At 64.9% G+C, this 54252-nt stretch carries 56 protein-coding genes (2 of these 56 running past the window's edge); 38 read left to right on the top strand and 18 right to left on the bottom strand.

Annotation, left to right across the window (positions count from 1 at the left end; genetic code table 11):
• Both ABFK29_RS23975 and nagA read left to right on the top strand, forming a co-directional pair.
• On the top strand, positions 1–82 hold the final stretch of the coding sequence (locus ABFK29_RS23975; RefSeq protein ID WP_005861613.1) for an SIS domain-containing protein. The gene continues 944 nt to the left of window position 1, outside the view; only the last 82 of its 1026 coding nucleotides appear in the window; the start codon falls outside the window, past its left edge; its stop codon occupies positions 80–82.
• Positions 82–1188: an N-acetylglucosamine-6-phosphate deacetylase gene (gene nagA, locus ABFK29_RS23970; protein ID WP_005861611.1), complete on the top strand. Its 1107-nt coding sequence runs from the start codon at positions 82–84 to the stop codon at positions 1186–1188. The genes ABFK29_RS23975 and nagA overlap by 1 nt, the downstream gene beginning before the upstream one ends.
• A gap of 366 nt (positions 1189–1554) precedes the next feature.
• Here the strand turns inward: nagA and ABFK29_RS23965 are convergent, their stop codons facing one another.
• From ABFK29_RS23965 to ABFK29_RS23955, 3 genes are read right to left on the bottom strand one after another with little or no spacing between them, the layout of a single operon-like run.
• Entirely contained in the window at positions 1555–2325 is a 771-nt protein-coding gene (locus ABFK29_RS23965) for an ABC transporter ATP-binding protein (RefSeq protein WP_005861609.1), read from the bottom strand.
• Positions 2319–3380, bottom strand: a complete 1062-nt coding sequence (locus tag ABFK29_RS23960) for a FecCD family ABC transporter permease (RefSeq protein WP_005861607.1) — start codon at positions 3378–3380, stop codon at positions 2319–2321. The genes ABFK29_RS23965 and ABFK29_RS23960 overlap by 7 nt, the downstream gene beginning before the upstream one ends.
• Before the next feature lie 45 nt (positions 3381–3425).
• On the bottom strand, positions 3426–4559 hold the full coding sequence (locus ABFK29_RS23955; RefSeq protein ID WP_005861606.1) for an ABC transporter substrate-binding protein: 1134 nt from the start codon (positions 4557–4559) through the stop codon (positions 3426–3428).
• 123 nt (positions 4560–4682) lie between these two features.
• Here ABFK29_RS23955 and ABFK29_RS23950 point away from each other — a divergent pair, with 123 nt between their 5' ends.
• From ABFK29_RS23950 to ABFK29_RS23910, 9 genes are all read left to right on the top strand, one after another.
• Complete coding sequence (locus ABFK29_RS23950) at positions 4683–5438, top strand: class I SAM-dependent methyltransferase (protein ID WP_005861604.1); 756 nt, start codon at positions 4683–4685, stop codon at positions 5436–5438.
• Positions 5439–5810: 372 nt separating this feature from the next.
• On the top strand, positions 5811–6668 hold the full coding sequence (locus ABFK29_RS23945; protein WP_005861602.1) for an isocitrate lyase/PEP mutase family protein: 858 nt from the start codon (positions 5811–5813) through the stop codon (positions 6666–6668).
• Entirely contained in the window at positions 6665–7372 is a 708-nt protein-coding gene (locus ABFK29_RS23940; protein WP_005861600.1) for an SDR family NAD(P)-dependent oxidoreductase, read from the top strand. Before ABFK29_RS23945 ends, ABFK29_RS23940 begins: the two co-directional genes overlap by 4 nt.
• Positions 7369–7869 (top strand): TRAP transporter small permease, encoded by a 501-nt coding sequence (locus ABFK29_RS23935; RefSeq protein WP_005861598.1) that lies wholly within the window; start codon positions 7369–7371, stop codon positions 7867–7869. Before ABFK29_RS23940 ends, ABFK29_RS23935 begins: the two co-directional genes overlap by 4 nt.
• Positions 7866–9143 carry a TRAP transporter large permease gene (locus ABFK29_RS23930; protein WP_005861597.1) on the top strand — a complete coding sequence of 426 codons (1278 nt, stop codon included), beginning with the start codon at positions 7866–7868 and terminating at the stop codon, positions 9141–9143. Before ABFK29_RS23935 ends, ABFK29_RS23930 begins: the two co-directional genes overlap by 4 nt.
• 53 nt (positions 9144–9196) lie before the next feature.
• Complete coding sequence (locus ABFK29_RS23925; RefSeq protein WP_005861595.1) at positions 9197–10201, top strand: DctP family TRAP transporter solute-binding subunit; 1005 nt, start codon at positions 9197–9199, stop codon at positions 10199–10201.
• A 78-nt stretch (positions 10202–10279) separates the two neighbouring features.
• Positions 10280–11695, top strand: a complete 1416-nt coding sequence (locus ABFK29_RS23920; RefSeq protein ID WP_005861593.1) for an FAD-binding oxidoreductase — start codon at positions 10280–10282, stop codon at positions 11693–11695.
• The gene (locus ABFK29_RS23915; protein WP_005861591.1) at positions 11692–12510 is read left to right on the top strand and encodes an HpcH/HpaI aldolase family protein; all 819 of its coding nucleotides are present in this window, start codon (positions 11692–11694) and stop codon (positions 12508–12510) included. Before ABFK29_RS23920 ends, ABFK29_RS23915 begins: the two co-directional genes overlap by 4 nt.
• Positions 12511–12587: 77 nt before the next feature.
• On the top strand, positions 12588–13274 hold the full coding sequence (locus ABFK29_RS23910; RefSeq protein WP_040604895.1) for a GntR family transcriptional regulator: 687 nt from the start codon (positions 12588–12590) through the stop codon (positions 13272–13274).
• A gap of 153 nt (positions 13275–13427) precedes the next feature.
• On the opposite strand, the gene ABFK29_RS23905 is transcribed toward ABFK29_RS23910, so the two are convergent.
• Positions 13428–14645, bottom strand: a complete 1218-nt coding sequence (locus tag ABFK29_RS23905; protein WP_005861587.1) for an aminotransferase class V-fold PLP-dependent enzyme — start codon at positions 14643–14645, stop codon at positions 13428–13430.
• A gap of 68 nt (positions 14646–14713) precedes the next feature.
• On the opposite strand from ABFK29_RS23905, the gene ABFK29_RS23900 reads away from it, so the two are divergent.
• Positions 14714–15496, top strand: a complete 783-nt coding sequence (locus tag ABFK29_RS23900; protein ID WP_157136563.1) for an IclR family transcriptional regulator — start codon at positions 14714–14716, stop codon at positions 15494–15496.
• Here the strand turns inward: ABFK29_RS23900 and ABFK29_RS23895 are convergent.
• The 8 genes from ABFK29_RS23895 to ABFK29_RS23860 all read right to left on the bottom strand — a co-directional run bounded on the left by ABFK29_RS23895 (position 15487) and on the right by ABFK29_RS23860 (position 23444).
• Positions 15487–16008 carry a RidA family protein gene (locus ABFK29_RS23895; RefSeq protein ID WP_005861583.1) on the bottom strand — a complete coding sequence of 174 codons (522 nt, stop codon included), beginning with the start codon at positions 16006–16008 and terminating at the stop codon, positions 15487–15489. The two genes, ABFK29_RS23900 and ABFK29_RS23895, sit on opposite strands and share 10 nt — an antisense overlap.
• Positions 15998–16957, bottom strand: a complete 960-nt coding sequence (locus ABFK29_RS23890) for an ABC transporter ATP-binding protein (RefSeq protein ID WP_005861581.1) — start codon at positions 16955–16957, stop codon at positions 15998–16000. Before ABFK29_RS23890 ends, ABFK29_RS23895 begins: the two co-directional genes overlap by 11 nt.
• Positions 16954–17949: an ABC transporter ATP-binding protein gene (locus ABFK29_RS23885; RefSeq protein WP_005861579.1), complete on the bottom strand. Its 996-nt coding sequence runs from the start codon at positions 17947–17949 to the stop codon at positions 16954–16956. Before ABFK29_RS23885 ends, ABFK29_RS23890 begins: the two co-directional genes overlap by 4 nt.
• Positions 17946–19061 (bottom strand): amidohydrolase/deacetylase family metallohydrolase, encoded by a 1116-nt coding sequence (locus tag ABFK29_RS23880; RefSeq protein WP_005861577.1) that lies wholly within the window; start codon positions 19059–19061, stop codon positions 17946–17948. The genes ABFK29_RS23885 and ABFK29_RS23880 overlap by 4 nt, the downstream gene beginning before the upstream one ends.
• 3 nt (positions 19062–19064) lie before the next feature.
• Positions 19065–19925: an ABC transporter permease gene (locus tag ABFK29_RS23875; protein ID WP_005861575.1), complete on the bottom strand. Its 861-nt coding sequence runs from the start codon at positions 19923–19925 to the stop codon at positions 19065–19067.
• Positions 19925–20866, bottom strand: coding sequence for an ABC transporter permease (locus ABFK29_RS23870; RefSeq protein ID WP_005861573.1), 942 nt, complete (start codon positions 20864–20866; stop codon positions 19925–19927). The genes ABFK29_RS23875 and ABFK29_RS23870 overlap by 1 nt, the downstream gene beginning before the upstream one ends.
• A gap of 59 nt (positions 20867–20925) precedes the next feature.
• On the bottom strand, positions 20926–22425 hold the full coding sequence (locus ABFK29_RS23865) for an ABC transporter substrate-binding protein (protein ID WP_050772462.1): 1500 nt from the start codon (positions 22423–22425) through the stop codon (positions 20926–20928).
• Positions 22426–22736: 311 nt separating this feature from the next.
• On the bottom strand, positions 22737–23444 hold the full coding sequence (locus ABFK29_RS23860; protein ID WP_005861569.1) for an IclR family transcriptional regulator: 708 nt from the start codon (positions 23442–23444) through the stop codon (positions 22737–22739).
• A 184-nt stretch (positions 23445–23628) separates the two neighbouring features.
• On the opposite strand from ABFK29_RS23860, the gene ABFK29_RS23855 reads away from it, so the two are divergent.
• From ABFK29_RS23855 to ABFK29_RS23845, 3 genes are read left to right on the top strand one after another with little or no spacing between them, the layout of a single operon-like run.
• Positions 23629–25179, top strand: a complete 1551-nt coding sequence (locus ABFK29_RS23855) for a 4-hydroxyphenylacetate 3-hydroxylase N-terminal domain-containing protein (protein WP_005861567.1) — start codon at positions 23629–23631, stop codon at positions 25177–25179.
• A 59-nt stretch (positions 25180–25238) separates the two neighbouring features.
• A complete protein-coding gene (locus ABFK29_RS23850) occupies positions 25239–25853 on the top strand; it encodes an FAD synthetase family protein (protein WP_005861565.1) in 615 nt (204 codons plus the stop codon).
• Positions 25850–26335: a flavin reductase family protein gene (locus tag ABFK29_RS23845; protein WP_005861563.1), complete on the top strand. Its 486-nt coding sequence runs from the start codon at positions 25850–25852 to the stop codon at positions 26333–26335. Before ABFK29_RS23850 ends, ABFK29_RS23845 begins: the two co-directional genes overlap by 4 nt.
• A gap of 139 nt (positions 26336–26474) precedes the next feature.
• Here the strand turns inward: ABFK29_RS23845 and ABFK29_RS23840 are convergent, their stop codons facing one another.
• Both ABFK29_RS23840 and ABFK29_RS23835 read right to left on the bottom strand, forming a co-directional pair.
• Positions 26475–27332, bottom strand: coding sequence for an alpha/beta fold hydrolase (locus tag ABFK29_RS23840; protein WP_005861561.1), 858 nt, complete (start codon positions 27330–27332; stop codon positions 26475–26477).
• Positions 27329–27703 (bottom strand): hypothetical protein, encoded by a 375-nt coding sequence (locus ABFK29_RS23835; RefSeq protein WP_005861559.1) that lies wholly within the window; start codon positions 27701–27703, stop codon positions 27329–27331. The genes ABFK29_RS23840 and ABFK29_RS23835 overlap by 4 nt, the downstream gene beginning before the upstream one ends.
• A gap of 248 nt (positions 27704–27951) precedes the next feature.
• Between ABFK29_RS23835 and ABFK29_RS23830 the strand changes: the two genes are divergently transcribed.
• The 10 genes from ABFK29_RS23830 (at position 27952) to paaZ (ending at position 38327) form a co-directional block, all read left to right on the top strand.
• Complete coding sequence (locus tag ABFK29_RS23830) at positions 27952–28821, top strand: intradiol ring-cleavage dioxygenase (RefSeq protein ID WP_005861557.1); 870 nt, start codon at positions 27952–27954, stop codon at positions 28819–28821.
• Positions 28822–28915: 94 nt separating this feature from the next.
• Positions 28916–30088, top strand: coding sequence for a muconate/chloromuconate family cycloisomerase (locus ABFK29_RS23825; RefSeq protein WP_005861555.1), 1173 nt, complete (start codon positions 28916–28918; stop codon positions 30086–30088).
• Between the two features lie 417 nt (positions 30089–30505).
• Positions 30506–31339: a PaaX family transcriptional regulator gene (locus ABFK29_RS23820; RefSeq protein ID WP_232281596.1), complete on the top strand. Its 834-nt coding sequence runs from the start codon at positions 30506–30508 to the stop codon at positions 31337–31339.
• A gap of 337 nt (positions 31340–31676) precedes the next feature.
• The gene (paaA, locus tag ABFK29_RS23815; protein ID WP_005861549.1) at positions 31677–32663 is read left to right on the top strand and encodes a 1,2-phenylacetyl-CoA epoxidase subunit PaaA; all 987 of its coding nucleotides are present in this window, start codon (positions 31677–31679) and stop codon (positions 32661–32663) included.
• A gap of 24 nt (positions 32664–32687) precedes the next feature.
• The gene (paaB, locus tag ABFK29_RS23810; protein ID WP_005861547.1) at positions 32688–32975 is read left to right on the top strand and encodes a 1,2-phenylacetyl-CoA epoxidase subunit PaaB; all 288 of its coding nucleotides are present in this window, start codon (positions 32688–32690) and stop codon (positions 32973–32975) included.
• Positions 32975–33829 (top strand): 1,2-phenylacetyl-CoA epoxidase subunit PaaC, encoded by an 855-nt coding sequence (paaC, locus tag ABFK29_RS23805; protein WP_005861545.1) that lies wholly within the window; start codon positions 32975–32977, stop codon positions 33827–33829. Before paaB ends, paaC begins: the two co-directional genes overlap by 1 nt.
• Positions 33830–33834: 5 nt before the next feature.
• Positions 33835–34356, top strand: coding sequence for a 1,2-phenylacetyl-CoA epoxidase subunit PaaD (paaD, locus tag ABFK29_RS23800; RefSeq protein WP_005861543.1), 522 nt, complete (start codon positions 33835–33837; stop codon positions 34354–34356).
• 65 nt (positions 34357–34421) lie between these two features.
• Positions 34422–35498, top strand: a complete 1077-nt coding sequence (gene paaE, locus ABFK29_RS23795; protein WP_005861541.1) for a 1,2-phenylacetyl-CoA epoxidase subunit PaaE — start codon at positions 34422–34424, stop codon at positions 35496–35498.
• A complete protein-coding gene (locus ABFK29_RS23790; protein ID WP_005861539.1) occupies positions 35488–36240 on the top strand; it encodes a Phenylacetic acid catabolic protein in 753 nt (250 codons plus the stop codon). Before paaE ends, ABFK29_RS23790 begins: the two co-directional genes overlap by 11 nt.
• A 17-nt stretch (positions 36241–36257) precedes the next feature.
• Positions 36258–38327, top strand: a complete 2070-nt coding sequence (paaZ, locus tag ABFK29_RS23785; RefSeq protein WP_040604892.1) for a phenylacetic acid degradation bifunctional protein PaaZ — start codon at positions 36258–36260, stop codon at positions 38325–38327.
• 96 nt (positions 38328–38423) lie between these two features.
• On the opposite strand, the gene ABFK29_RS23780 is transcribed toward paaZ, so the two are convergent.
• A complete protein-coding gene (locus tag ABFK29_RS23780) occupies positions 38424–38876 on the bottom strand; it encodes a MarR family winged helix-turn-helix transcriptional regulator (RefSeq protein ID WP_005861535.1) in 453 nt (150 codons plus the stop codon).
• Positions 38877–38948: 72 nt separating this feature from the next.
• Positions 38949–39959 (bottom strand): AraC family transcriptional regulator, encoded by a 1011-nt coding sequence (locus tag ABFK29_RS23775; RefSeq protein WP_347100727.1) that lies wholly within the window; start codon positions 39957–39959, stop codon positions 38949–38951.
• 206 nt (positions 39960–40165) lie between these two features.
• Here ABFK29_RS23775 and ABFK29_RS23770 point away from each other — a divergent pair, with 206 nt between their 5' ends.
• From ABFK29_RS23770 to ABFK29_RS23740, 7 genes are all read left to right on the top strand, one after another.
• Positions 40166–41533, top strand: a complete 1368-nt coding sequence (locus ABFK29_RS23770) for an aminotransferase class III-fold pyridoxal phosphate-dependent enzyme (protein ID WP_005861531.1) — start codon at positions 40166–40168, stop codon at positions 41531–41533.
• Position 41534: 1 nt separating this feature from the next.
• On the top strand, positions 41535–42623 hold the full coding sequence (locus ABFK29_RS23765) for a maleylacetate reductase (RefSeq protein WP_005861529.1): 1089 nt from the start codon (positions 41535–41537) through the stop codon (positions 42621–42623).
• Complete coding sequence (locus ABFK29_RS23760) at positions 42620–43465, top strand: intradiol ring-cleavage dioxygenase (protein ID WP_005861527.1); 846 nt, start codon at positions 42620–42622, stop codon at positions 43463–43465. The genes ABFK29_RS23765 and ABFK29_RS23760 overlap by 4 nt, the downstream gene beginning before the upstream one ends.
• 94 nt (positions 43466–43559) lie before the next feature.
• Positions 43560–44498 (top strand): tripartite tricarboxylate transporter substrate binding protein, encoded by a 939-nt coding sequence (locus tag ABFK29_RS23755; RefSeq protein WP_040604891.1) that lies wholly within the window; start codon positions 43560–43562, stop codon positions 44496–44498.
• Between the two features lie 51 nt (positions 44499–44549).
• On the top strand, positions 44550–45089 hold the full coding sequence (locus ABFK29_RS23750; protein ID WP_005861521.1) for a tripartite tricarboxylate transporter TctB family protein: 540 nt from the start codon (positions 44550–44552) through the stop codon (positions 45087–45089).
• Positions 45090–45097: 8 nt separating this feature from the next.
• Complete coding sequence (locus ABFK29_RS23745) at positions 45098–46603, top strand: tripartite tricarboxylate transporter permease (RefSeq protein WP_005861519.1); 1506 nt, start codon at positions 45098–45100, stop codon at positions 46601–46603.
• An 18-nt stretch (positions 46604–46621) separates the two neighbouring features.
• Positions 46622–48124: an aldehyde dehydrogenase family protein gene (locus ABFK29_RS23740; protein WP_005861517.1), complete on the top strand. Its 1503-nt coding sequence runs from the start codon at positions 46622–46624 to the stop codon at positions 48122–48124.
• Between the two features lie 55 nt (positions 48125–48179).
• Here ABFK29_RS23740 and ABFK29_RS23735 read toward each other — a convergent pair whose 3' ends face one another.
• Positions 48180–48632 (bottom strand): GNAT family N-acetyltransferase, encoded by a 453-nt coding sequence (locus tag ABFK29_RS23735; protein WP_005861515.1) that lies wholly within the window; start codon positions 48630–48632, stop codon positions 48180–48182.
• 205 nt (positions 48633–48837) lie between these two features.
• Complete coding sequence (locus tag ABFK29_RS23730; RefSeq protein WP_005861513.1) at positions 48838–49401, bottom strand: nuclear transport factor 2 family protein; 564 nt, start codon at positions 49399–49401, stop codon at positions 48838–48840.
• Between the two features lie 168 nt (positions 49402–49569).
• On the opposite strand from ABFK29_RS23730, the gene ABFK29_RS23725 reads away from it, so the two are divergent.
• The 6 genes in view from ABFK29_RS23725 to ABFK29_RS23700 are tightly spaced (at most 9 nt apart) and all read left to right on the top strand, a layout consistent with a single transcriptional unit that may run on beyond the window.
• Positions 49570–50724: an amidase gene (locus ABFK29_RS23725; protein WP_005861511.1), complete on the top strand. Its 1155-nt coding sequence runs from the start codon at positions 49570–49572 to the stop codon at positions 50722–50724.
• Positions 50721–51860, top strand: coding sequence for an acyl-CoA dehydrogenase family protein (locus ABFK29_RS23720; RefSeq protein ID WP_005861509.1), 1140 nt, complete (start codon positions 50721–50723; stop codon positions 51858–51860). The genes ABFK29_RS23725 and ABFK29_RS23720 overlap by 4 nt, the downstream gene beginning before the upstream one ends.
• Before the next feature lie 9 nt (positions 51861–51869).
• On the top strand, positions 51870–52241 hold the full coding sequence (locus tag ABFK29_RS23715; RefSeq protein WP_005861507.1) for a hypothetical protein: 372 nt from the start codon (positions 51870–51872) through the stop codon (positions 52239–52241).
• 3 nt (positions 52242–52244) lie between these two features.
• Positions 52245–53519 carry an aromatic ring-hydroxylating dioxygenase subunit alpha gene (locus ABFK29_RS23710; RefSeq protein WP_005861505.1) on the top strand — a complete coding sequence of 425 codons (1275 nt, stop codon included), beginning with the start codon at positions 52245–52247 and terminating at the stop codon, positions 53517–53519.
• Positions 53516–54010 (top strand): aromatic-ring-hydroxylating dioxygenase subunit beta, encoded by a 495-nt coding sequence (locus tag ABFK29_RS23705; RefSeq protein ID WP_005861503.1) that lies wholly within the window; start codon positions 53516–53518, stop codon positions 54008–54010. Before ABFK29_RS23710 ends, ABFK29_RS23705 begins: the two co-directional genes overlap by 4 nt.
• Positions 54010–54252, top strand: partial view of an SDR family NAD(P)-dependent oxidoreductase gene (locus ABFK29_RS23700; RefSeq protein ID WP_005861501.1) — the start only. 516 nt of this gene lie beyond the right edge of the window; only the first 243 of its 759 coding nucleotides appear in the window; it begins with the start codon at positions 54010–54012; the stop codon falls past the right edge of the window. Before ABFK29_RS23705 ends, ABFK29_RS23700 begins: the two co-directional genes overlap by 1 nt.

Raw genomic sequence — 54252 nt, 5'->3', positions numbered from 1 at the left:
GATGGTGGAACAGGTTGCCGTGGCGCGCGGGGTGAACCCGGATGCGCCGCGCCACCTGCGCAAGGTGACGGAGACCACGTGATGCGCTACCTGCATGCCCCCGACATTTTCGACGGCGTCCGCCACCTGACCGAACACGCGCTGGCGGTAGAGGACGGGCGGCTCAGGGCCATCGTACACCTGAAGGACGCGCCGGAGGCCGAGCGCCTCGATGGCACGATCCTGCCCGGTTTCGTGGACCTGCAGGTCAATGGCGGCGGCGGCGTTCTGTTCAACGAAGAGACCACTGTCGAAGGACTGCGCACCATCGCGGAGGCGCACGCCCGCACCGGCACCACGCACATCTTGCCGACGCTTATCACCGACACGCCCGACAAGGTGCGCGCCGCCATCGACGCCGTGGCGCAGGCCGTGGCGCAGGCCGTTCCTGGCATCGTCGGGTTGCACCTTGAAGGGCCGCACCTGTCGCTGGCCCGCAAGGGCGCACACGATCCTGCCCTGATCAGGCCGATGACAGAGGCCGACGCCGAAGTGCTGGCCGACGCCGCCGCCCGATTGCCGAACCTGAAGGTGACCATCGCGCCGGAGTCGGTGCCGCTCGACCTGGTGCGGCGGCTGTTGCGCGCCGGGGTGATCCTGTCGCTGGGCCATTCCGATTGCAGCTACGAGACCGCCTGCGCCTACTTCGACGCGGGCGTGCGCTGCGCCACCCACCTGTTCAACGCCATGAGCCAGATGGGCAACCGCGCGCCGGGCATGGTGGGGGCGATCCTGGACCGGCCCGACGTGTCTGCCGGGATCATCGCAGACGGCATCCACGTCCACACCGCCGCGCTGCGCATCGCGTTGAACGCCCACAAGGAGAAGGGGGCGCTGTTCCTTGTGACAGACGCCATGCCGCCGGTGGGGTCCGACATCACGGAGTACGTCCTGAACGGACGGCGCGTGCTGCGCCGCGACGGTCGGCTGACGCTGGAGGACGGGACGCTCGCCGGGGCCGACCTCGACATGCCGACCGCGCTGAAGGTGTTGGACGGGATCGGTGTGCCGCGCATCCGGGCGCTGGCCATGGCCACCTGCCTGCCGGCACGGTTGCTCAGGACACCGGGGAACGCGGGCCTGTTGCGGTCCGGCGACCGTTTCGACGGCATCCGTCTGGACGCGGACGGACGCTTCGTCCCGCTCTGACCGTCCTTGCCTGACCGATACCCGGGCGTCTTGGGTGGGTGCGGGACCCATGGCCGCGCGATTGACGCCCCTTTCGTGCCCACGTCATCCAGCTTTGCCTTCTGGCCGTGCCAATCGAACGCAGCGAGGTCGAGGACGATCTGCTGACGATGCGGGACGTCGGAGAGCGTGCCGAGCGGCTGGAGGAGGGCGCGAAGGACTTGCCGACCGGATCGGCGGTGTGTCCTGCGATGTGGCCGAGACCCACGGCCACATGCCCTCTAGGTCAAGCCCCAGCCAAGGCCCTGTCCGGTCCCGACCGGCGCGAAGGTTCCCCGATCCTCGATGCCGGTGGCTTTGCCGGGCCGGACGGGACGCTCAACAACGTCAGGACGCGGTCGCTGCCGTGTGGGACGGGCCGTCGACGATCATCATCGGACAGCCGCGCGAACACCGCTCTACCCGGGTGTCGATGCCGTAGAGCTTGCCGATCAAGTCCGGTGTCAGAACCTCCAACGTCGGTCCGGTGGCAAGGATGCGTCCCCCGGCGAGGGCCATCACCGTCGTGCAGGCGCGCATCACCTGGTTGAGGTCGTGCAGCGCGAGAATGACCACCGCGCCGGTGTCTTCCGCGTAGCGGTTGAGCGCTTCCAGCACTTCGTACTGCCGGTAAAGATCCAGCGCGGATGTCGGTTCGTCCATCAGGACGACCTTGGGCCGCGTGACCAGAGTCTGGGCGACGCTGACCGCCTGTCGCTGGCCACCCGAGAGTTCCGGAAGCTGCCTGTGGGCCAGATGCTCTACGCTGAAGCGGCGCAGCACATCGTCGACGGCGGCCAGTTCCGCGGCAGACAGGCGCCAGCTTCCGCCCCCCTGCTTCAGCGCGAGGATGATGGATTCGTAGACCGTCAGCGCCGCGCTCATGGCGGTGTCCTGCGGCATGTAGCGCAGGTCGTCGTCACCCGCGCCGGTCAGACGGACAGTGCCGGGGCCATGCAACTGCCCTGCGATGCGGCGGAACAGGGTGGACTTGCCGGCCGCGTTTGCCCCGACCAGCGCGGTCAGGGCGCCGCCTTCGATCATGGGTGTCGAGACATCGTCAAGGATCTGGCGCCGTCCGTAGCGGGCGCCGACGCGGTCGAGGGCGAGACTTACCATGACTTGCGGCCTTTCGTCAGGATCAGTGCGGCAAAGAACGGCACGCCGACCAGTGCGGTGATGATGCCGATGGGCAGGACCGCGCCGGGAAGGATCGCCTTCGACAGAACGGAGGTCGCGGACAGGATCAGCGCACCCGACAACATCGCGCCGGGCAGAAAGAAACGCTGGTCTTCCCCCAGCAGCAGCCGCGCGACGTGCGGGCCGACGATGCCGATGAAGCCGATGGTGCCGACAAACGAAACGGGCACGGCGGCCAGCAGCGACACGAGGAACAAGGCCTCCAGCCGCAGGCGCTTGACGGGCACGCCCATGGCCGCTGCGCGGGTCTCGCCCAATCGGATGGCGGTCAGCGCCCAGGCCCGGCGCGCGAACAGCGGCGTGCAGATCAGCAGGATCGAAGCCACGACGGCGACTTTGGGCCAGGTGGCCTTGGTCAGGCTGCCCATGGTCCAGAAGACAACCGCCGACAGAGCCTGTTCGGAGGCGAAGTACTGCAGCAGCGCCAGCGCCGCGTTGAAGCTGAAGACCAGCGCGATGCCGAGAAGAACGATGGTTTCCACGGTTACGCCGCGCATCGTCGACAGGCCGAAGATCAGCAGGGATGCCGCCATGGCCATGGCGAAGGCGTTGATCGGCACCATCAGCGCGATGGCCGCCGGAAAAAGCGCGACCCCAAGCACCATTGCCAGTGCCGCACCGAAGCTGGCCGCTGCGGACAGGCCCAGCGTGAAGGGACTGGCCAGCGGATTTGCGAGGATGGTCTGCATCTGGGCGCCCGCCAGCGACAGGCTGGCGCCGACGACAATCGCCAGCATCGCCATGGGCATCCGGATGTCCCAGACCACGACGCGCATCTGCAGGTCGGCCGAGCCGGGCGCGAGGATCGTGTGCAGCACGTTCAGCACATCGTAGCGCGCCGGGCCAAGCGACACATCTATTGCCAGCGACAGCACAAGAAGAACGGTCAACCCGGCAAGGATCGCGATCCGCCGGGCGACCAGCCCGCGATAGCTGGCGGCATGTGTTGGGGTATCCGTCGAGAGCGCAGCCATGCAACCTCCGCAAGTTGGGGGTGGCCCGCAGGCCACCCCGTCAGGTCAGTTTGTGGATGCGTCCAGCGACACCCAGTAGCCCGGGCGGTAGTCGACCGGCAGGAAACGCTCGTGCAATTCGACCAGCGTCGCCTCGGGATCGAGGTCGGGGAACAGGTCGGGATGCAGCCAGGTCGCCAGCCGCTGCACGGCGATAAAGCTGTATGGGTTGTTGTAGAACTGGTGCCAGATCGCGTGCACCTGTCCGTCTTCCACCGCCTTGACGCCGGTAAAGCCGGGGCGTTCCATCAGCGCGGCAAGTTTCGCGCGTGCCTCGGCCTCGTCGGACCCGGGGCCGACGCCGATCCACGCACCGCCGGGAACGTAGGCGTCCCAGTTGCCACCGGTGACAACGATCTGGTCGGGGTCCGATGCGATCACCTGTTCGGCATTGATCGTGCCGAAGGTCCCGGGGATGAAGGGCTTGGCCATGTTTTCGCCCCCGGCCAGCTCGACGTAGGTGCCGAAGTTGCCGTGGCCGAAGGACATGCAGCAATCCTCGGAGTAGCCGCCGGCGCGTTCGACGAACACCAGCGGACGGTCGAGATCTTCCTGCGCACCGATCACGTCCGTCACGCGGGCCATCTGCGCGTCGTAGAAGGCGTTGAACTCTGCCGCGCGTTCCTCCTTGCCGAAGAGCTCGCCGATGATCTGCATGGACTGGGCGGTGTGCTCGAACGGTTTTTCGCGGAAGTCGACGTAGACGATCGGGATGCCGACCTTGGCCAGCTTTTCCTCGTAGCCCGCTTCATCGGTGGCGGCCTTGGCCTCCAGGTTCAGGATCATCACGTCAGGCTGCAGCGACACGGCCTGTTCGATGTCGAAGGTGCCGTCCTTGAAGCCGCCGAAGGTCGGGATGTCCGTGAGCTGGGGAAACTTCTCGGCGTACATCTCGTAGCTTTCCGGGGCCGCCTGCAGCAGGTCGTCGCGCCAGCCGACGACGCGCTTGAACGGGTCGTCGCCGTCCAGAACGGCGGCAAAGAAAATCTGCCGCCCTTCGCCAAGGATCACGCGGTCGGCGGGACCGTCCAGCGTGACCTCGCGCCCGACGATATCGGTCACGGTGATGGGATCGGCTGCCGCCTGAATGGCGGGCAGGACCGCCAGCGCGGTGAGGCCAAGCATCTGTTTCAGGGTCATATTCGCTTCCTCGCTTCGTGAATTGCCCCCGGGGATGATTTATCCAATCATTTTAGTCAAGATATAAGTTGACAAAATTGATCTACTAATCGAGACCCGGGCCAGGCAACGTCGAGAGGCGCAATGAACATCCATCCCCATGGCAATCGCGACATACGCGACGAGATCCGCGACTACTGGTCCGACCGTGCTCCGACCTTCGACGACGAGCCGGGCCACAGAATCGAGGACGGCGCCGAGATGGCCGCCTGGGAGACGCTGTTTCGCAGGCATCTCGGCCCGGCGAATGGTCGGCGGCTTCTGGATCTGGCCTGTGGAACGGGGGAGGTTTCCCGCCTGTGCAGGGGTCTTGGGTTCGACGTGACGGGGCTCGACTGGGCCGAACCGATGCTGGAACGGGCGCGGCAAAAACTGCCGGACGTGACCTTCCTGCAGGCGGATGCCGAACGGACCATGTTGCCGTCCGAGAGTGTGGACGTGATCGTCACCCGGCACCTCGTCTGGACCCTTGTGGATCCAGAGGCAGCGTTTGCCGAATGGCACCGGGTGCTTGCGCCGGGGGGCACACTGTTGCTGGTGGACGGTGATTTCGTCCGCAAGGGGCTGCTTGCCCGCTGGCTCTTGCGCGGCAGGGCGGTCGATCATGGGCGCATGGATCGCCACCGCGAGATCCTTCAACGCGTGCATTTTTCGCAAGGCGCCCGGGCGGACGCGGTATCCAAGCTGCTGGCCACGGCTGGTTTCACGGATCTGCGGACGGACACGCGGCTGGGCCCGGTCCATCGCGCCCAAAGGGCGGCATTGGGCTGGCGCAAGTCGTTGCTGCGACGGTCCGAGCATCGCTACCTGATCCGGGCATCCAAACCCGAAGGCGACTGAACGCAGATGGGCCAAGGCCTCCGGCGCTTGGCCGGGGGCTTCGGGATGGCGGACAAACCGAACATTTGGTGACCGCCGAACCGTCGTGGCGGTTTGCTTCCTGGGCTGGTCGGCGGAATCAGCGACCCGCCGGGCAACACGCCCACTCCGCTCCGCCCCCGACGAGACGCCGGCCGCACGCTTCTGGCGCGGGCGCATGCAATCGGCGATCTACAGCTTCTCATCCCTCCATCGCCCACGTCGCGCTGAAAACCATGGCGGAACAGCGTGGTTCACGCTCGGCTATTGACATATGTCACACGTAACATGTTAAACATCACAAAACGGAGGGCGAGCGGCAGAGGAGGTCGTTCAAGCCCGGGAGGAGACAGAATGACCCGCGAGAATATGTTGCGGACAAGGCTGGACAAAGGCCTGTTCACAGTGGCGCCAGGCGCGCCGGATGCCCTCACGGCACGTTTGGTGCAGGGGCAGGGATTCGACGCGGTCTACATGACGGGACTTGGCGCGACGGCGGTCCGGCTGGGCAAGCCCGACCTCGGCCTGATGACCCAGACGGAAATGGCAGATCATGCCCGCGCCATGGTGCGCGCGGTGGATATCCCCGTCATCGCGGATGCCGACACCGGCTATGGCGGCGCGCTGAACGTGGCCCGCACCGTAGAGGAATACATGCAGGGTGGCGTCGCCGCTCTGCATATCGAGGATCAGCTTTCCCCCAAGCGCTGCGGCCAGTTGTCAGGCGTCAGGCTCGTGGCTGCCGAAGAAGGCGCGCACCGCCTGAAAGCCGCCGTCGAGGCGCGCGGCACGGGCGATATCCTCATCATCGGGCGCACCGACGCGCTGCAGCCTCTGGGTATCGACGAGGCGGTGGCACGCGCGGCCCGGTATCAGGATGCGGGCACGGACCTTGTGTTTGTCGACGGGGTGAAGACCCGCGCCGAGGTCGAGGCGATTGCCCGCCGCGTCGAAGGACCGAAAGTGCTGAGCCTGGTCGATGGCACGGATGCCGCGTCGCTGTCGGTCGAGGACGTGCAGGGCATGGGCTTTTCCATCGTGATGTATGCCGTCACGACGCTGTTCACGGCGGCGCAGGCCAGCGCAACCGCGCTGTCACGGCTCAAGAGCACCGGCCTTGCAGGCGGCGGCGACGCGCTGACCTACGCGGAATTCTGCGATGTCGTCGATCTTGCGGCTCATCAGGCCTTTGCCCACCGGCACGGCGAATGAACGCGACGGTTCTCATAACCGGGGCCGGCTCCGGCATCGGGCTTGCCGTGGCGCGGCGGGTCGTGGCGCGCGGCGCACGGGCGATCCTGTGGGACATTTCCGGCGCGGCCCTGACGGCGGCGCAGGCAGAGCTCGGCGCAGCCGTCGAGACCTCGGTGGTCGATGTCTCGGACGCGGCCGCCATCGCGGGGGCCCCGCTGGACGGGGTCACGCACCTGGTGAACAACGCCGGCATCCTCGGGCAGCGCATGGAGTGGGGCGCGCTCGACGCGGAGCACCTGCAAGGGATCTTCGACGTGAACGTGGTCGGATTGATGATGGTGACCCAGGCCTTCCTGAAGGCGCGTGTTTCGCATCCGCAGTCGGGCATCGTGAACCTCTCTTCCATCGCGGGAGAGAATGGCGGCGCCCCGGGGTTTGCAGCCTACGGAGCGTCGAAGGCTGCGATCATGGCGTTGACGCGGGCGATGGCGCGGGACTTTGCGCCCGATCTGAGGGTCAACGCGCTGGCCCCGGGCATCATCGACACGCCGATCCAGGATGCAGTCATGACGGCGCCGGATGCCCGCGCTCAGGCGGCAGAGGGCATCCCGCTGGGTCGGCTTGGCGCCGCGGACGAAGTGGCGGGCACCGCCGAATGGCTGCTGTTCGATGCGCCCTATGTGACAGGCGAAACCATCAGGGTTGCGGGAGGACGGCGGTGAAACTGATCGACGGATTCTTCAAGGCGTTGGAAGTGCTGCTGGTGCTGCTGCTGGCGGGCATGACGATCATGGTCTTTGCCAACGTCGTCCTGCGCTATGGCTTCGGCTCCGGCATCGACATCAGCGAGGAGCTGTCGCGCTTCTTCTTCGTCTGGCTGATCTTCCTCGGCGCCATCGTGGCGATGCGCCACAACATGCACATGGGCTTTGACCTGGTGGTGACGACCGTGAACACTCCGATGCGTCGCCTGCTCCTGACGCTGGCGAACGGGCTGGTCCTTGCGGTCTGCATCATGATCCTCGTCGGCACATTGCAGCAGTTCCATGTCAACGCCACCAACATCGCGCCCGTCACGCGCATGTCGATGATCTGGGTCTTCGGCGTACTGATCCCGATGTCTGCGCTGATCGGGCTGATGGCCGGGCTGCGGATGCTCGGATACGCCACCGGCCGCCTGACGGATCTGCCGCAATCGAGCCGTGAGGTGACAGAATGACCCTGGTCCTGTTCATTGTCACTTTGGGCGTCACGCTCTGCATCGGCGTTCCGGTCGCCTTCGCGCTGCTGATCTGCGCTGCCGTGATGGGCTTCCAGATGGACCTCTTCGACCCGCAAGTCGTGTCGCAGCGCATGGTCGTGGGCGCGAACAACTTCTCGCTTCTGGCGATCCCGTTCTTCCTGCTTGCCGGAGAGTTGATGAACGCGGGCGGCATGTCCAAGCGGATCATCGGTTTTGCCATGGCTTTCGTCGGGCACGTGCGCGGCGGGCTGGGCGTGGTGGCGATCTTCGCCGCGATCATCCTGGCGTCTTTGTCGGGCTCCGCTGCCGCCGACAGCGCCGCGCTGATCGCGATCATGCTGCCGATGATGAAGGAATCCGGCCATGACGAGGCACGCTCGGTAGGTCTCATGGCCTCGGGCGGCGTCATTGCCCCGATCATCCCGCCCTCCATCGCCTACATCGTCTTTGCCGTGGCGACCAACCTGTCGATCACGCAGCTGTTCATGGCGGGTATCGTGCCCGGGATCATGATGGGCGTGGGCGCCATCATTGCCTGGCTCATCGTGGCGCGGCGCGACAACGTGGCGCCGCAGCCGCGTCAGGGCTGGGGCGTCCGGCTGCGCGAGACGCGCCATGCGCTCTGGTCGCTGGGGATGCCGGTGATCATTCTCGGCGGCATCCGCTTCGGCGTGGTCACCCCGACCGAGGCCGCCGTGATCGCCGCCGTCTACGCCATCTTCGTCGGGATGGTCGTTCACCGCGAACTGAAGGTGAACCAGTTGTTCCGGGTCTTCCGCGACGCCGCGCTGACCACGGCGGTGGTGATGATGCTGGCGGCGGCGGCCCTGGCGACGGCCTGGTTCATCACTCTGGCGGACCTGTCGGGCATCGTGCTCGACCTTGTCGGCCCGTTGGTGGATAGCCCGACGCTGCTGCTGATCGTGATCATGGCGCTGGTGCTGATGATCGGAACGATGCTGGACATGGGTCCGACGATCCTGATCCTTGCCCCCGTGCTGCTGCCGGTGGTGGAGGAAGCGGGGATCGATCCGATCTACTTCGGCGTGCTCTTTGTCATCAACTGCGCCATCGGCCTCGTGACGCCGCCCGTGGGCATCGTGCTCAGCGTTTCGGCGGGCGTGTCGGGCGTGCCTTTGCACAAGGTCGCCAAGGGGGCGGCGCCATTCCTGTTCGCGCAGATCGTCGTGCTCGCCCTGCTGGTGATCTTCCCGCAACTCGTTCTCGGACCGCTGAACTGGCTGCGCTGACCCAAGGGCGGCGACAGACCCGTATACAAGAAATACAAAGGAGGAGACTGACAATGAAACTGAAGACCCTTGTGGCCATGGCGCTCTGCGCCACCGCGTTCACGACACCGGCGCTCGCCGCCGAGTATGGCAAGCACACGTTCAAGATTTCGAGCGGCGCGGCCAAGGATCACCCGATCGCCACCGGCATCGAGGCCATGTCGACCTGCATGGAAGAAGGTTCGGACGGCAAGATGAAGCTTCGCGGCTTCTACTCCGGCCAGCTTGGCGACGATGCCGATGCGACGCAGGCGACCCGTTCGGGTTCGATCGAGATGGTCGTGACCGGTTCCGCCGCAATCGCGGGCATCGAACCGGCGCTTGGCGTGTTCACCCTGCCCTTCATGTTCGAGAACGACGCCGAGGTCGACGCGATCATGACCGGCCCGTTTTTCGACTACGTGGCAGAGAAGATGCCGCAGCATGACCTTGTGATGCTGTCCATGTGGGAAAACGGTTTCCGCAACGCCACCAACTCCAAGCACCCGATCAAGGCCGTGTCGGACTTCGAAGGTCTGAACTTCCGCGTGATGCAGAACCCGATCTTCCTCGACACCTTCCGCCGTCTGGGCGCGAACCCGGTGCCGATGGCGTTCGGCGAGGTGTTCACCGCGCTCGAAACCGGCGCCGTGGACGGGCAGGAAAACCCGCTGCCGCTGATCGAGGCGACGAAGTTCTACGAGGTGCAGAAGTACCTGACCCTGACGCGCCACGCTTATTCGCCGAACCCGGTTCTCGTGAACAAGGGGGTCTGGGACAGCCTGAACGGCGACGAACAGGCGCTGATCCGCTCCTGTGCGGAAAGCGCCCGCGACGCACAGATCGAACGGTCGCGCGCTGCGGTGGGTGAATCCGCCGAAAAGCTGACCTCCGAAGGCATGGAAATCTCCGAGATGCCCGCCGACGAGATGGCGAAACTGCGCGAACTGGTGGCTCCGGTCTACGAGACCTCGATGGACTCGGTCGGCAAAGAGAATTTCGACCGGCTGACCGAAGAGCTGGCCAAGATTCGCAACTAAGCCCTCACGGGCGACTACGGACCGGTGCGTGCTCCTCCCGTGCGCGCCGGTCCACCCAACTTCTAGGATCGCACGCTCATGCCGCTCGACACTGACTCTCTCCTCGCCCGCCTCGCGTCAGCCTTTCCAGGCCCGGCGCTACTGGCCGGTGACGACATCCCGGCGCGCAACCTGCACGACACGTCCTTCCTCGCGAATGTGACCCCGCTGGCGGTGCTGCGCCCGGACACGCCGGAGGCCGTGGCAGAGGCGGTGCGTCTTTGTGCCGAGGCGGGCGTTGCCATGGTGCCGCAGGGCGGTCTGACCGGACTTGCCGGCGGCGGGCATCCCATCGACGGCGCAGTGATGATCTCGCTCGAACGGTTCAACGGGATCGAAGAGATCGACCCGGCCAGTTCCACCATGACGGTCCGCGCGGGCACGCCGCTGGAGGTGATCCAGAAGGCCGCCGACGAGGCCGGGTTCTTCATCCCTCTGGACCTTGGCGCGCGCGGCTCCTGCCTGATCGGCGGCAATATCGGCACCAATGCGGGCGGCAACCGGGTGATCCGCTACGGCATGACGCGAGAGATGATCCTCGGCCTCGAATACGTGTTGCCGGACGGGACGCTGGTCAGCGGCCTGAACAAGATGCTGAAGAACAACGCGGGCTACGATCTGAAACAGCTCTTTATCGGATCGGAGGGCACGCTGGGCATCGTCACTCGCGCGGTGTTGCGGATGCATCCCAAGCCCGGCTGCGTGAACGCGGCGCTCTGCGGGCTGGGGTCCTACGACGACGTGGTCAACCTGCTGGCCGAGGCCCGGCGCGGGCTGGGTCCGATGCTGTCGGCCTTCGAGGTCATGTGGCCCGATTACTGGCAGGTGGTGACAGAGACGGTGGGCACCCGCTCGCCACTTGAGGGGAAGCATGCGTTCTACGTCCTGCTGGAGACGCAAGGACTGGACGAAGAGATCGACGGCCCGCGTTTCATGTCCTGGATCGAGCGGGTCTACGAGGCCGGCCTGCTGGAGGACGCCGCCATCAGCCAAAGCCTGTCGGACGTGCAGCGCTTCTGGGACGTGCGCGATGCCTGCGCGGAATTCATGACGCGCCTCGGCCCGCATTGCGCCTACGACATCGGCCTGCCTGTCACGTCCATGGACGCCTTCGCCGACGCCTGCCGGTCGCGGCTGGTTGAGGCGATGCCAGAGGCGCTCAGCGTTTATTACGGCCATATCGGCGACGGCAACCTGCACATCGTGGCGCTGGACCGCGCGGTGAAAGAGCAACCGATGGACCGCATCAGCAGCATCGTCTATGCCACGGTGCGGGACTTCAGGGGTACGATCTCGGCCGAACACGGCATCGGCCTTCTGAAGAAACCCTACCTGCCCTATACACGCTCCGCCGAGGAGCTGGCGCTTATGGCCCGCATCAAGGCCGCGCTCGACCCGGCGGGCCTGCTCAATCCGGGGAAAGTCATCGACACCCCTACTGGAGACCTGAAATGAACGCCCTGAAATCCCGCCTTCTCGACGGCGAGTTCATCACCGCCGCCTGGGCCGAACTTGGCTGCCCCGATATCGCGGAAATCCTCGTGCGGCACGGCTGGCCCGTGGTGCTGATCGACGGCGAGCATGGCATTGGTGACCTGGAAACCTGGGTGTCCGTGGCGCGTGCCGTCGAGGCCGCGGGCGGCGAGGTGATCCTGCGGGTGCCGGACGGCACCGACACCGTGCTGAAGAAGGTGCTCGACCGCGGTTTCCGTTCGCTCGTCGTGCCGATGGTGAACACCGTCGAACAGGCCCGGCAGATCGCGCGCTCGTGCCATTACCCCGTGCGCGGCACGGGTGGGATCGGACGGGGCTACGCGGCGCCCATCGTGCGCGGTTCGGACTATGGCACGCGTCCGGACTACGCTTTGCGGACAGCGAACGAGGATGTGCTGGTCTTCGTGCAATGCGAGACGCCGGAGAGCGTGTCGGCGATTGCAGAGATCGCCGGGGTCGATGGGATCGACGGGGTGTTCCTCGGGCCGAACGACCTTGCCGCGACGCTGGGCCACATCGAGGACATGGACCACGCCACGCCGCAGGCGGCTTATGCCGAGGTCGAGGCGAAGGTGCTGGGCGCGGGCAAGCTGCTTGCCACCGTTCCGGGCGGCGGGCGCAACTTCGCGATCCTGCGGCAGAAGGGCTTTGGGCTGGTGGCAGGGGTGAACGAGGTATCCCTGCTTGTCGACGGTATCCGCGCCGCCGCCGCCGCGCGCGATGCCGAACTCGGACTCGACGTGGCTGGCATCGCCGCGGCCCCCGGTCGTTACTGAACCGCGCTTTTGCGCAGGGGGTCCGCCGTGATAAGACGGCGAGACCCCGAAACAAGCCCAGAAGGACAGCCCGCCAGATGCCCGCAAGACCCGGGATGCAGATCGAAACGCCCAAGACGCTGACCGAAATCGTGGTCGAGCGTCTGCGTCAGGCGATCATCGACGGGCATTTCGCCTTCGGTGAGAACATCTCGGAGGACAAGCTGGCGACGGCCTTCGGGGTCAGCCGCTCGCCGGTCCGCGATGCCCTCAACGCCTTGCAGTTCACCGGCCTTGTCACGATCAAACCGAAGCGCGGCAGCTTCGTCTTCGTGCCGACCGCCGAAGAGGTGGGCGAAATCTGCGATTATCGCCTGATGTTGGAACGAGAAGCGTTGCGGCTGTCCATGGATGCCGACCGGGAGCGTTTCCTCGCCGCGCTCGACGATGCGGTGGCCCGAATGCGCGAACGGATGCTGGCGGCCGACGAGATCGGATATGTCCGCATCGACACCGAGTTCCACAACCTGTTCTTCGACCATTGCGGCAACAGCCTTGTGCAGAACGCTTTCCATCTGGTCGAGGCGCGTATCGCCACGATCCGCACCGCGCTCAACGCCCGTTTCAAGCAGCGCCGCGAAGACAGCTTCGACCAGCACGTCGCGATCGTGGAAGGGTTGCGGCAAGGGGACTGGGCGACGGTGAACGACGTGCTGGGCAAACACATCACGTCGATCCGCGCGGATGCCATCGACGAGCTTTCCCGCACCGATCCGCTTGCCTGATCCTTGGCCTTGAGGCCAGGGAGAACAGGTGTTGCAGGATGGGGGGCGTCTGGACGGACGGTTGCCTGGGGGCTGCCACCGGTCGGGTCACGACAACATCGAAACGACATTGCCGTGCCCGGTGCGGGCCTTGGGCGACTTGCCGGAACCGGTTCAGGCGAGCCAGTCCAGGTAGGATTGCGTGCCGCCGTTGCGCGTGTCGGACAGGGCGGCGCGCTGGTCTATCTTCGCCGCCTCTGCCGGGGTCGACAGGACTTGCGGCAGCGCATCGCGGACCAGTTCGGCCTGTCCCGGCGTGAGATTGCAGGGGTCGAGGTCGAAGTAACCTTTCTCGACCTCGTGGCCCCGGACGACGATAGGCGGGTCCAGCCGTCCGAAGGCGACGGCGAATTGTGCCGCAGAGGCCCCGGCCACAACCGGATCGACGAAGACGCGCAGGCGTTCGAGCGGGTTGTCGGTGGGGTCCGGCAGGGGCAGGGCGGTGATGCCGGGCAAGGCGCAGGCCGCCTGCCACATCTCCAATGCCCGTGTTTCCTCGGCCCGGACGGCGGCATGGTCGCGCTCCAGCCATTGCTGCATTGCGGCGATGGCGCCTGCGATGCTCTCCTTGCCGATCTTCATGCCGCGCCCGATCCCGATGTTTTGCAGGTAGGCCGCCCGCACGAGGTCGCGCCGCCCGGCGACGATGCCGGAGGTCGGACCGCTCAGGAACTTGTGCCCCGAATAGATCGCGATATCGGCGCCCTTGGCCAGCATGCCGGCCAGGTCGTACTCGGAGGCGGCATCGACGATCACCGGGACGCCCTTCGCGTGGCAGATCTCCACGAAACGGTCGAGCGGCATCATCCCGTAGTCGACCACGTGATGCGAGACCACATAAAGCGCGGCACAGGCGCCTTCGAGCGCGGCTTCAAGCTGGTAGTCGCGGGTCAGGGTCGATTGGCCCACGATGTGCAGCTTGCCACCCGCGAGCGCCACGGCCTGCGCGACGGGTGCGCCGTATTCACACAGATGCCCCATCTGCACCGCAACACCATTGTCCGGACCGGGCTCCAGCGGCAGTGCCTCGACTTTCGCGGGGTCAAGTCCGGTGAGGCATCCCGCGATGGCCAGCGTGATCCCGGCACTGGCTGAAGCCGTCAGGAATCCGGCCTCGGCGCCGGTGAGTTTCGCAATGGTCTCGGACGCGCGCGCCTGCAGATCGTGCATCTTGACGAAGCGCGGCATCACAGCGGCCGTGGCCTCGGCCACCCGCGCGCTTGTCACCGATCCGCCCAAGGATGTCATCGTCCCGGAGACGTTCACAACGCGATCCAATCCGTTGGCGTCGTGCCAGTTCCAATCGACACCGTATTCTTCGTTTTTCCGCATGGGAGACCCTTTCACCTTGCGCAGTATTCCACAGTTATGATTTGTAGTCCCCTGTCATGGAGATCCGTATGAGCGACACACCCGAACCGCGCCGCACCCGTACCAGCGGGATCGACCGCGCGTTGCAGATCCTCGACATCCTGACCGAGCGGCATGCGCCGATGACGGGCTATGAGCTGGCTAAGGCCAGCGGCGCGCCGCCTTCGACGGTCTACAAGGTGGTCGACGAACTGATCGAGCGCGCGATGCTGTCGCGGACGTCGGACGAACGCGTCTGGCTCGGGCCGAGGTTGATGCGTTACGGGCTGACCTACCGTGCCCGGATGAACGCCTTCGGCGAGGCGGAGCGGGCGATGTTCGCGTTGAACGAACGTGTCCGCGAGATGGTGCAGATCTGCGCACGCGACGAAGGCATGATGCAGGTCGTGGCCATGGCAGAGGGTTCTGCCGGGCCGTTTCGCGTCACATCCGACGTTGGCACACGGGTGCCGCTGAACTGGACGGCTTCGGGACGGCTGCTGGTCGGGCACCTGCCCGACGCCAAGCGGCTTGAGGTGTTCCGTGCCTGTGCGCGGCCCTCTTCCACCGGGCTGGCCGAGACCGATCCAGTGCGCCTGTCGGACATCAGCCGGAAGGATTTCCTCGACGGGCTTTCGGTGCAGATCGACACGTCGGAAGACCAGGTCGCCTGCATCGCCGCACCCATCCGGGACTTCGACGGCGAATGCCGGCTGACCCTGTCCGTGGTGATGCCCAAGCACCGGGTGGAAGAGAAGTTCGAGATGGTGGCGCGCGAAGTGCGGACGGCGGCCCGGGACGTCGAAAAGGCGCTCGGCCTGCGTCACGGCTGACCCTGTTCCGGCGCCAGTTCGAAGATCGCCTCGATCTCGACCGTGATCCGGTTGGGCAGGGACCCCACGCCGAAGGCAGAGCGCGCATGCACACCTGACGGACCGAAGACCGCACCCAGCAGATCCGACGCGCCGTCGATCACGAAGGGGTGGCGTTCGAAGTCCGGGACGGCATTCACCATGCCAAGTAGTTTCACCACGCCCTTCACCCGGTCGAGCGATCCGAGCTGGTCGCGCAGCGCCGCGAGAATATTGACCGCGACGAGGCGGGCATGTTTGCGCGCTTCTTCTGCGGTCACTTCCGAGCCCACCTTGCCGCGCAGGAGCGTGCCATCCGCCTCGACCGGACCTTGCCCGGAGACGTAGACCATCCCCGCCACTTCGCGCACGTTGGTGAAGGCGCCGATGGGGGTCGGCGCGCGGGTGGGGAGCGTCAGACCGAGGGTACGGAGGCGGGACTCCGGCGTCTCCTCTGCACGGTTTGCGGAGAGGGTGGCAGGGTCACTGGACATGTCGTACCTCGGGAATCTTGCAATAGGTCAGGTGATCGGGGGCGAAGGCATGGGCCTCCGGCGTGCCTTGCGCGCATGTTTCGGCCGCAAAGGCACAGCGTGTGCGGAAGACGCAGCCCGAGGGCGGCGACAGCGGGCTTGGTATGTCACCCTGCAACGCGACCCGGTCGCGGTGCGCGCGCGGGTCGGGCAACGGGATCGCGGAATTGAGCGCACGGGTATAAGGGTGGCCGGAGGCGCGATGGACCTCGGAGACCGGCCCCACCTCCATCAGCCGACCGAGATACATCACCGCCACCTGGTCGCACAGGTAATTCACCACGGACAGGTCATGTGCGATGAACAGCATGGTCAGGTTGCGCTTCTCCCGCAGGTCGAGCAGCAGGTTCAGCACCTGCGCCTGGATCGAGACATCGAGCGCCGAGACGCTTTCGTCCGCCACGATGAACTCCGGTTCGAGCGCGAGGGTGCGGGCGATGCCGATCCGCTGACGCTGGCCGCCAGAGAAGGCATGCGGATAGCGGTCCATGTGATCCGGCGAGAGGCCGACTTCTTCCAGCAGGGCGGCCACGCGGTCGCGCCGCTCGCGCCGGCTGCCGATGTCGAAGGCCTTCAGCCCTTCGGCGACAAGTTCACCGACCTTCAGGCGCGGATTGAGCGAAGACACCGGGTCCTGGAAGATGATCTGCATCCGGCGCCGCATCTGGCGCATTTCGGCGGGAGGCAGGGCCGTGATGTCCTGACCGTCAAAGATCACTTGTCCGGACGTCGGCTCCACCAGCCGCAGCAGCGTCCGGCCCAGAGTGGTCTTGCCGGAGCCGCTTTCGCCGACAAGCCCCATGATCGCGCCCTTGGGGATGTCCAGCGACACGTCCTCGACCGCGTGGACGGTTCCGGAGCCGGTCTGGAAGCGCTTGGTGAGACTGCGCAGGCTGACGAGCGGGGTCATGCAGCTTCTCCCGCGTGGGACAGGATGCAGGCGGACAGGTGGCCGGGTGCCTTGATTTCCAGCGGGACCGGCGACGCGCAGGCGGGCCGCGCATGGGCGCAGCGTGGCGCAAAGGCACAGCCAGGCGGGCGGGCGGAGAGCGGCGGTACAGACCCGGGGATCGGCACGAGGCGCTCCTGCACGGACGGGTCGGGGTGCGGGATCGAGTGCAGCAGACCCTGCGTGTAGGGGTGGCGCGGCGCATCGAACAGCGCATCCACGTTCGCCTGTTCGACCACGGTGCCGGAGTACATGACCGCCACCTCATCGGCCATTTCGGCCACGACGCCCATGTCGTGGGTGATGAACAGGATCGTCATGTCCATGTCCTTCTGCAGCCGGCGCATCAGGTCGAGGATCTGCGCCTGGATCGTCACGTCGAGCGCGGTGGTCGGCTCATCCGCGATCAGCAGCGCCGGGTTGCAGATCATCGCCATGGCGATCATCACCCGCTGCCGCATTCCGCCCGAAAGTTCGTGCGGATAGGTATCCACCCGTTGCGCCGCTCCGGGGATTTCCACCAGGTCCAGCATCTCGATGGTCCGCTTGCGGATCGCCTGTCGGTCGGTTCCCTCATGCAGGAGCAGCATCTCGCCCACCTGATCGCCGACGGTGAACAGGGGATTGAGCGAGCTCATCGGCTCCTGGAAGATCATCGACATGCCGGGCCCGCGCAGGGCGCGCCGCTGCGCCGGGGTCAGCGTGTCCAGGTCGTGCGTCACCCCATCCCGCGCGGTGAAGCGCATGGTCCCCGACACGACCCGGCCCGACGGCGGCAAAAGCCCCATCAGCGCAAGCGACGTCACCGACTTGCCCGAGCCGCTTTCGCCCACCAGCGCCAGCGTCTGCCCGCGTGCAAGGCTGAAGCTGACGTCGCGCAGGGCGGTCAGTTCGCGCCGCCCCTTGCCGAAGGCGACGGTCAGCCCGTCGACGGTGAGGATCGGTGCGGTCATGGGAGCCTGCGCGCCGCCTGCTGGAAATCGCAGCCCAGCACGGTGCCGCGCGGTTCAAAGACCTTGTCCATCACCATCGCATTTCCCTGGCTGTCGAGCACATTGATGGCGCAGTCCTCCAGGTCGAAGACGGTGAAATCCGCGCGCATCCCCGGAGTCAGCCCGTCCTTGCCGGACAGGCCCAGCACCGAGCGCGGGGCATTGGTCGAAGCCTCCACCACGTCGTCGAACGGCAGGCCCACGGCGAGCAGTTTCGACAGCGTCGTCGCCATGTCGTAGACCGGGCTCTCCATCGAATGCTTGTGCAGGTCGGTGGAGATCGAGAAGGGCCGCAGGCCGTCGGCGATGGAGTCGCGCGCGGTCTTGAAGTTGAACGACGCGCCGCCGTGGCCGATGTCCATGAGGATGCCGCGCTCCGCCATGTCCTGCGCCATGGCAAAGAGCGCCTCGGTGTCGCGGATGGAACCGGCGGCCTTGCCGTTGAAGCAGTGGGTCACGATATCGCCCGGCGTGAGCAGTTCGAACACCTCGTCGATCAGCGGGGGCGGTTCGCCCACGTGCACCATCAGCGGCAGTTTCGTCATTTCGGCCACGCGCTTGGCGATCTTGGCCGGCGTGATGCCCCACGATCCGACGATCACCCCGGAGGCGCGCACCTTGACGCCGCAGATCACGTCGCGGTTGGCTTCGATCACGGCAAGCGTGCGGTCGATGTCGATGGAGCGCCAGTCGATCAGTTCCGGCACGCGGTTGCAGGCCACAAGCCCGATCGACCCGATGTTCAGGAACGCCTTGATGGTCTCAGCGTGCGGCTCGATGACGTATTCGCGCAGCCCGTGAAAACTCGCCTCGCCCGCACTGCCAGCGTCGGCCATGGCGGTCACGCCGGTGGGGCGGCCCGCCTCGGTGGCACGGATCGAGATGTCGGTGCCGCCGTGCCAGACGTGGACGTGCAGATCGCACCAGCCGGGGCTGAGGAATGCGCCGCCGAGGTCCAGGACCTCCGCGTCGTCCGGTGCAGAGGCCGCCACGGTGCCGTCATCGGCGATGTGTATCGCCTCCGGCACATGGTCGAAGCCCGTGGCCCGAAAATTGGTCAGGGTGAGCGCCATGAGTCAGGTCTCCTTGGAAAGTCTGGGATCGAGTGCATCGCGCAGGCCGTCTCCGACGATTTGGAGCGAGAGGACGGAAAGGGCGATGGCGATGCCCGGGAAGAGAATGAGGAAGAAGGCGTTGTCGATGTACTGCCGCCCCTCGTTGACCATGATGCCCCAGGTCGGCGTCTTCGGATCGACGCCGACGCCGAGGAAGCTGAGGCCGGCCTCCGCCAGCATGGCATAGGCGAAGATGAAGGTGGCCTGCACGAGGATCGGCGAGAGGATGTTGCGCAGCACGTGGGTCAGCATGATCGCGGGTGTGCCGGTGCCAAGCGCCCGGGCCGCCTCTACGAAGGGCAACTCCCGTATGACGAGGGTCGAGGCGCGCACGATGCGTGCGATACGGGGTGTATAGACGATAGAAAGCGCGAGGATGACGTTGCCCATGGTCCCGCCAAAGATCGCCACGAGCGACAGCGCTAGCAGGATGTCCGGGAAGGCCATCATCGCGTCGATCAACCGCGACAGTGCGGTGTCGAGCTTGCGGAAGAACCCTGCGACAAGACCAAGTATCACGCCGAGCAGCGTGGACAGGATCGCAACTCCGAGCCCGATGGCCAGCGACGCCTGACCCGCGACAAGCAGGCGCCCGAGCAGGTCGCGCCCGAAGGCGTCGGCTCCGAACGCGTAGCCATTTGTCCCCGGGGCCGACAGACGGTTGCGCACGGACATGCCGCCGATATCCGTGATCCCCAGCAACGGCAGCAGAAAACAGGCGAGCACGATCAGGAGGAATACGACCAGTGCAGCCATGACGGACGGGCGCGCCGAGAGTTGACGCAGGAGCCCCGGGGGCGCTTCGGAGACGGAACCGCTCATCAGTATTTCACCCGTTTGTCGACGACGAGGTAAAGGAGATCGGTGGCGAGGTTCACCAGCACGTAGAGTGCCGCAACCACGATCAGCGTTCCCTGGATCACGGGATAATCCCTTCGCAGGACTGCGTTGACCACGAGGTTGCCCATGCCGGGAAGGTTGAACACCCGTTCTGTCACCACCGCACCGGACACCAGCAGCGCGAAGGTCAGGCCGACCACGGTGATGATGGGAATGCCCGCGTTCTTCAGGGCGTGGCGCAGGACCACGCGGCGTTCGGTCATGCCCTTGGCGCGGGCCGTGCGCACGTAGTCCTCGCCCAGGATGTCCAGCATCGACGCGCGTGTGAAGCGCAGGATCAGCGCAGAGTTCGTGATGCCCAGAGTAATGGCCGGCAGGATCAGGTAGCCCATGCGCTCGGCAAATCCGGCGTCCGGACCGCCGTAGCCCGACACCGGGAACCACCCCAGGTCCGTGGCCAGGAACCGCTGAAACAGGAGGCCGGTCAGAAAGGACGGCACCGAGGCGGCAAGCATGGCCGACGTGACGGATATCTGGTCCCCGGCCGACCCGCGCCTGTAGGCCGCCCAGATGCCTATGGGTGTCGCGATGGCCAGCGCCACCACCAGCGAGAAGAGCGCGAGGAAGATCGAAGGCTCCGCGCGGTCGCCCAGCACCTGTACGACCGGCTGGTCGAAAAACAGAGAGGTCCCGAGATCGCCCTGCACGGCGTTGGTCAGGAAGGTAAAGTATTGCACGGCAATCGGCCGGTCGAGGCCAAGCCGCACGCGCAGATCATCGACTTCTTCCGGCGTGGCGTCGGGACCGAGCATGAGGCTTGCCGGATCGCCCGGCGCGAGGCGGACGAGCACGAAGGCGATGGTGAGCACGAGAAAGATCACCACGATCATGCCTGCGAAGCGGTTGGCCAGATATCTGCGCATGTGTTCTTGTTCCGGCTGGTTGACCGGCCCCGCAGGGGACCGGTCGATTGTCAGTCAGGTCACTCGGCCAGCTTCGCGTTCCAGAAGGCCGGCCACGGCGAGGGCGTGACACCTTCGAGACCCGCGGCTTTGCCTTGCAGCGCGTTGAAGTTGCCGACCTTGATCAGGCCCACGTCTTCCAGCACGATTTTCTGCAGTTCGGCAAAGACCGCCTTGCGCTTTTCCGGATCGCTTTCGGAGGTGAAGCGGTCGAGGATCGCGTTCTTCTCCGGATTGTTCCAGCCTTCGCGCGCCGTTGCAAAGAAGGACGAGGTCAGCGCCGGCTCCGGCAGGAAGGGCGAGTGGGTGATGTAGATGTCCCAGAGGTCCGGGTTGTCCCGGTTCTGTGCCAGCGTCGCCCAGTCCACGACGTCCATTTCCACCGTGAACCCTGCCATCTCCAGCGCCATGCGGGCGACCTCGGCCATCTGGTAGTGGAACTCGTACTGGCGCGAGGTCAGGATGCGCAGCGGCGATCCGTCATAGCCAGCCTCTTCGAGATAGCCCTTGGCTTTCTCCTGGTCGTTCTGGTTGTACAGCTCGACACCGGCATCTGTCCGCCATGCCCATCCCTCGGGATACATCGCGCCGTCGGTCTGGAAGAACTTCTCGTCCCCGAAGGCGGCAAAGAGCATGTCGTCGAAGGGCAGGGCGGCCTGCACTGCCTTGCGGATGTTGAGGTCTGTCATCAGGCCCTTCTTGTGGTTGATCGCAAAGACCGGCCAGCCGAACGGCTCCAGCAGCACTGGCTCTGCTCCGGCGGCCTCCGCGATGCGGTCGTAGGCCTCGGTCGACAGCCCGTCGGCATAGGCGAACTGGCCGGAAAGCAGCCCCTCGACCCGGGTATTGCCGTCGGGCACCGGGATGAAGCGGATCTCGTCCGGCGTCTGCGCGCGTTCGGCGGCACCTGTCGGCTGGGTGTAGCCGCCGAAGCGGACAAGCTGGGTGTACTGGTCGGGCTGGTGCGCCTCAAGTTTGTACGGACCCGTACCGATAACCGTCTCGATCTCGGGCGCGATGATCTCTTCGGGGTAGATCGCGGCGGCGGAATTCGAGAAGGCCAGCAGCGACATCAGCGGCGCGTAGGGCGCCGAAAGCGTCAGGGTGATCTCGTTCGGGCCGGTGGCTTCGACCGACGACACCTTGTCCGCAATCGCCTTGCCCCGGCTCGCGACCTCCAGCCAGCGATCGAGCGAGGCCTTAACGTCGGCGCTGTCCATGGACGACCCATCGTGGAAGGTCACGCCTTCGCGCAGCGGGATGACATAGGTCAGGCCGTCCTCGCTGATCTCCGGCATGCCGGCGGCCAACAGCGGTACGACAGACCATGTGTCGTCGAAGGTATAGAGCGTTTCCACGAAGTGTTGCGTGACGATGCTGACGACGTCCTTCGTGGACACCATCGGATCGAAGGTGTCCGGCTCGCCGATGATGGCCACATCAATCGTCTCGGCGCTCAGCGGCGCGGCGAGAAGCGCCGTGGCGGCGGCGGTCAGGAAGAGTCTGGTACGGTGGATCATGACGTTTTTCCCTGTGTTGTTTGATTTGTTCTTGTCCACGCATAAGGTCGGAATCAGTACACAGCAGTCAACTATACTCCACAATTGGAGAGCATGCGACGCATTTTTCCAAGCCGTCAAACAGCAATGCGGGCGGACAAAACCCAAAGCCGTCAGGCAGATCGGTCGTGTCGTCAGATGCGGACGGGCATGACTTTTTCAACGCACGCGGAGGGTGCTGGGAGAATCGATATCATCGCTTCAGGCGGACGCGGGACAGGCCGCACCCACCCGCGATCGTTCCGCCAATCCCTCGAAGTGCAGCTTTTTCATCATACATCGCACGATCCAAGATCGGCGCTGATCCGGGCCGCCGCCGTCTGGCAGATCGTCCGGAAGGCCCTCGGCTGTTCATCGAAACGCGCCTTCGGAATGCACAGGCTGACTGCGGCAAAGGGGATCTCCGTGTGGTTGCGCAGCAAGGCCGCCGTGCAAATGACGTCCCGTTCCGTCGCGACGGGACCCGCAGCAAAGCCGTTGTCGGCCATCGCTGCCAGGTCAGCCTCGCGCCGGTCCGGCGGCAGCAGCGGCGTGCGCGCGGTGGCGTGGTCGGCGAAATAGGCTTCCTGCCGCGCTTTCCCGGCGACCGACAGGTGCAACATCCCCACGGGCGTCTCGTGCGCGTCGAGGTCGTCGAGAATGTCGCGCGCCACCCGCAGCGCCTTGCTGCCCTCGATGGCATCCGCCACCACCAGTCGCGAGCGGTCCAGCACCGTCAGGTGCACCGTTTCGCCGTAATCCTCCACCAACCGCTCCAGCGTTGGCCTAGCGGTATCCACCAGCGCGGACGTGTCGATCAGCACCCGGTAGAGCGAGGCGATCATCGGCCCCAGCCTGTACCGCCCCCGCGAGACTCGCTGCACCATCCCGATCTTGCGCAGCCCGTCCATCAGATCGTGCGTTCCGCTGGTCGACAGGTTCATCCGTCGTGCGATGTCCGACAGGCCAAGCTCGGGCTCCTTTTCGGAAAACAGCCGCATGATGTTCCCAACTTTCCGGATAGTCCCCATGTCGCGCCCTTCAAGAATGATCTCAAATTCAAGCTATCCGGTAATTCCGGAAAAAAGCACGGTATTGTTCGATACCTTTAGGTAATCCCGGATTTGACATCTCATGGCCCCCAACCCGATCAGCACTTTCCGGACGGGACCAAGGGAGGACAAGATGAAAGACCAAACGACACAAGGCACCGCGCCCTACACCGGCGCCGAATTTCTCGAAAGCCTTCAGGACGGACGTTGCGTCTATATCCATGGCGAGCGCGTCAAGGACGTCACGAAGCACCCGGCATTCCGCAATTCTTCGCGCATGGTGGCGCGCTGGTACGACAGGCTGAACGAACAGAAGGATACGCTGGGGCGCCCCACCGACACCGGATCGGGCGGCTGGACGCATCCGTTCTTCATGGGGCCGAAGTCGGCGGAAGACCTGATCGCAGGCCGTGATGCCATCGCCGAGACGCAGCGCGTGGCCAATGGCTGGATGGGCCGGGCGCCGGACTACAAGGCGGCCTTCCTCGGCACACTCGGCGCGAACTCCGCCTTCTACGGTGAATACGCCGAGAACGCGAAGATGTGGTACGCGCGCACGCAAGAGCGGCTGGACTACTGGAACCACGCCATCGTCAACCCGCCGATCGACCGCCACCTGCCCATCGAGGAAACCGGCGATGTCTACATGCAGGTGGAGAAGGAAACCGACGCGGGCCTGATCGTGTCTGGGGCGAAGGTGGTCGCCACCGGCTCGGCGCTGACGCACTACAACTTCATTGCCCACTACGGCATCCCGATAAAGGAGAAGAAGTTCGCCCTGATCTTCACCGCGCCGATGGACAGCGAAGGGGTCAAGTTGATCTCACGTTCGTCCTACGAGCTGAACGCGGCTGTCATGGGCACGCCCTTCGACTACCCGCTGTCGAGCCGCCTGGACGAGAACGACAGCATCCTCGTGTTCGACAAGGTGCTGGTGCCGTGGGAGAACATCTTCATCTACGGTGACGTGGAGAAGATCAATGCCTTCTTCCCGGCGTCGGGCTTCATCCCGAGGTTCACTCTGCATGGCGTGACGCGCCTGGCGGTCAAGCTGGACTTCATCTCGGGCCTCTTCGCCAAGGCACTGGAGGCGACCGGCTCGGGCGTGTTCCGGGGCCCGCAGACCGCCGTGGGAGAGGTCATCGCCTGGCGCAACCTGTTCTGGGGCCTGTCCGACGCGATGGTCAAATCCCCCGTGCCGTGGGAAGGCACCGGCGGCTACGTCCTGCCCAACGTCAACTATGGCCTCGCCTACCGGGTCTTTGCGCCCATGGCCTACAGCCGCATCAAGGAGCTGATCGAGCGCCACGTGGCGTCGGGTCTGATCTACCTGCCGTCCTCGGCCATGGACTTCGGCTCCGAGGAGATCCGCCCCTACATCGACCGTTTCGTGCGCGGCTCGAACGGTATGGTCGCCGTGGATCGGGTGAAGCTGCTGAAGCTTCTCTGGGATGCGATGGGGTCCGAGTTCGGCGGGCGGCACGAACTGTACGAAAGCAACTACGCCGGCAACTACGAGAACATCCGCATCGAGACCATGCTGACCGCGCAGGCGACCGGCGAGATGGAGATGATGCAGAACCTCGTCGAAGAGTACATGTCGGAATACGGCATCGACGGCTGGAACGTGGCCGACATGATCAACCCATGGGACGTGAACCGCCTCAAGGGCGGCTTCCAGTAATCCTCCCGGGCGCGGTCCGCCGAACCTGGCGGGCCGCACTTGGCCGGAAAGGGGGCATCATGGATTTCCAGGCAGCACAGACACGCATCGTGACAGACGAGCAGGCGGCTCTGCCCGCCTGCGTCATGGCCATTGGCGCCTTCGACGGCGTCCATCGCGGGCACCAGGCGCTGATCCGCGGCGCCGTGGCCGAGGCACGGGCGGCGCAGACGGCCTCTGTCGTCTGGACATTCGATCCGCCGCCCAAGGTCGTCTTCGGTCGCGCCGCGCAGCTTTGCCCGCTGGAGGAAAAGCTGGCACGCATTGCCCGGCTCGGCCCCGACATGATCGTGGTCGCCCGCTTCGACCGTCTCTATGCGGGTCGAAGCGCCGACAGGTTCCTGAGCGATCTCGCCCGGCTCAACCCCCGGACAATACACGTCGGTGCGGACTTCAGGTTCGGCCACCGGCAATCCGGCGACACCGCCCTATTGTCGCACCATTTCAAGGTTAACATTGCGCAACCGGTGATCTGCGCAGCGGGTGAGACCGTCTCGTCCACGCGCATTCGCGCCCTACGTGCAAGCGGGAGACTGACAGAGGCCCGCGCCCTGCAAGGCCCTTTCGAGAGCGCCGCCTTTCTGACCGGGCGGATGCTGACCCAAGACCTCAGATTCGAGGAGACGACGCCATGAATGTGCGCTTCGATCACATCGACCCCCGCGAACTGCGCGACGCCTGCGGCGCCTTCGCCACCGGCGTGACGGTGATTTCCACCCGTACTGCCGATGGCGACCACGGCATGACCGCCAACGCCTTCATGTCGGTGTCGCTGGACCCGCCGATGATCGCCATATCGCTGGACCGAAAGTGCAGGCTTCTGGACAAGGTGCGCGCCTCTGGCCGCTATGCCGTCAGCATCCTCTCCGACGAGATGGAAAAGCTGGCCATGCACTTCGCCGGGCGCTTCGACCCGGACCACGCCGACCCGTTCGTCGAAACGGATGGCATGCCGGTTGTGCCGGGCGCCGCGTCGGTGTTCGTGTGCGACGTGGCGCAGGACGTGGAAGCCGGGGATCACGTGCTGTTCATCGGGCAGGTGACGCGGCTTGAACGCGCGACGGAGGCCCGCCCTCTCCTTTTTCATGGCGGCAAGTTCGGCGGTCTGGCCGATTGACGCTTGCCGTGCGCGCCGATCGGTAACCCCGCAGCGCGCACGATGGCAACGGCGTCATGCCACGTCCCCAAGGCTCCAACGAAAAAGCGGCCCCAAAAGCGGGCCGCTCTCGCGCAGGGCGCGTAGGGCTGTCGTCCGTCTACTCCGCAGCGGCTGCCCGTTCGCCCGCCACGCGCGCCAGCCCATCGATAAAGAACGGGCGAAAGCCATCCGGGTGCTCGCTCATCGGGAAATGCCCCACTTCTTCCATCACGGAAAGCGTTGCCCCCGGGATCTGGTCGGCGGTGCGCTTCGCATCCTCCGGCGTGCAGGTGAAGTCATAGGCTCCGACGATGAAATGCACCGGCGTCCGCGTCGTGTCGATCCGGTGCAACTGCCCCACCAGACTGTCGTCCTGGGTGTAGAAGGACAGGTCGCCCCGGAAGACTCCCGGGCCTGACTGCATGAACATCCACAAGGTGTTCCAGCGCTCCGCCAGCGGCGCATACGGGGAAATATTGGTCGACACCAGCGCCGCGCCCATCTCTCCGCCATCTGCGTCGGGGCGGTGGAACCAGTCGATGTCGTACCAGGCCGGCTGGAAATCCGACGCCTCGATGGCCAGGAAGGCCGAGAAGGTCTCCGGGTGGTGCACCGCCAGTTGCAGTGCGATCCGCCCGCCCATCGACACCCCCGCCAGCACCGGCTTCTCCAGCTCCAGCGCCTTCGCCACCGCAAGAACGGTCTGCATGTAGACCTCGGTCGTCAGCAGGTATTCCTCGGTCTGGAAGCCTTCGGGTGGCAGTGACTTGCCGTGCCACGGCATGTCGAAGGCGATGATTCGGTGCGACGCGGTGATCTCCGCATCGTTCAGGATGTGCCGCCACTGGCGCGTGTCCGACCCGGCGGTGTGCAGGCACAGCACCGGCTGCCCCTGGCCCGCTTCCTCGAAATAGATGCGCTGGTTCCGGCCCGCGATCTCCACCGTCACGTAGCGTCCGCAAATCGGCTCAATCATGCCGGAACTCCTTCACGTCCGAGGGCCAGGACCTCCTTGAAGAAGCGCAGGTTCTTCACGAGGCAGAGCATATCGCCGACGATCTCCGCCCGGCCGATCTTCACCATGGCAAAGATGTCGTGGAATCCCGGCGCGGGCCGCGCGGTCCAGAAGGCGCTCAGCGCCTCCGTATCCGTCAGAAAGCCGAAGCGATAAGGCGTCTTCTTCGACGGTCCTTCAACGATGCGGTCGATGCGGCCCTTCTCGAACACCAGGTAATACTCCTGCCCGTTGACCTTCAGCAGGACGGTTTCCGAAAACAGGGCGCCCAGGCGATGAAGGTGCGGGCTGCGCTCAAGCTCTGCCCTGATCCGTGCCAGCGTTTCGTGCATGGTTTCTCCTCTGTCCGGCTCCGACGGGGCCTGTCCGGTTCGCGTTCGGTCGCGCGCAGAATGACGCGAAGGACGGACAGCCGAAAGGTATGACGCGATACCCGCCAATGCGACAGGCCCAAGACCTTTTCGATATCGCCCGATACCCGGCTGCCGGCTTCCCCGACGCCCGGCCAGAGTGCACATTCGCCCAACGAGATACCCCGGCACACCGCCGCTCCGAAAGACGCAAGAGGAGGAGGACCCCAATGCGCAACGTGACCGTAGAGAACGTCACCGACGTCGTTGTAGACGCCATCGGTGCCAGCAGCGACATTCCCGCCCGCCAGAAGGAAATCATGACCGCACTGGTCAAGCACCTGCACGGCTTCTGCAAGGAAGTGAACCTGACGCACGGCGAATTCATGCAGGCCTGCGACTTCCTCGCCCGCGCCGGTGCCGTGTGCTCCGACAAGCGGCAGGAGTTCATCCTGCTGGGCGACATCCTCGGCGTGGAGGTGCTGTGCGACATGCTGTCGAACCCCACGCCCAACGGCGAAACCACCGGCACCGTGCTTGGCCCCTTCTTCCGCGAGAACGCTCCGGTCCTGCCGCATGGCGCCTCCATCGTGCAGAAGCATTTCGACAACGAGGAAACGGTCTTCATCGAGGGCTACGTCAAGGACGCCTCCGGCAGCCCGATCGCCGGCGCGATCATCGACATCTGGGAAGACGCGCCGAACGGTCTTTATGAGAACCACGACCCGGATCAGCCGGACTACAACCTGCGTGGCCGCTTCGAGACAGACGAAAACGGCTATTACGCCTGCCGTGCGATCCGTCCCGTGCCTTACCCGATCCCCTCTGATTGGACCGCGGGCGAGATGATCGCTTACATGGGCCACCACACCATGCGCCCGGGCCACATCCACTTCTGGGTCAGCAAGGAGGGTTACCGTCCGCTCGTGTCGCAGATCTATGATGCCTCCTCCGACTACCTCGACAACGACTCCGTGTTCGCCGTGAAAGAGAACCTGATCGGCGAATTCCGCAAGGCGGACGCCGGGCATGACACGGACCTCTACGTGCAGTTCGACTTTGTGATGGCCGACCAGAAACTGGCCATGGCTGCCGAGTGACGCCTTCCCCCGCGCGGCGGTCAACCGTCGTCGCGCGGGCCATTTCCGACTGCAATCCCCCATTCAACTCACCGACGACGACAGGACCCCGGACATGAGCGCATCCCGCACGGCAGCGGTGGTAGACCTTGGCGGCGCGACCGTCCGCGGCACCGCCATCAAGGCGATCCGGACGCGCATCGTCGACTGCGTCACGACCCGGCGACACAAGCTGTCGAACACCGAACTCACCCATCAGTCCTTTGTCATCGTCGAGGCGATGCTGGCCGACGGCACGACGGGCTACGGCGAAGCCAGCACCCTGGGCGGCCCGCGCTGGTCCGAGGAAAGCGTGGAAGCGATCAAGGCCAACATCGACACCTACCTGGCCCCCGCTCTGCTGGATGGCTCCGCGCTCGACTTCGAACTGAACGCGCTGAAGATGAAGAAGGCGGTCAGCCGCAACACCTCCGCCCGTGCCGCTGTCGAGGGGGCGCTCTACGACGCTGCGGGCAAGGCACTCGACCTGCCTGCCACCGCCTTCCTCGGCGGCGCCGTCCGCGACCGGATCGAAGTGCTCTGGGCCCTCGCCTCCGGAGACGCCGAGCAGGAGATCGAAGAGGCGAAGGCCAAGCTCGATGCCCGCCTGCACCGCCGCTTCAAGATCAAGCTGGGCTTCCATGAGCCGCGCGAGGACATGATCCGCCTGCGCCGCATCATGTCGGCCATGCCCGCAGGCACCGAAATGGTCGTCGACATCAACCAGGGATGGTCGGAGGCCACGTTCATAAGATACGTGCCGGAACTCGCCGAGATGGGTATCGCGCTGATCGAACAGCCGCTGAAGCCCGGCCTTCTGCACGCCACCGCCCGTGTAGCGCAGCGCAGCCCGATCCCGATCATGACCGACGAGGCCGCCTTTTCCACGCAGGACCTCGTGCAGAACGCCGTGGCCGCAACAGGCTCCGTCTACTCGCTCAAGCTGGTGAAATCCGGCGGCCTGCAGGAGATGAAGCGCGCTGCCGCCGTCGCCGGCGCCTTCGGGCTGGAACTTTACGGCGGATGCCTGCTCGAATCCGGCATCGGTGCCGCGGCCCACCTTGCCGTCTTCGCCACCCTGCCCGCGCTGGAATGGGGCTGCGAACACTTCGGTCCTTCGATCCTGCAGCGCGACCTGACCGCCAGCGGCATCGCCTACCGCGACTTCCACATCGAGACACCCAAAGGCCCGGGCCTTGGCATCACCGTCGACACCGACGCGCTCGACGCGGCCACCCGCAAGCACTGACCCACCAGCGCAAGCGCAGCTCCTGCCTCTTCATCTTGGTGGCAAATACCTCGGGGGGCTCCGAAGGAGCGGGGGCAGAGCTCCCTGCTTGCCGTCATTTCAACGGCACGCCCGGGGGCATTCGACACTCGCCGCGAAGAGGGCGGCAAAGTTCGTGCCCAGCTTGACCGACAGGCCGCAATCGGATCTCACGTCCAGCTTCGCAAATGGTGGACACGTGCGCCAGTCGATCCGAACGTTCGGACAAAAGACGGCAAAAGCGGCACAGAAACAAAGACGCTTCGCGTTTGTTGTGCCGGAAAAGCTGCGATACCCTGCGTCCTGTCTGCTTGTGAGCAGACTTGTTGGCCGTGGGAGCAAGCGATGAACACTCTATCCGGAGAGCATACAGCGATACAGGACACGCTGTTGCGCGATGTGCCGCGCGCCCCTGCCTTCATAGTGACGATTTATGGCGATGTGGTCGAACCGCGCGGCGGTGCGCTCTGGATCGGCACCTTGATCGAATGTTGCGGCAGGCACGGGCTGAACGAGACACTGGTGCGCACCGCGGTCTCACGCCTCGTGGCCTCGGGAAACCTGGAGGGTGTACGGATTGGCCGCAAGAGTTATTACCATTTGTCCGAGAGCGCCCGCGAAGAATTTCGCGAAGCGGCCAGGCTGCTGTTTCTGCCGTCACCAGATGCGAGGGATTGGCTGCTGAGCCTGACCGGGGCGGGAGATCTTCCCCCTCCTTGGATGCGCCTGTCGCCGACGGTCGCCATCGCGCCCAACCGGGACGACGTGGCGCCCGTCGATGGCGTTCTCATGCGTGCGGAGCAGATCGGTGCGCATGGCGACCTTCGGTCCTTGGCACGGGAGAAATGGGCGCTCGACGATGTCGCGCGCGCTTACGAGGCGTTTCTCGAACGTCACCAGAGCCTGTTGGACGGGCGGGGCACTGTGTCGTCCCTTTCGCCGGAAGAGGCGTTGGCCCGTCGGCTCCGACTCGTTCACGACTACCGTCACGCTGCGCTGAAAGATCCGGGACTGCCACGTGGGGCCTGCCCGACCGACTGGCCAGCAGAGCGGGCGCGGCGGTTGTTCGTGACCGTCTACCTTGGCCTGTCCGCCATGGCCGACGAATTTGTCGGGGAAACATTTCTCAACGATAACGGTGCTTTGTCCTCGCGAACCGACGAAACGGAGCGGCGCTTGGCCAGGTTGGAGAGCGAGGCCGCCGCCTGGGATCGGGCTGAGGTCCTTGTTTAAACATTACACGGATCGCCATGTTTCCTCTTAACACGTGCTGCATTGAGTGCTAAAACATGACCGAGCGGTCGGGTTTTGTGCAAGAGCTGAACGGCCGGGGAGGAAACGCGAATGTCCAAGGCATTCATTTGCGCCTTAACACGCACATCCGGTTGGCGGATGTGGTCATCGCCATGGCGTACCTGCTTGGCAGGCGAGCGCTCGACCGGCTTTAACAGGGTGCTTCAAGTGCAGCGAACCGGCGGCCGACGTGGCGTGTGCACCAAAAGTATGGGCGTCGGGCAGGGGATCGCCATGATCCCGGAACGGACCTAAGGTATCATCAGGAGGAACGATCATGTACGCACAGATGGTAAAGTCGGAAGGCATGAAATCTCTTGATGAGATGAGCCCCGAGGAGCGCGCCTTTCAGGAGCGGGTCGACCGGAACGAGAAGATCGAGCCCAAGGAGTGGATGCCCGAGGGCTACCGCAAGACGCTGATCCGTCAAATCGGCCAGCACGCCCATTCCGAAATTGTCGGCCAGCTGCCCGAGGGCAACTGGATCACCCGGGCCCCCACGCTGGAGCGCAAGGCGATCCTGCTGGCCAAGGTGCAGGACGAGGCGGGACACGGGCTTTATCTTTATTCCGCCGCCGAGACGCTGGGCGTCACCCGCGACGAGCTGACCGAAAAGCTGTTGTCGGGGAACATGAAATATTCGTCGATCTTCAACTATCCCACGCTGACCTGGGCCGATATGGGCGCGGTCGGCTGGCTGGTTGACGGCGCGGCGATCATGAACCAGGTGCCGCTTCAGCGCACCTCATACGGGCCGTATTCCCGCGCGATGATCCGCATCTGCAAGGAGGAAAGCTTCCACCAGCGGCAGGGCTACGCGATCATGATGAAAATGGCGAACGGCACCCCGGAGCAGAAGGAAATGGCGCAGGACGCGCTCAACCGCTTCTGGTTCCCGGCGCTGATGATGTTCGGCCCCTCCGACGCGGAGTCGGTGCATTCGGCGCAGTCGATGGCCTGGAAGATCAAGATGAACACCAATGACGAGTTGCGCCAGAAATTCGTCGACGAGACGGTGCCGCAAGCCGAATATCTCGGCCTGACCGTGCCTGACGAGACCCTCAAGTGGAACGAGGACAAGGGCGGCTACGATTTCGCCGAACCGGACTGGTCCGAGTTTTTCGAGGTGATCAAGGGCAACGGCCCCTGCAACGAGGAACGCCTCGGCGCACGCCAAAAGGCCTGGGACGAAGGCGAATGGTTCCGCGACGGACTGACCGCCTATGCCGACAAGGCCGCGGCGCGCCGGATGGCCGCCGAGTGATCGGTCAGATTGGGAGGAGATGACATGACCAGAAAAGAATGGCCGCTCTGGGAGGTTTTCATCCGGGGCCAGCATGGGTTGAACCACCGTCACGTGGGCTCCCTGCACGCGCCGGATGCCGAGATGGCGATCCGCAACGCCCGCGACGTCTACACCCGCCGCAAGGAGGGCGTGTCGATATGGGTGGTGCCGTCGGCGCAGATCACTGCGTCGAGCCCGTCGGAAAAAGGCCCAATGTTCGACCCGGCGGAAAGCAAGGTCTACCGCCATCCGACTTTCTACGACATTCCCGAAGACGTGGGGCACATGTGATGCCTTCGCTTCCCAATGCCGCAACGCCGGACGCCGCCGCGCTCGCCAAACAGGCCGCGTCCCATCAATCGCACGATCCGCATCTGGCGAATGTGGACCTTCAACCGGCCTTCTTCGACTGGTTCTGTCGGATGGGGGACAACTCCCTGATCCTCGGGCACCGCATCTCGGAATGGTGCGGGCACGGCCCGGCGCTGGAAGAGGACATCGCGCTTGCCAACACCGCGCTCGACCTGATTGGCCACACGCAGATGTGGCTGGGTCTCGCCGCCGAGGTCGAAGACAAGGGGCGCAGTGCCGACGATCTGGCCTATCTGCGCGACGCGATGAAGTTCCGCAACCTCAAGCTGGTCGAGTTGCCGAATGGCGATATGGCCGTGACCTTGATGCGGGAATTCCTGTTCGATGCCTTCCACTTCGAACTGCTCACGGCGCTGACCAAATCCTCAAGCCCGCGGGTGGCCGAAATCGCGGCGAAGGCGCTGAAAGAGGTGTCTTATCACCTGGAGCGGTCCTCCGACCTTGTGGTCCGGCTGGGCGACGGGACGGAGGAGAGCCACACAAGGATGCAGGCGGCGCTCAACAAGCTCTGGCCCTATACCGGCGAGATGTTTGCAGCGGATGCGGTCGATGAGGCCGTCGCCGAGGCCGGGATCGCACCCGCGCTGTCCGATCTTCTGCCGCGCTGGCAACAGACTGTGGACGAAGTACTGACCGAGGCAACGCTGCGCAAACCGGAGCAGCGGTTTGACGCGCAGAAAGGCGGCAAGCAGGGGCGGCACACCGAACATCTGGGCTACATACTGGCGGAGATGCAGTTCCTGCAACGCGCCTACCCGGGCGCGACCTGGTAACTCCGATGACAGTGGTCCTGCCTTCGACCGATGTGGTGTGGAACTGGCTCTCCGAGGTGCCCGACCCTGAGATTCCCGTGGTCTCGGTCACGGATCTGGGTATCGTGCGCGAGGTGCGCTGGGACGGCGGCACGCTGGTGGTGGCCGTCACGCCCACCTACTCGGGCTGCCCCGCCACCGCCGTGATCGACCTGATGATCGAGACCCACCTGAGGGAAAAGGGCGTCGGCGATCTTCGGCTCGAACGCCGCCTCTCGCCCCCCTGGACCACCGATTGGGTCACCGAGGCGGGCCGGGACAAGCTGCGCGCCTATGGCATCGCCCCGCCGGTGGACGGCACGGCATCCGACGGCATGACCGCGGGTCGTGCCGCCCGCCTGTCTGGCCAGTCAAATCTGTTGATCGCCTGCCCCCGCTGCGGCTCGACCGAGACCGAGAGGGTCAGTCAATACGGCTCGACCCCCTGCAAGGCCAGCTATCGCTGCCGCGCGTGCCTGGAACCCTTCGATTACTTCAAGTGCCACTAAGCGCCTGAACGGTCCCGTGGGGCGCTGCCCCGACCGCATCTCTGCCAGACAGGAGGAGGTCTGACATGCCCCGTTTCCATCCCCTCGAAGTGACCGACATCCGGCGCGAGACCCGCGACGCCGTCGTGCTCACGCTGACCCCGCGCCCCGAGGACGCGGAACATTTCGATTTCACCCAAGGCCAGTACCTGACGTTTCGCCGCGACTTCGACGGGACCGAATTGCGCCGGTCCTATTCGATCTGCGCGGGTAAGGACGAGGACTGCCTAAAGGTCGGCATCAAGCGCGTCGACGGCGGGGCCTTCTCGACATGGGCCAACGAAGAGCTGAAGCCGGGCGACACGCTGGAGGCGATGACGCCGCAGGGCCGGTTCTTTACCCGGATCGACCCCGACAGCACCAAGACCTACCTCGGTTTCGCTGGCGGCTCCGGCATCACGCCGGTGCTGTCGATCATCAAGACGACGCTGTCGCGCGAACCCAAGGCGACCTTCACGCTGGTCTATGCCAACCGTCAGGTCAGCTCGATCATGTTCCGCGAAGAGCTGGAGGATCTGAAGAACACCTATCTCGGGCGCTTCTCGATCATCCATATCCTCGACGGCGAGGGGCAGGACATCGACCTCTTCACCGGGCGCATCGATGCCGAGAAGATGGAGATGCTGTTCCGCCTCTGGATCGACGCGGAAACGGTCGACACTGCGTTCATCTGCGGGCCGGAGCCGATGATGCTGACCATCGCCGAAAGCCTGCGCGAGGCCGGTTTGGCGGATGAGCAGATCAAGTTTGAGCTTTTCGCCTCGTCCCAGCCTGGCCGGGCCAGGAAACGCGCAATCTCCGCTCAGGCCGCCACGGCTGGCAACACCTGCGAGGTGTCGGTCACGCTCGACGGGGCGACCCGCAGTTTCCAGATGCCCAAGGACGGCTCTGCCGTGCTGGACGCGGCGCTCGAACACAACATCGACGCCCCCTATTCCTGCAAGGCGGGCGTCTGTTCGACCTGCCGCGCCAAGGTGTTGGAGGGCGAGGTCGAGATGGAAATCAACCACGCGCTCGAAGACTACGAGGTACGCGCCGGATACGTGCTGTCGTGCCAGTGCATTCCGCTCTCTGACAAGGTGGTGCTCAGCTATGACGAATGATTTCGACACGATGACCCTCGCCGATTATCTGGGGCAGGGCGGCAAGCTGACCTCGCCCGAAAACGTGCCGCCGCGCTATCGCGGTGAGCTGTTGCGGCTGATGTCGTCCTTCGTCGACAGCCAGCTTGCCGCCTCGGCGGGCTTTGCAAACGCGATCAACAAAGCGCCCGGCATCAAGTCCCGCATCGCCGCCAGCCGCATTACGCTGGAAAAGGCCGACCACGCCGAGCGGGTGCTGGACCTGATGGAGGGCTTCGGCACCGATGCGGCGCTTTACGAGCGGGCGCATGACTGGGCGGCGCGCGAGGCCCGCGACAGCACGCTGCAGGCCAAGCGCCATGGCGGCGACATGCGGCTGTCGGTCTTTCACTATCCGCTGACCGGCTGGACCGACGCGGTGGTTATGAATGTGCTGATGGGCCTTGCCACGCAGCACGCAGTGGGTGAGCTGACGCATTGTTCCTACCAGCCGCTGGCCGATGTGCTGCGCGATCTGCTGCCCCGCGAACGGCGGCACATGGAACTGGGGATCGAAGGGCTGGAGCGGATCGGCGCGACGGAGGAGGCGAAGGCCTCGGTCGCCTATTGGATGCCGCGCGTGGCCGAGACCTTTGGCCCGGCGCAGTCCGACCGGTTTGAACGGCTCAAGGCGATGGGTCTGCGCCGCACCGACAATGAAACGCTGCGCACTGCGTGGCGGGCCGAGGCAGAGCGCACGCTCTCCGCCCTCGGTTTGACTTGAACCGAAAGGACAAGCAGATGCTGGATACCGGACGTACCGCGCGCCGTCTCGAAAGCTATGTGCAGGGCGCATGGCAAACGGGCAAGGGCGCGGGCAAGCCGCTGGCCAATGCCGCCACCGGCGAGGTGCACGCCTATATCGGCTCCGACGGGCTCGATTTTGGCGGCGCGCTTGACTGGGGGCGCGCGGTGGGTGGCCCAGCCCTGCGTGCGCTGACCGTGCATGAACGCGCGCTGATGCTGAAATCCATCGGCCTCAGGCTGATGGAGATGAAAGACGAGTTCCACGCCGAAAGTCTTGCCACCGGCGCCACGCCAAAGGACGCCTGGCCCGATATCGACGGCGGGATCGGAACGCTACTGACCTTTGCCTCGATGGCGCGGCGCGAGTTGCCCAACGCCAAGGTGATCCCCGAAGGTGCGGTCGAGCCGCTGTCCAAGGACGGCACATTCGTCGGCCAGCACATTCTGGTGCCCATGCGCGGCATCGCGATCCACATCAATGCCTTCAATTTCCCGGTCTGGGGCATGCTGGAGAAGATCGCGCCCGCTTTGATCGCCGGGATGCCCTGCCTGGTGAAGCCCGCATCCTCGACCGCCTATGTGACCGAACTGGTCGTGCGGCGCATCCTTGAGATGGGGATTCTTCCCGACGGCGCGTTGCAGATCGTCTGCGGCGGGGTCGGCGACATGCTGGACCACGTCACCGGGCAGGATGTGGTGACCTTCACCGGCTCTGCCTCCACCGGGCGCAAGCTGAAAACCCATCCGGCCATTGTCGAAAACGCCACGCGTTTCACGATGGAGGCGGACAGCCTGAATGCGGCGATCCTTGGCCCCGACGCCGGTCCCGACAGCCCGGAGTTTGACCTGTTCGTGCGGGAAGTGCATCGCGAGATGACCGCCAAGGCGGGGCAGAAATGCACCGCGATCCGCCGCGTCATCGTGCCGAAAGCGCTGGAACAGGAGGTCATCGCGTCCCTGTCCGAGCGGCTGGCGAAAACGCCCGCTGGTCTGCCCGATCTGGCCGAGACCCGGCTGGGCGCGCTGGCCTCTCTCGGCGACCGGGACGGCGTGCGCGAAAAGATCGCAGAGATCGCGAAAGAGGCCGATATCGTCTTTGGCGACCCTGAAACCGTGGCGGTTGCCTCTGGCGATGCTGACAAGGGCGCCTTCCTCAACCCGGTCCTGCTGCGCTGCGCTGATCCGATGAATGCCGCCGCGCCGCATGAGGTCGAGGCCTTTGGCCCGGTCGCGACGGTCATGGGCTATGACGGGCTGGATGAGGCGATTGCCCTGGCGATGAAGGGAAAAGGCTCGCTTGTCTCATCGGTCTTTACCAACGATGAGAATGTCGCGGCGAAGCTGGTGCTGGGGCTCGCACCTTTCCACGGGCGGGTGATGCTGGGCAACCGCGACAGCGCCAAAAGCTCGACCGGCCATGGCTCGCCCCTGGCGCCGCTGGTGCATGGCGGGCCGGGCCGCGCGGGCGGCGGCGAAGAAATGGGCGGCATGCGCGGCGTGAAGCATTTCATGATGCGCACGGCGGTGCAGGGCACGCCGCGACTCTTGTCGTCGGTGACGGGCAACTGGGTCTCTGGCGCGCCCACAGCAACGGGCACGCACCCCTTCCGCAAGTCGCTGGCAGAGCTGCACATCGGCGACCAGTTGGTCACGGATTCCCGCGTGGTCACCAAGGAGGACGTCGAGCATTTCGCCCATTTCACCGGTGACACGTTCTACGCCCATATGGACAGCGACGCCGCCAAGGCGAACCCTTTCTTCGAGGATCGCGTGGTGCATGGCTACCTCATCGCCTCTTTCGCTGCGGGGCTTTTCGTGCAGCCCGATCCGGGTCCAGTGCTGGCGAATTACGGCGTCGACAACCTGCGCTTCCTGACGCCGGTCTATTTCGGCGACAGTCTTCAGGTGCAGCTGACCTGCAAACAGATCAACCCGCGGGAAGGCACGGTATACGGCGAAGTGCGCTGGGATTGTCGGGTCACCAACCAGAAGGGCGAAGTGGTTGCCGAATACGACGTGCTGACCATGGTGGCGAAGACCTGGCCGCTATCTGACGAGGGGTGATCCCGGCGATCCGGTCCAGATGATGCCGCGGCCAGCGGGGATCAGGGCTCGCGAAAACGGATCGTGATGCACTGAATCAAGGCTGTCGCTGCCGCCTCAAAGCTTGCGCAGCGCGGTGTGCATTTCGGACATAAGCCGGTTCATCTCGGCCACACGTTCGGGGTCGATTTTCGCGAAAGTCAGATCATAGATCGCGCGCGCTTCAACCAGAGCGAGTTTGCGCAGCCGGTCGCCTTTTTCCGTCAGACAGACCTCTGTCACGCGCCCGTCGGTCGGGCGCGGGCGGGTTGTCACCATCTCGTCCTTGATCATCCGCTGAATGAGCTTGGTCGTGGTGTTCAGCTTTTGCGCCGAAAACGCAGCGATTTCGGAAACCGACAGATATTGATCCTCGTAAAGGCTCATGAGCGCGCGCCAGCGCGGGATGTCGATGCCGATGGGGCGGATGCGCCGTTCAAGGGCGTCGGCGTAGGCCGCGTTCAATTGGCTGATCCAGTAGAAGGGCCAGTCGGCCTTGAAATGTTTGGGATGGGTTATTGCGTCGATCATAGGGCTGGCAGGAACCGTTGTTTTCTTCCCTTATGTCGAAGTTGGGCTGGATTGTAACGTGAATTTGCCCGTTTATCGTGAGGTTACGCTGCGTCGGGTTTCGCTTGGGGTTTCGCCGGTCCAGCCGCGCCAGGCCCGCCAGAAGGCTGTCGGGTCGGTGTAGCCGAGGGCCTGCGCGACATGACCCACCCGAGCCCCGGGCAGTGCAAGCAACCGGGCCGCCCGGCGATAACGGATGTCGTCGACAAGCGCACGCAGGCTGGTGCCCTCGGCGGCCAGGCGCCGTTGCAATGTGCGCGGGCCCATGTGGAGTGCAGCCGCCACCCGGTCGAGCGTGACAACCGACAGGCCGAGGCTTGCGTCGATGACGGCACGGGCCGCCTCCGCCGTTCCGCCTGCGCCGGTCCCCGTGTCGTCGCCATCGCCCATGAGGTCGCGCACGTGGCGCTCCAGCGCTGCAAGCAGCCCGGTATCTTCCTGCCGAAGCACCCGTTCCGCATCCTGTCGGGCCACGAGCAGCCGGTTGATCGGCTGTCGATAGCGGACCGGCGCCCGGAAAAGCCGTTCCAGCACAGAGGGATCCGCGCCGGCGGCATGTTCGAAATGCACTTCAACCGGTGCGAAGCGGGACGAAAAACTGTCCCGGATCACCTGCGTCGTCGAAGACAGGGAGAACTCCGCATCCTGTCGGCGCGGCCAGAGGGCGCTGTCCGAAATCCGGTAGGAAAACACGAAGGTGTCCTGGTCCAGCACCCATTGGCTTTGCGTTCCGCTTTGCAGCGCGTTGGCGTAGCGTGCGATGCGGCTCATGCCACGTTCGATGCTCGCGCTCAGCGACAGGATCAGGCCAGCCGGTCCCATGTCTGCAGCCGCCAGTTCAGAGCCGATGCGGGCGCCGAGGATCGGATCGCCGGACACCTCGGCAGCGGCTTCGAGAAAGTCGACGAAGAGGGGCAGGGGGATCGCGCCATAGGGGTCCGAAAGCTGCGCGGCCGAAATTCCGGTGCGGTTGAGCAGCGGTTGCGCCGAACGCCCCTGCGCCTCGAACCGGTCGATCAGCGCGGTCAGGAACGAGGCCCGCACAGCCGCAAAGGCCGTGCCCAAAGGGGTCGGGCCAATCTGGGGCGTACCAGGTGTATTTTTCGGTAACTTTACCATTTTGTCGTAAAGTATCGGATTTGTGACGCGAAATGCAATGGGTTAGGGGCCTGTTTCTGCCGCAGCCTGTGGCAAAGGCGAAGGGGAGGACGAAGACCGCCCGCCCACATCGCCAGTCAAGGGAGACCCACATGCTTGATCGCGACAATTTTCTGCGCGCCGAGAACACGCGCCACCAGTTCCACCCGATGACCCACCCGATGATGAGCGCGGAGCATCCGCCGCAGATCATCACCCATGGCGACGGCTGTTACGTGACCGATCTCGACGGCAACCGGCTGGTCGATGGCGTGGGCGGCCTTTGGAACGTGAACGTCGGGCACAACCGCGCAGAGGTTAAGCAGGCCATCGTCGAACAGATGGACCGGATCAGCTATTATTCCTCGTTCTCCGGCTCCGCCACGGCGCCGTCCATCGAGCTGTCGGCCAAGGTCTGCGAGATGGCCGCAGAGGAAGAGATCACCAAGGTGATGTTCTCGGCCAACGGCTCGGACGCGGTCGAGACCGCACTGAAGCTGGCGCGGCAGTACTGGCATCTGGTGGGGCAGCCGACGCGTACCAAGTTCCTGTCGCTCAAGCAGGGCTATCACGGCGTGCATTTTGGCGGCCTTTCGGTGAACGGCGCGCCCTATTACCGCAACGCCTACGAGCCGCTCCTGGGCGGATGTTTCCAGATCGACAGCCCCTGGACCTATCGCAACCCCTACAGCGAAGACCCCGAGGAACTGGCCGATGCGGTGATAACCCAGATCGAGCGCACCATTCAGGCACAGGGGTCGCAGACCGTCGCCGCGTTCATTGCGGAGCCCGTGCAGGGCGCGGGCGGGGTGATCGTGCCGCCCGCCAGCTTCTGGCCGAAGCTGCGCGCGGTGCTCGACAAGTACGAGGTGCTGCTGATCTCCGATGAAGTCGTGACCGGTTTCGGGCGCTCCGGGTCGATGTTCGGTGCGCGCGGCTGGGGCGTGAAGCCCGACATCATGTGTCTCGCCAAGGGGATTTCCTCGGGCTACGTGCCGCTTGGCGCGACGGCGCTGAACAAGCGTGTGGCGGATGCCTGGTACAAGGAATTCTCCGAAACGGGCATTATCATGCACGGCTACACCTCGACCGGGCACCCGGTCGGCTGTGCCGCCGCTCTGGCTTGTCTCGACATAGTCGAGCAGGAGGACCTGCCCGGCAATGCCGCCAAGATGGGCGCGCGCCTATTGGAAGGGTTGAAGCCGCTGGCCGAGCGCTGCTCCATCGTCGGCGAGGTGCGCGGCAAGGGCTTGATGGTCGGGCTAGACATGGTGTCGGACAAGGACGCGCGCAGCCCGATGGACCCGGGCAATGGGATCGTCGAACGCATCGCCGGCTATGCTCGCGAGGAAGGCGCCATCGTGCGCCCGGCCGGGTCGGTCATCATCCTGTCGCCGCCGCTGGTTATCCAGGAGCCCGAGATCGACATCATCGTGGATGCGCTGACCAAGGCCTGCGACCGTTACGACGCGGAGCAGTGACATGATCGGAACGCTCCCGCGCGACAGTTTTCGGTTCAACCCGCTGCCGACGCGGGTGCTGTTCGGCGCGGGCACCCGAAGCGCGTTGGCCGAAGAGGTGGCCGCCGCCGGGATCACCCGCGCGCTGGTCCTGACGACCCCCGGTCAGAAAGGCATGGGCGAGGAGATCGCACAGGGGCTGGGCGATCTGGCGGTGGGCGTCTTCGGCGGCGCGGCCATGCACACGCCCACAGATGTGACGCAGGTTGCGCTGGACGCTTTGACCGCCGCGGGCGTGGATGGCGTCGTGTCGGTGGGCGGCGGCTCGACCATCGGGCTGGGCAAGGCGCTGGCCGCGCGCACCGGAGTCGCGCAGGTGGTCCTGCCGACCACCTATGCCGGGTCCGAGATGACGCCGATCCTGGGCGAGACCGAGGACGGGCTGAAGACCACCCGCTCGGGTCCCGAAATCCAGCCAGAGGTGGTGATCTACGACATCGAGCTGACGCACAGCCTGCCCGCCGGGATGAGCGTCACCTCGGGGATCAACGCCATCGCCCATGCGGTCGAGGCCCTGTATGCGCCGAACGGCAACCCGGTGATGGATGCGCTGGCGCTGGAAGGCATCCGCGCGCTGGTGGGGGCCTTGCCAAGGATTGCCGCCGACCCTGCGGGCGGGGCTGGGCGCGAGGCGGCGCTCTACGGTGCCTGGCTCTGCGGCACTTGTCTGGGCAATGTCGGGATGGCGCTGCATCACAAGCTTTGTCACACGCTGGGCGGCAGCTTCGGGCTGCCCCATGCCGAGACGCATACCGTCATCCTGCCCCATGCACTGGCCTATAACGCGCCCGCGGTGCCTGAGGTGATGGCCGCACTCAGACCGATCCTGGGCGACGATCCGGCGGCAGGACTGCACGCGCTGGCCCGCGACTTGGGCGCGCCGGTCAGCCTGCGGGCACTGGACCTGCCGGAAGACGCCATCGACCGCGCCACCGAGCTTTCCATGCAGGCGCGTTATCCCAACCCAAGGCCGCTGGAGGCCGAAGCCATCCGCGCCACGCTTGCCCGGGCGTGGGCGGGCGATGCCCCGATCAGCGAGGGAAAGACATGACCGAGTATTTTACCGAAACCGGGTCCGTCGAGGCCGTCACCGCGCGGGTCTCTCCGCAGGCCGATGCGCGTCTGGCAGAGGTCATGGCGTCTCTGGTCAAGCACCTACATGCCTTCGTGAAGGACGTGACCCTGACCGAGGCCGAATGGGAGATCGCCATCGACTTCCTCACCCGCACAGGCCAGATGTGTTCGGACACGCGGCAGGAATTCATCCTTCTGTCGGACGTGCTGGGCGTTTCGATGCTGGTGGACGCGGTCAACAACCGCAAGCCCGCCGGCTCGACCCCCTCTACCGTCTTCGGCCCGTTCCACGTCGACGGGGTGCCGGAGCGAGAGATGGGCGCCAATATCTCGCTGGACGGGGTAGGCGAGCCCTGCCTGTTCCAAGGCAGGGTCGTCGATCTGGACGGCCACCCGATCGCGGGCGCGACGGTGGATGTCTGGTCCGACAATGCGGACGGTTTCTACGATGTGCAGCAGCCGGACACCCAGCCGCAGCACAACAATCGCGGCGTGTTCCGAACCGGGGACGATGGCCGTTACTGGTTCACCGGGATCAAGCCCGTCAGTTATCCTATCCCCGACGACGGCCCTGTGGGCCAGATGTTGGGCCAACTGGGGCGCCATCCCTACCGCCCGGCACATATGCACTTTCTCATCTCGGCGCCCGGCTTTGCCCGGCTCATCACCCACACATTCGTGGCCGGAGACTCTTATCTGGAAAGCGACGCGGTGTTTGGGGTCAAGGCGCCGCTGATCGTGAATTTCGTCGCCACTGAGGACGCCGAAAGCGCGGTTCGGTGGCGCGCCGATTACGATTTCGTGCTGCCGCCAACTTAGGCAAACACGCAAACGCGATCCCTTTAAAATGAAAAATGACGTGAAAAATCACGTAAAAATGACAGACTGACGGACAGCGAACAGGGAGTTAATCATGAAAAACCTACTCAAGACCACCGCCATTGCCATGTTGGCGGCCATCCCCGCAATGGCGCAGGCGGAATATCCGGAAAAGCCCGTCGAATTCGTGGTGCCATGGCCCCCGGGCGATCTGGAGGACATCCTGACCCGGATGATTGCCGACAAGTTCCAGGAAACCTACGATGTGCCCGCGGCCGTCGTGAACAAGCCCGGCGGCGGCGGCGGGCCCTTCCCCGGCGCGGTCGAGGTCGCGATGGCGCCTGCCGACGGATACACGGTCGGGTCCTTCGTCATCGACGTGCCCATGGTCGGCCCCTATATCGGCATTCCGCCGCTTGAGGGCAATCCGTTCGATCCGATAGGCATCTTCGTCACCTATCCCTTCGTGCTCGCGGCGGCGGGGGACGCGCCCTACAAGACCATGGACGAGCTGGCCGCCTATGCCCGCGACAACCCGGTGACGCTGGGCCACTTCGGCGCTGTCACCAGCCCGGCGCGTCACAGCCTGGCCATGGCCAAGGCACTGGACTTCGCCTATGCAACCGACGCCGCCTTCGACGCGCTGGATTGCAACACGCTGGCCTCGGGCGATGCGGATGTCATCAACACGACGCTGCAACTGATCCGTCCCTGCCTCGACGACCTGACCATCCTGATGGCCGACACCAACAACCGCATTCCGGTACTGCCAAACGTGCCGACGGCGGGCGAGATCGAGCCGAAGCTGGATTTCTCGACCTGGAACGGGCTTTTCGTACACGAGGACACGCCGCAGGATGTGCGCGACAAGATCGCCAAGGTTGCGGCAGAGGTCATGGCCTCCGACGACGCAAGGACCCTGTCCGAAGAGACCGGGGCCGAAGTCTACTGGCTGGATGCCGACCAGTCCAATGCGCAGATGGCCAAGGATGCCGAGACGCTGAAGCGCATCTCGGAATTCCTGGGCGAGTAAGGCCCCGGCGGGGCGGCATCGGGTCGCCCCCCAAGCCATGCGGACAAACACATGAAACGCGTGTTCAATTTCCTCGCGATGTTCCGTCGCGAACGGCAGCCGGGTGACCTGGTCTTTGCGGTTGCCTTCTTTGTCATAGCGCTCGCGGCGGCTGCGGTTTTGCCGCAGGAGGCCAGTTTCACCGCCGGGAAACAGCTTGTGGCGCAGCCCGGCTTCTGGCCCGCCGTCGGTGTGGCCATGATGGTGCTGTTCGGACTGGCGCATCTTGTGTCGACGGTCAACGCCCCACGCCTGCCCGGCCGGCTGAAAGAGGTCATGGCCTGGGGCAGGTCGCTGGAATTCGTCGCCTGGTTCGTCGCTTATGTCACCGTCATGCCGGTCGTGGGCTACCTGCCCGCGACGCTGATCCTGTCGGTTACGTTGGGAATCCGGCTGGGCTATCGCAGCCCGCGGGCGATCTTCGCCTCGGCGGGATTTGCCGTGGCCGTGGTGCTGGTGTTTCGCGCGGGCCTTGGGGTGCGGATTCCCGCGGGCGATCTTTATGATCTGCTGCCCCCCGCGATCCGCAGCTTTGCAATCATGAACCTGTAGGGCTTCAGATGCTGGACACACTCTCACTCGCCGCCGGGCACCTGATGCACTGGCAAGTCATCGCGGCGCTTCTGGTCGGCTCGATCGGGGGCGTCGTCATCGGTGCGATCCCCGGCGTCGGGCCTGCGGTCGCCATCGCCATCCTGCTGCCGGCGACCTTTTCGATGGAGCCACTGGTCGGCCTGACCCTGCTGCTGGGGATCTACGGGTCCAGCATGTACGGCGGCTCACTGCCCGCGATCCTGATCAACACACCCGGAACGGCGGTCAATGCGCTAAGCACCTATGATGGTTATCCCATGACGCGTAAGGGTCAGGCGTTGCGCGCCCTTGGACTGGCCTACGGGGCTAGCTTCCTGTCCGCCATCTTCTCCATCCTCGTGCTGATCCTGTTGTCGCCGGTCCTGGCCAAGGTCGCGCCCATGTTTGGCTCCCGCGAGATATTCCTCGCGGCGCTCCTCGGGATCGTCCTGGTGATCATCGCCCACAAGGGCCAGATGGCCGCCGCCGGAATGACGGCGGGCCTCGGCATCCTGTTGCAATCGGTCGGAATGGAGCCGGTCGCCTACACCATGCGCTATACCTTCGGCATGGGCTGGCTGACCTCGGGGCTCGACCTGATCGTCGTGGTGTTGGGCCTCTTCGCGATATCGCAGGCCTTCGCGCTGATGATCGAACCGGAAAGCGCGCCCGACACGCAGCCCGTCAGCGGGTCCATGGTCCGGGCAATCCGCGAAGTGCTGGGCTTCAAGCGGGTGGCGCTGACCGGGTCGAGTTATGGCGTGCTGATGGGCATGATCCCCGGCGTGGGCGAGTTCACGGCCCAGTTCCTCAGCTACACCACCGCGCGGCGCTTTTCGAAGACGCCGGAAGATTTCGGCAGGGGCAGCCCCGAGGGGCTTGTCGCTTCGGAAAGCGCCAACAACGCCGTGCCCGCCGCCGCCATGATCCCGCTGCTGGCGCTGGGGATCCCGGGCGAGGCGCTGACCGCCATGATGCTGTCGGTCTTCTACGTGCACAACGTGGTGCCGGGGCCGGGGCTGTTCCAGAACCAGCTCGACTTCGTCTATGCGCTGTATCTGGCGCTGATCGTACTCAATGTCATCGTGATCCTGTGGATGCTGGTGTCGTCAAACCTGCTGATCCGCCTGATCCGCGTGCCGACCCGGTTCCTGGGCATGGCGATCCTGATCATGAGCTTCGTGGGCATCTACTCGCTCCGCAATTCGGCCGTGGACTGCTTGGTCGCCGCCGGGTTCGGCGTGTTCGGCCTGATCCTCAAGCGGCTGAACCTGCCGGTGGTGCCGATCATCCTCGGGATGGTTCTCGGCAACATCATGGAGGTCAAACTGCGCGCCGCCGCGGCCCGGATCGAAGGCCCGCTCGATTTCGTCAGCCGCCCGATTTCCGCGATCCTCGTCCTCGCCATCCTGTTCATCGTCGTCCAGGCCATCCGCACCACGGTTCGTGAGTGGTCGGCCGAGGCGTCCCCAGACCCCCAGACGCGTGCGTAAGGCACAAAGGAGTTAACCATGAAGATTGGCGCCCCCGACAAGGCCCCGAGCAGCATCGCCGCTGCCGTCACCGACTTTCTCAAAGCCCCGAAGATGCTGATCGGCGGCACAAGCTGCGACGGCGAAGCGGGCAGCTTCGATGTCTTCAACCCCGCCGACGGTACGGTGCTGGCTAGTGTGCCGGAGGCCAGCGAAGCGGATGTGGACCGCGCCGTCGCTGCCGCCGGTGCCACAATGGCGGGGACCTGGGGCAGCATGTCCGGTGCCGGGCGCACCGGCCTGATGCTGAAACTCGCCGACCTGATCGAAGAGAACGGCGAAGAGCTCGCGCAGCTCGAAACGCTGGAGAACGGCAAGTCCATCATGATGAGCCGCCTGATCGAGGTGATGTCCTCGGCGGAATACATCCGCTACATGGCGGGCTGGGCCACCAAGATCCGGGGCGAGACGCTCGACGTGTCCATCGCGATCCCGCCGGGCACGCAATACACCGCCTTCACCCGCAAGGAGCCGGTCGGCGTCGTGGCCGCGATCACGCCGTGGAACTTCCCGCTGAACATGGCCGTGTGGAAGATCGCGCCCGCGCTGGCGGCAGGCTGCACGGTGGTGCTGAAACCGGCTGAGGAAACGCCGCTGACCTCCTTGCGATTGGTCGAGCTTGTGCGCGAGGCCGGGTTCCCCGACGGCGTCGTCAATGTCGTGACCGGAGGCGGAGCCGTGGGCGCGGCGCTGGTACGTCATCCGGGCGTGAACAAGATCACCTTCACCGGCTCGACCGAGACGGGCAAGAAAATCGGCGTTCAAGCGATGCAGGACGTCAAACCCGTGACTCTCGAACTGGGCGGCAAGGCCCCTATGGTCATGTTCGACGACATGGACCTGTCCCTGCTGGGCCCCGCCGCCGGGATCGGGATCTTTCTCAACGCCGGGCAGACCTGCTGCGCGGGCGCGCGGCTGTTCATCCAGCGCGGCATCTACAAAGAGGCGGTGAGTGTGCTCAAGAACATCGTCTCCTCCCTGCCCATCGGCCCGGGCATGGACCCGGCGAACCAGATCAACCCGTTGGTCAGCGCCAAACATCATGCCCATGTCAAAGGCGCCATCGACAAGGGAATCGAAGACGGGGCGACACCGCTTTTGTCCGGCGAGGCGCCCGACGCCGGGTATTTCGTCGCGCCTCAGCTTTTCGAAGGGGCGGGGGCGCAATCGGCGCTCATGCAGGACGAAGTTTTTGGCCCGGTCGCAACGATCACCCCCTTCGACACCGAGGATGAGGTCATCGCGATGGCCAACGACGTGCGATATGGCTTGGGCGCGTCGTTGTGGAGTCGGGACATCAACCGCGTCATGCGGCTGGTGCCAAAGGTGCAGGCGGGGACGGTCTGGATCAACAGCCACAACATCCCTGACCAGAACATGCCCTTCGGCGGCTTCAAACAGTCAGGGATCGGGCGCGAGCATGGGTCGGGCGCGCTGGATAATTTCCTGGAAACCAAGTCGGTCTGCGTCGCCTATAGTTAAGCCACTTGTGGGGACAGGCATGAGCCGGGCAAAGCGCGCTTTGCCCGGCGCGCGTTCAGGCTTTCACGTGAAGAGTGATATTGGGAAAGGGACACCCAAGGTCATCCTTGTCCCTTCGTGACACCTCCTCAAAGCCAAGTGTGTCGTAGAAGCGGACGGCTTGTTGGTTGTGCGTGTAAACCTCGAGGGAAAGCTCCCCCTTCAGGTCCAGCGCATGCGCGATCAGCCGCCGCCCGATGCCCAGACGGTGGCAGTCGGGAGCGACGAATATCCCGCCGACGAAGTGTCCCAACAAGCTGATGAACCCGACCGCCTTGTCATCAAGGCAGGCAACCCAGGTTTCGGCCTTGGGAAGGTACTGGTCTTCGATCTGCTTGCGCTGTTCGCGCAGCCTCGGTTCCCCGATGAACGGGTGCGCTTTCAGAGATGCGTCAAACCAGATGTCGGACAGGGTCGTAAGATCCCGGGCCCAGTCAAAAGGCCGGATCGTCAGGGTATTGGTCTCCATGAGACCTCCATAGTTGTCATGCAAAAAGGGCCGGCAATTCTGCCGGGCGATACCGCAAACTGCGGTTCAATCGAGACCTCTGTGCATGACTCTCCTTCTATGGATGTCTTGGTCTAGCGACCTTAAACGCGTGTTCCGATACAATAAAGGGTCCGGGGCCTGCAAGCTCCGGACCCTTTGTATGCGCCGTTTGCGCGTCGGGTCTTCACGGCGTCATCAGCACCGATTTCGACGGGTAGTCCGACGCCCATGTCGCGGGCAGGGGGGCGACAAAGACGTTTTCCGTCCGGTTGCGCGTATAGCGCCACTTGCCGTCTTCGCACTTGCGGTAGCTGTTCCAAAGCCGCGACGAGCGCAAGAGCGCCTTGCCGTCCGAGAAAAGCCAGGGCTGCATGTGCACCCAATTGCCTTCGGCGGTCATGGCGTCGTCAGACACGCGGATCTGCTCGGACGTCAGGTAGTGGCAGTTCAGGATCAGGGCGGGATCGGTCTTGCCCCCCCAGAAGCCCTGAAAGTGCTTCTTGACCGCGTCCCAGCCCTCGGCCCGGCCGAATTGGTTGTCATAGTATTCGCCGACGCCTTCCCAGACTGCTTCGGGCGCGAACAGCTCCATGATCCGGTCGATACGCTCGGCATCGTCGTTGCACCCGAACTCGGGATTCGGTGTGTCGCACAGGAACATGTAGCGCGCCTGAACCCGGCGCACCTCGGCCTCGGCCTCAAGGATCGCGATCCGGGTTTGCAGCTGTTCGATCTGATTCTCAGACATTGGAGCCTCCTTGTTGTGGTAATATTCCCGTAAAATAGCCGATAAACTGTGCGAGCGACAGGAAAATGTAAAATTCACATGAATTTTCTTGACTGAGATCAATGACGCGGTAATTTTACTGTAAATCCCGCGACCAAAGACGGGCACCAGAACCACAGGGAAAGCGCAATGACCGTCTCGACGGACCGATATTCTGCATTCGTTTCAAACCTCGACCTCGGGACCGCTGACGGTCTGGCGGTCGCGGTGAAGGACTGCATCGACATCGCCGGGCATGTCACGGCCTCGGGCTCTGCCGCGCTGGCCGACGGCGCCCCGGCGAAGGCCCATGCGAAGGTTGTCGAAGATTTGCTTGCGTCCGGTGCCCATGTCGTGGGCAAGGCCAAGATGCACGAGCTCGCCTACGGTATGACCGGGGTGAACGCGGCCTTCGGGACGCCGGTGAACCCGCGCTGGCCCGACCGCATTCCGGGTGGCTCGTCCTCCGGGTCGGCGGTTGCCGTGGCCGGGGACCTCTGCGACGCGGCGGTCGGCACCGATACCGGCGGCTCGGTCCGCCAGCCCGCGATCTGCTGTGGCCTCTACGGGATCAAGCCCACCTTTGGCCGGATCAGCCGCGACGGCTGCCATCCGGCAGAAAGCACGCTGGACTGCGTAGGTGTCTTAGCCCGCTCCGCCAAGGTGCTGACCCGTGCGATGCAGGCCGCCGATCCGACGTTTACGCCAGAGCCTTTGACCGCCGCGCCGCGCATGGCGCGTGTGAGGGTCGACGACCTCGATCCGCGGATCGGAGAACCGCTGGTCTACGGCCTGATGGAAGGCTTGCCAGAGGCCGGATACGTCCAGCTTCCCGGCATGGAAGAGGCCTTCGACGCGGCCATGACGGTGATCGGCGCAGAGACTTACAGAGCCTGCCACGCCTTGCTGGACGACCCGCGGCTTGGCGATGACGTGCGCGCACGGCTGTCCGCCGCTGGGGCGATCACGCCTGACCGGCTTGAGCAAGCCGAAGACGTCCGGACCCGGTTCACAGCTGAGGTGGACGCGGCGCTGGCCTCGGTTGACGTGCTGATCACCCCTGCAATGCCGACCGTGCCCCCGACGCTGGACGAGGCCACGGATCCCGCAAAGGTCCTGCCGCTGACCCGCTTCCTGCGGCCGTTCAACCTGACCGGCCATCCGGCGATTGTGCTTCCCGTTCTCGGGGAGCTGCCGCTGGGTCTTCAGATCGTCGGCCGAAAGGGCGCCGATGCGCAGCTTTGCGCGGTTGCCGAATGGATGGCCGACACCTGCCCCATGTTCCGAAAGGAGGAGTTCGCATGAACGCCCAAGCCCCCGTGGCTCAAAAGCCCGAAACCAAGGACGCGGTGCTCGACAGCATCCGTGCCCGCGCGACGGAGTTCCAGTCGCTGCGCCATATCCCCCAGGACGTGGTGAACCAGTTCAAGGCGCTTGGCGTCTACCGTGCCTTCGTCCCGGAACGGTTCGGCGGCAGCGACATGTCGCCATCCGCCTTCTGCCGCCTGATCGAGGACATCTCGGCCGCCGATGCCTCGGCGGGCTGGGTGGCCAGCTTCGGCGTCTCGGCCACGTATCTCGCGACCCTGCCGGTCGAGACCTATACCAAGATCTTCCGGACCAATCCCGACACGGTCTTTGCCGGTGCGATGTTCCCGCCGCAGACAGCCAAGACAGTCGACGGCGGCTACGAGGTGCGCGGGCAATGGCCATGGGGTTCGGGCATCATGGGCGCTGACCTGGCCGGTGCTGGCATCAAGGTAGAAGGCAACGACACCAAGCTGCCACTGATCGCGATCATGCCCCGCGAAAAGGTCGAGGTGGTCGACACCTGGAAAACAGTCGGACTGGCAGCCACCGGCAGCCACGACATCAAGGTCGATGGCGTGGTGGTGCCGCCCGAGTGGACCTTCGTGCGGGGCGCAAAACCCAGCATGGACGACAAGCAGTTCCGCTATCCCTCCATGGCGCTGGCCAGCCAGGTTCTTGCCGTCGTGGCGCTTGGCGCGGCGCGCGCGGCGCTGGATTATATCCACGAAAGCGCGAGTCGCCAGTCGGTCACCGGTGCCCCGAAGCCCGGCGCGCGCCCCTACCTGCAAGCCGAATACGCCAAGGCCCGGGGGCTCTACCTCGGCGCGCGGGCCGCGTTCTACGACACGCAGGACGAGGCCTGGGAGCAGCTCGACCACCAGGAGGCGGTGGACCGCGACATGCATGTCCGCCTGCGCCTTGTCGCCTCGAAGGCGGCCCGCGACGGGGCAGAGGCCGCGCGCCTGGCCTTCGCCCTTGGCGGGTCCAACGCCATCGAGCAGGGCCACCCCCTGATCCGCAACATGATCGACGCCGCGTCCGTCGCCCAGCACGCCTTCCTGTCCGAAGGCACCTTTACCGGGGCGGGTGCGGCGATGTTCGACGAACCCACCATGCCCGGCTACCCGTAGGAGGCCCCGATGTCCGACAAGACCCCGATCCGCACGCTTTTGTGCTTCAACAACCACCCGACGTTCTTTTCGCTGCCCTTCGATCAGATCGGCCCGGTCTGGACCGCGACGCAGGCGCTGATGCGCGGCATCGCCGACCTGGAGGGCGTCGAGATCACCGGCACCTTCGACGATGACCAGACCATGGTCGGCGCGACGCAGGGCTTCCCCTTCACCTGGTACATCATGGCCGATTTCCCCGACCGCGAGACCGTGCAGGCCGCCTGCAACCTGCTGCGCACCATCCAGGTGGGCGAAGGCAACGACCGCCTGTGGAAGTACATGACCGTCGAGGCGCGCATGGGTCGCGCCTTGGAAATTCCCGCACAGCACAGGAGCTGAGCCATGTCCCTCGATATGCCGAAATTCAGCGATCTCGACGCGCTCTACGACGAAGAGAACGCCAAGGTCGCGACCGAGATGTACGAAGACCCCGATCTGTTCGCCGAAGAGATGGAGAAGGTCTTCAAGCGGACCTGGGTCTTTGTCGCCCATGAAAGCGAATTCCCCGACAAGGGGTCGTTCAAGCTGTCAAACGTGGGTCTGGAACCCGTGATCGTCGTGCGCGACCGCAAGGGCAAGATCCACTGCATGGTCAACCGCTGCCGTCACCGCGCCGCGACAGTCTGCGAGGTCAAGAAGGGCAAGACCGCCTCGTTCCAGTGCCCCTATCACGGCTGGGGCTATGCGCTGGACGGCAGCCTGCGCGCGCTGCCCTACCCCGAGCAATACGGCGACGATTTCGACAAAGCCCAGCATGGCCTCCTGAAACTGCGGACCGAGGCCTATAACGGCATGGTCTTCGCCACCTTCAACGACGACATCGAACCGTTGGTCGATTTCCTCGGCCCCGAGGTCTGCCGCTATATCGACCTGTTCATGAAACAGGGCGGCGGGTTCCCGGTGAAGGTGCTGGGCGAGCATCAGTTCACCGTGCCGATGAACTGGAAGGTGCAGCTGGAAAACACCACCGACGCCTACCACTTCCCGGTGGTGCACAAGAGCTTCATGCAGACGCTCGACGGCGCGACGAACGAGATGTTCGACTTTCTCGACAAGGGCAAGGGCTGGGTCGAGGACCTGGGCAATGGCCATTCGGTCATGATGATGATCCCCGAGCTAGAGGATCTGGAGGCCAATCTCGACGCGCCGATCCCGGAACGCTTCTCGGCTTTGGCGCAGGAGCTGCGCGACGAAGGCTATCCCGATGACCAGGTGCGCCGCATCGTCCGCGCGGTTGGCGGGGCGGGGTTCAACCTGAACCTCTTCCCGAACGTGTCCTTCAGCCTCGCCTTCTTCCGGGTGCTGACCCCGGTCAGCGTCGAGCGGACCGATATCCGCCACATGGCGCTTGGCATGGATGGCGGCCCGGCGGCGGCGAACCAGATGCGCCTGCGCCTGCACGAGCACTTCCAGGGCCCGATGGGTTTTGGCAGCCCCGATGACGCCGAGGTCTGGGAGCGCGTCCAGCGCGGTACCAAGGGCGGCGAGCAACTGCCCATCCTGGTGAACCGCGGCATGGTCGACGAAGAGCCGGGCACCGCCGGCCCGCGTGGCCATATCAGCGCCGAGACCGGCATGCGCGCCGCCTACAAGATGTGGAAGAGGATGATGGCATGACCGAGATGTCCAAGATCGACACCAATGCGCTTCTCATGGATGTGACCCGGTTTCTCTGGCACGAGGCCGACCTGCTGGACGCCTGCGCCTATGACGAGTGGCTGGACCTCTGGACCGAGGACGGGCTTTACATCATGCCGATGGGCGCGGGCGAGGATTACGCCAACCAGCTCAACCTGTGCTACGACAACGCCAAGATGCGGCGTGACCGGATCGGGCGCTTTCAGGCCGGGTTCTCGATTTCCTCGGCGCCGCCCGCCGTCACCGTGCGCACGATCAGCCGTATCGTGATCGACAAGACCGAGGGCGACTTGATCGCCGTGCGCGCGGCCGAGCATCTCATCGAGGACAAGTTCGGGCGTCAGCGGACCTGGGCTGGCAACGCCTACTACGAGCTGAAGGCCGTTGACGGCGGCTTCAAGCTGCACCGCAAAGTGGTCAAGCTGCTCAACTCCGACGGGATGCTGAATTCGTTCAGCTATCTGTTCTGATGGTGGCGCCCTTGCCAGATCAGATTCAGACCGCCGTCATCACCGGCGGCGCGCGCGGCTTTGGCGCCGAAGTCGCCCGCGCCCTGCACCGCGACAGCTTTCGCGTCGTCATCACCGACATGGAACCGGAGCATGCCAAGGCTCTGGCATCGGAACTGGACCTCTCCGGAGAAACGGCGACGACCGCTACGCTGGACGTGACAAAGCCCGAAGATTTCCAGACGGTGCTGGACCAGTGCATC

This window comes from Sagittula stellata E-37 (assembly GCF_039724765.1).
Lineage (GTDB): Bacteria > Pseudomonadota > Alphaproteobacteria > Rhodobacterales > Rhodobacteraceae > Sagittula > Sagittula stellata.
This window is presented reverse-complemented; position numbering and strand designations above follow the sequence as displayed.

What these genes read in the sequence shown, in the direction of transcription:
- ABFK29_RS23905 (WP_005861587.1), bottom strand. Translation starts at nt 14,645, where the DNA reads ATGCGGAAAAACGAAGAATACGGTGTCGATTGGAACTGGCACGACGCC.
- ABFK29_RS23730 (WP_005861513.1), bottom strand. Translation starts at nt 49,401, where the DNA reads ATGTCTGAGAATCAGATCGAACAGCTGCAAACCCGGATCGCGATCCTT.
- ABFK29_RS23910 (WP_040604895.1), top strand. Translation starts at nt 12,588, where the DNA reads ATGCCCGCAAGACCCGGGATGCAGATCGAAACGCCCAAGACGCTGACC.
- ABFK29_RS23830 (WP_005861557.1), top strand. Translation starts at nt 27,952, where the DNA reads ATGCGCAACGTGACCGTAGAGAACGTCACCGACGTCGTTGTAGACGCC.
- ABFK29_RS23960 (WP_005861607.1), bottom strand. Translation starts at nt 3,380, where the DNA reads ATGGCTGCGCTCTCGACGGATACCCCAACACATGCCGCCAGCTATCGC.
- paaB (WP_005861547.1), top strand. Translation starts at nt 32,688, where the DNA reads ATGACCAGAAAAGAATGGCCGCTCTGGGAGGTTTTCATCCGGGGCCAG.
- ABFK29_RS23755 (WP_040604891.1), top strand. Translation starts at nt 43,560, where the DNA reads ATGAAAAACCTACTCAAGACCACCGCCATTGCCATGTTGGCGGCCATC.
- paaA (WP_005861549.1), top strand. Translation starts at nt 31,677, where the DNA reads ATGTACGCACAGATGGTAAAGTCGGAAGGCATGAAATCTCTTGATGAG.
- ABFK29_RS23720 (WP_005861509.1), top strand. Translation starts at nt 50,721, where the DNA reads ATGAACGCCCAAGCCCCCGTGGCTCAAAAGCCCGAAACCAAGGACGCG.
- ABFK29_RS23750 (WP_005861521.1), top strand. Translation starts at nt 44,550, where the DNA reads ATGAAACGCGTGTTCAATTTCCTCGCGATGTTCCGTCGCGAACGGCAG.
- ABFK29_RS23760 (WP_005861527.1), top strand. Translation starts at nt 42,620, where the DNA reads ATGACCGAGTATTTTACCGAAACCGGGTCCGTCGAGGCCGTCACCGCG.
- ABFK29_RS23880 (WP_005861577.1), bottom strand. Translation starts at nt 19,061, where the DNA reads ATGGCGCTCACCCTGACCAATTTTCGGGCCACGGGCTTCGACCATGTG.
- ABFK29_RS23895 (WP_005861583.1), bottom strand. Translation starts at nt 16,008, where the DNA reads ATGTCCAGTGACCCTGCCACCCTCTCCGCAAACCGTGCAGAGGAGACG.
- ABFK29_RS23875 (WP_005861575.1), bottom strand. Translation starts at nt 19,925, where the DNA reads ATGAGCGGTTCCGTCTCCGAAGCGCCCCCGGGGCTCCTGCGTCAACTC.
- paaC (WP_005861545.1), top strand. Translation starts at nt 32,975, where the DNA reads ATGCCTTCGCTTCCCAATGCCGCAACGCCGGACGCCGCCGCGCTCGCC.
- ABFK29_RS23950 (WP_005861604.1), top strand. Translation starts at nt 4,683, where the DNA reads ATGAACATCCATCCCCATGGCAATCGCGACATACGCGACGAGATCCGC.
- ABFK29_RS23955 (WP_005861606.1), bottom strand. Translation starts at nt 4,559, where the DNA reads ATGACCCTGAAACAGATGCTTGGCCTCACCGCGCTGGCGGTCCTGCCC.
- ABFK29_RS23940 (WP_005861600.1), top strand. Translation starts at nt 6,665, where the DNA reads ATGAACGCGACGGTTCTCATAACCGGGGCCGGCTCCGGCATCGGGCTT.
- ABFK29_RS23945 (WP_005861602.1), top strand. Translation starts at nt 5,811, where the DNA reads ATGACCCGCGAGAATATGTTGCGGACAAGGCTGGACAAAGGCCTGTTC.
- ABFK29_RS23745 (WP_005861519.1), top strand. Translation starts at nt 45,098, where the DNA reads ATGCTGGACACACTCTCACTCGCCGCCGGGCACCTGATGCACTGGCAA.
- ABFK29_RS23920 (WP_005861593.1), top strand. Translation starts at nt 10,280, where the DNA reads ATGCCGCTCGACACTGACTCTCTCCTCGCCCGCCTCGCGTCAGCCTTT.
- ABFK29_RS23965 (WP_005861609.1), bottom strand. Translation starts at nt 2,325, where the DNA reads ATGGTAAGTCTCGCCCTCGACCGCGTCGGCGCCCGCTACGGACGGCGC.
- ABFK29_RS23865 (WP_050772462.1), bottom strand. Translation starts at nt 22,425, where the DNA reads ATGATCCACCGTACCAGACTCTTCCTGACCGCCGCCGCCACGGCGCTT.
- ABFK29_RS23825 (WP_005861555.1), top strand. Translation starts at nt 28,916, where the DNA reads ATGAGCGCATCCCGCACGGCAGCGGTGGTAGACCTTGGCGGCGCGACC.
- ABFK29_RS23930 (WP_005861597.1), top strand. Translation starts at nt 7,866, where the DNA reads ATGACCCTGGTCCTGTTCATTGTCACTTTGGGCGTCACGCTCTGCATC.
- ABFK29_RS23840 (WP_005861561.1), bottom strand. Translation starts at nt 27,332, where the DNA reads ATGATTGAGCCGATTTGCGGACGCTACGTGACGGTGGAGATCGCGGGC.
- ABFK29_RS23870 (WP_005861573.1), bottom strand. Translation starts at nt 20,866, where the DNA reads ATGCGCAGATATCTGGCCAACCGCTTCGCAGGCATGATCGTGGTGATC.
- ABFK29_RS23705 (WP_005861503.1), top strand. Translation starts at nt 53,516, where the DNA reads ATGACCGAGATGTCCAAGATCGACACCAATGCGCTTCTCATGGATGTG.
- nagA (WP_005861611.1), top strand. Translation starts at nt 82, where the DNA reads ATGCGCTACCTGCATGCCCCCGACATTTTCGACGGCGTCCGCCACCTG.
- ABFK29_RS23845 (WP_005861563.1), top strand. Translation starts at nt 25,850, where the DNA reads ATGAATGTGCGCTTCGATCACATCGACCCCCGCGAACTGCGCGACGCC.
- ABFK29_RS23835 (WP_005861559.1), bottom strand. Translation starts at nt 27,703, where the DNA reads ATGCACGAAACGCTGGCACGGATCAGGGCAGAGCTTGAGCGCAGCCCG.
- paaE (WP_005861541.1), top strand. Translation starts at nt 34,422, where the DNA reads ATGCCCCGTTTCCATCCCCTCGAAGTGACCGACATCCGGCGCGAGACC.
- ABFK29_RS23790 (WP_005861539.1), top strand. Translation starts at nt 35,488, where the DNA reads ATGACGAATGATTTCGACACGATGACCCTCGCCGATTATCTGGGGCAG.
- paaD (WP_005861543.1), top strand. Translation starts at nt 33,835, where the DNA reads ATGACAGTGGTCCTGCCTTCGACCGATGTGGTGTGGAACTGGCTCTCC.
- ABFK29_RS23900 (WP_157136563.1), top strand. Translation starts at nt 14,714, where the DNA reads ATGAGCGACACACCCGAACCGCGCCGCACCCGTACCAGCGGGATCGAC.
- ABFK29_RS23735 (WP_005861515.1), bottom strand. Translation starts at nt 48,632, where the DNA reads ATGGAGACCAATACCCTGACGATCCGGCCTTTTGACTGGGCCCGGGAT.
- ABFK29_RS23885 (WP_005861579.1), bottom strand. Translation starts at nt 17,949, where the DNA reads ATGACCGCACCGATCCTCACCGTCGACGGGCTGACCGTCGCCTTCGGC.
- ABFK29_RS23740 (WP_005861517.1), top strand. Translation starts at nt 46,622, where the DNA reads ATGAAGATTGGCGCCCCCGACAAGGCCCCGAGCAGCATCGCCGCTGCC.
- ABFK29_RS23860 (WP_005861569.1), bottom strand. Translation starts at nt 23,444, where the DNA reads ATGCGGCTGTTTTCCGAAAAGGAGCCCGAGCTTGGCCTGTCGGACATC.
- ABFK29_RS23715 (WP_005861507.1), top strand. Translation starts at nt 51,870, where the DNA reads ATGTCCGACAAGACCCCGATCCGCACGCTTTTGTGCTTCAACAACCAC.
- ABFK29_RS23780 (WP_005861535.1), bottom strand. Translation starts at nt 38,876, where the DNA reads ATGATCGACGCAATAACCCATCCCAAACATTTCAAGGCCGACTGGCCC.
- ABFK29_RS23765 (WP_005861529.1), top strand. Translation starts at nt 41,535, where the DNA reads ATGATCGGAACGCTCCCGCGCGACAGTTTTCGGTTCAACCCGCTGCCG.
- ABFK29_RS23710 (WP_005861505.1), top strand. Translation starts at nt 52,245, where the DNA reads ATGTCCCTCGATATGCCGAAATTCAGCGATCTCGACGCGCTCTACGAC.
- ABFK29_RS23850 (WP_005861565.1), top strand. Translation starts at nt 25,239, where the DNA reads ATGGATTTCCAGGCAGCACAGACACGCATCGTGACAGACGAGCAGGCG.
- ABFK29_RS23915 (WP_005861591.1), top strand. Translation starts at nt 11,692, where the DNA reads ATGAACGCCCTGAAATCCCGCCTTCTCGACGGCGAGTTCATCACCGCC.
- ABFK29_RS23725 (WP_005861511.1), top strand. Translation starts at nt 49,570, where the DNA reads ATGACCGTCTCGACGGACCGATATTCTGCATTCGTTTCAAACCTCGAC.
- ABFK29_RS23890 (WP_005861581.1), bottom strand. Translation starts at nt 16,957, where the DNA reads ATGACCCCGCTCGTCAGCCTGCGCAGTCTCACCAAGCGCTTCCAGACC.
- ABFK29_RS23925 (WP_005861595.1), top strand. Translation starts at nt 9,197, where the DNA reads ATGAAACTGAAGACCCTTGTGGCCATGGCGCTCTGCGCCACCGCGTTC.
- ABFK29_RS23770 (WP_005861531.1), top strand. Translation starts at nt 40,166, where the DNA reads ATGCTTGATCGCGACAATTTTCTGCGCGCCGAGAACACGCGCCACCAG.
- ABFK29_RS23855 (WP_005861567.1), top strand. Translation starts at nt 23,629, where the DNA reads ATGAAAGACCAAACGACACAAGGCACCGCGCCCTACACCGGCGCCGAA.
- paaZ (WP_040604892.1), top strand. Translation starts at nt 36,258, where the DNA reads ATGCTGGATACCGGACGTACCGCGCGCCGTCTCGAAAGCTATGTGCAG.